We start from the raw sequence: 57,671 nt of genomic DNA on the forward strand, positions 1-57,671 counted from the left end.
AGTGATAGCTTTCTTGGTGGTCATCGTATTTTCCTTTCGTTCCGCAGCGCCTTTGCCGCGGTGATTGGCGATGTCTCTATCTCACCAGTATTCATAAAGAAAGTCAACTTAATAAATGGTGGTTTAGTTAACAATAAGTAATATCTTATGCATACTTACTAGTCAGGTGCCTGTTGTTTTTCTCTTGTACTGGGTTTAGGTCATACCTTCCGCCCAACCCCAACCGAAGGAATAATAAAAACCACACCCACCCAATACCCCCCACCGACTTCAAAGAACGAGCCATCAGACTCATCAACACCAAACTCCAAGACAACGACGCACCCTCAATGACATGAGCCGTCAAGACACAACCACCAAACTAGGCGCCCCCCCTCAGCACTCTCACCCGCTGGTGCAACCACGCTGCCCTAGACACCGGCAAAGAAATCACCGCCGGCACCGAAGCCAACGCTGAAATGCGACGACTCAAAGGAGAAAACGCCGAACTGCGCCGTGCCAATACAGGGCAAAGAAACGTGTGCCTTTAGCTCGGGTGCTGAAAGACCAGCTGTTGATTCCCGATCTTCAGCAGATTCATGCTGAGAATTACGGGGTCTATGGTGTGCGTAAAATGTGGCAGGCTATGCGGCGGTCTGGCTGGGGTATCGGACGGGGTTAGATCTACCGGCTGATGAAAGCTGCTGAGAGTTTTGCGGCAGGCTTTGTTTGAGGCAAAGAAATCGGGGTCTGATTTGACTCGGGTTGTGCATCATTCTGATTGTGGGTCGCAGTATGTTTCTGCTGATTACACGCGTGAGTTGAAAGCGCTCGGTGTGCAGTTGTTGGTTGGGTCTTGTGGAGGTTCGTATGATAATGCGCTGGCTGAGCCGGTCAATGGGGTGTATAAGGCTGAAATGGTGGAAAGCCTGGTTTTTTGGTTCTGTGGTTTGGTTGGAGGCTGAGACGGCTTCTTGGGTGTGGTGGTTGTATGAGGGGTTTGGTGATTGGATGCTGTGGGAGGTGGAGGAAAGTGCTTTGATGTTTGTTTGGTTTGTATGATTTTGTGTGGGTGGTTGGTGTGGCCTAAACCCAGTACATATCACCCCTTAAAAACTTTGAGGCTTATTCATAAGGGGTAAATCCACCAGCTAGGAGCGTGTCAGATTGTTTGTGTACATGGCTAATCTGATGTGAAAAGATTGACCGCGTCTATGAACAATATGAACAAGTAAACCCCTGAGTCTGAGCCGATGGCTCGCGAGTTGCGTCGCGAGTTGTTCAGTGACCGTCTCGGCTACGGGAAACATGATCCGGCGGGCCGGGGATTGAGGAATTCTAGAGCTATTTGCGCAGTAGCCTGAGTGGCCATGTGGTTAGGGTAGCCTGCTAAAAAGACCTACAATGACCCCCAGCTGAAATAATCAGGCTCCCAAGCTCCACCTACCTTGACGGAGGCGTTAAAATCAAAGAGTGAGCACAATAGAAAACACCCAGAACCCCGCTGCCCCCGCTGACTTCACCCTGCGCACCATTGACCTGCGCGGTAGTCACCATTCCTATGCTGAGCTGCGCCGCATCGTCCCGCGTCAGACCACCGAATTTGTGGGGAAGGCGCTCACCACTGTGCAAGACATCCTTGAAAAGGTGCAAACCCGCGGGGCTGATTACCTGCGTGAGCTCTCCGCCCAGTTTGATGGCGTTGAGCAAGGCGCCCTGCGCGTGCCCCAAAGCGCTATTGACCAGGCTGTGGCCAACCTTGACCCTGGTGTGCGTAAGGGCCTAGAAATCGCTATTGAACGTACCCGTGCTTTTGCTGCCGTCCAGCGTCCGGCTGACCAGACCCTTGAGGTAGCACCTGGGGCCGTCCTCACTAACCGTTGGACCCCCGTCCGCCGCGCCGGTGTTTATGTGCCCGGTGGCCTGGCCGTCTACCCCTCATCGGTCATTATGAACACTGTGCCTGCCCAAGCAGCAGGGGTCGGCTCCATTGTGCTGTGCACCCCGCCCCAAAAAGAATTTGGTGGCCTGCCCCACCCCACTATTCTGGGTGCCGCGGGCCTGCTCGGTATCACCGAAATCTGGGCAATCGGCGGCGCCGGTGCCCTAGGGGCTATGGCCTACGGGCTTGAAGATGCCGATGAAACACTGGAACCAGTAGATACCATCACCGGCCCCGGTAACATCTTCGTAGCCATGGCCAAGCGCGCCCTGCAAGGCGTGGTAGGTGTGGACGGTGAAGCCGGAACCACCGAAATCGCCATCATCGCAGATGACACCGCCAACCCTGAGTATGTAGCAACCGACCTGATTTCTCAGGCAGAGCACGACCCTAACGCAGGGTCCGTACTCATCACCCACAGCCCCGCCCTAGCTGCCGCCGTCCAAGAAGCCGTTAGCCGCCGGGGAGCTGCAACCAAGCACCGCGAGCGCGTTGCCACAGCCCTAACAGGCCCCCAGTCCGGTGTGGTGCTGACCGATAACCTGGAAGCCTCTATCGCTGTGGCAGATGCTTATGCCGCCGAGCACCTGGAAATTCACACGGAGAAGGCCGAAGAGGTCGCCGGGAAGGTGCGTAATGCTGGGGCTATTTTCATCGGTTCCTATTCGCCGGTGCCCTTGGGGGACTATGCGGCAGGTTCTAACCACGTTCTGCCGACCGGCGGTTCAGCAGCCTATGCTTCTGGGCTGAACACCACTGTTTTCATGAAAGCTGTCCAGCTCATTAACTACAGCCAGGAGGCACTGGCTGACATTGGCGATGCTATTGTTGCGGTTGCCCACGACGAGGACCTACCCGCTCATGGTGAAGCTATCACCGTGCGTACTGGTCAGGCTCAGTAAAGGTACCTACCGGAGGAACCACATGAATTGCCCCTTCTGCCGTAATGCCACCTCAAAGGTGGTTGATTCGCGTACCACTGATGATAATTCAGCGATTCGCCGCCGTCGTCAGTGCAGTAACTGCGGTAAGCGGTTCACCACCGTTGAGACTACCGCCGTGTCGGTTATTAAGCGAAGTGGTGTGACGGAGCCTTTTGATCGGTCCAAGATTGTCTCTGGTGTGCGCAAGGCCTGCCAGGGGCGGCCTGTAGGTGAGGACGACCTGGCCAAGCTGGCCCAGGAAGTGGAAGAATCGATCCGGGCTAAGGGTATCGCTGAGATTGATGCCCACGAGGTGGGGCTCTCAATCTTAGAGCCGCTCTCTAAGCTGGATACGGTAGCTTACCTGCGTTTTGCTAGTGTCTACCAGGCTTTTGAGTCATTGGATGATTTTGAGCGGGCTATTGCGGCCTTGCGCGCAGAGGGCGCGGACGAGGGGGAGCAGCCCACCTTGCTCTAGCAGCTAGATATGCCAGGACGCCGCCTGCTCACTTTGCTACCTGCTGGTAGGAGAGGGGGCAGCGGCGTCCTTTATTTGTTGGGGCTGGGGGTATCTAGTTCTGGGCGGTGGCGCGGCGTTCGTGTTCGCTGGGGTGGCCTGCTGCCCATAGGGCTGCGCCTACGATGCCGGCGTTGTTTCGTAGCTGGGCTATGGCCAGGGGGGTGTTAATCTCAGTTTCAAGGTAGGGTAGGAATTTTTCTGGGTGTTTCGAGATGCCGCCGCCAATGATGAACAGGTCGGGGGAGAAGAGGGATTCTACGTGGGAGAAGTATCGGCGCAGTCGCTTGCCGTATTTTTTCCAGGAGAGTTCTTGGTGTTCACGTACTCGGGCTGAGGCGCGGGTTTCTGCGTCGTGGCCATCAAGTTCAAGGTGGCCCAGTTCGGTGTTGGGAATGAGCTGGCCGTTCATGATGAGGGCAGAGCCGATACCGGTACCGAGGGTGACCATGATGATGAGCCCTTCCTTGCCTTGGCCTTGCCCGTAGGTGGCTTCGGCTAGGCCGGCGGCGTCGGCGTCGTTGAGGGCGTAAACGGTGCGGCCGCCCAGGGCCTGGCTCATGGTGCCCTCAAGGTCAGCACCAATCCAGGATTCGTGCACGTTGGCGGCAGAGAGTGTTACCCCGTTTTTTACGATGGCTGGAAAATCAATGCCTACCGCCGCATCGGGGAGGGGTGCCAGTTCTCGGCCTTGTAGCTCAGCGACGATTTCTTGTGCCACGGTGGCGCAGGCTTGGGGGGTGGCTGGCTGGGGGGTGGGGATGCGGAAGCGGTCGCCTACTAGCTGGCCGGTGCGGATATCGACGATACCGCCTTTCATTCCGGTGCCTCCGATGTCGATGCCGATGACCAGGTCCGCTGGGGTGGGTGCTGGGATGCCGGGGGTGGTTGTGTCCGTCATGGGCTTTCCTTGAGGGTCGTGGCGGTTAGGGCAGAGTGAGAATATCAACGCCGTCGGCGGTGACAACCATGGTGTGTTCAAATTGGGCGCTGCGTTTGCGGTCGCGGGTGACGACCGTCCAGTCGTCGTCCCACATGTCCCATTCGATGGTGCCGAGGGTGAGCATGGGTTCGATGGTGAAGATCATGCCTTCTTCGATGACGGTGTTGTAGGCTGGGGCGGCGTCGTAGTGGGGGATGATGAGGCCGGAGTGGAATTCGCGTCCTACCCCGTGGCCGGTGAAGTCTCGTACTACCCCGTAGCCGAAGCGGGCTGCGTATTTTTCGATGACGCGGCCGATGATGTTGATTTCACGGCCGGGGCGTACTGCTTTCATGGCGCGGTTGAGGGCTTCTTCGGTGCGCTCAACTAGTAGGCGGGATTCTTCGTCTACATTGCCGATGAGGAGGGTGCGGTTGGTGTCACCGTGCATGTTGTTTAGGTAGGCGGTTACATCTAGGTTGAGGATGTCGCCGTCTTCTAGCACGGTGGAGTCGGGGATGCCGTGGCAGATGACTTCGTTGAGTGAGGTGCATACGCTTTTGGAGTAGCCGCGGTAGTCGACGGTGGAGGGGTAGGCTCCGTGGTCGCAGATGTATTCGTGGACGAGTACGTCGATGTCGTTGGTGGTGGTGCCGGGGGTCGCAATTTTTTCGGCTTCGACGATGGCTCCGGCTGCGATTTTTCCGGCGGCTCGTACTTTTTCTATTTCTTCGGGGGTGTAGAAGTCTGAGCCTTGCCCTTCGTTGGCTTCGGGTTTACCGACGTATTCGGGGCGGACGATGTGGGCTGGTACCGGGCGCATGGGGGCAACGGTGCCGGGGGTGAGGTTTCCGATGGGGGCTTTGCCTGGTTCGGTGGGGAGGTTGTGGCTTACTGATGATGTCGACATGTCTTCTAGCTTAACCGCTGAGTGCTCATCGGTTGGGCTTAGGGCGGTGTCAAAAGCTGTATCTTTCACCTAAGAAGGCGTAAAGTGGTGCATGTAACATCCCTGATGGTGCGAAGGAAGATGCCATGTCACTCAATGATTACACCCCTGGCCCCCATGACCGCCAGTACTGGTACAACTTGAGCACCGGTCAGGTGGAGGAGGGGCAGCAGTCTAAAATTACTGAGCTGTGGGGCCCCTTTGCTACCCGCCAAGAGGCCGAGCGGGCTATGGAGAAAGCTAAAGAGCGCAACGAGCAGTGGGACCAAGAAAACCAGAAGTGGTAGGTGAGCTTCTCGTCTTATCTGCTGGTGCGCTCTCTTAACTTTTATCTTTTGAGGTCTTATCGAAGTTTCTGTTGGGTCAGCCAGTGGAAGAGCCCTACGCACAGGCCACCGCCCACGATGTTCCCCAGGGTAACTGGGATGAGGTTGGAGAGAATGACTGCGCCCCAGGTGAGGGTGGGTTCTGTTCCGATAATCACCCCGTAGGGCAGCAGGAACATGTTGGCGATGGAGTGTTCGAACCCTAGGGCTACGAAGGCTGTGATAGGGCCTATGACAGCGATGATTTTATCTACGGTGCTACGGCCCGCGAAGGTCATGAAGACTGCTGTGCAGACCAGGAAGTTAGCACCAATGCCGAGGGCAAAGGCCTGGCCCCAGGGGTAGCTTACTTTGGTTGTGGCTGCTGTGGTTACGAGCTGCCCCCAGGCCCCGCTACTTCTCTCCTGTAAGCCTCCCCAGTAGCATAGGGCAACCACGAGTGCTGCCCCCACCAGGTTCCCCGTATAAGACAGAGCCCAATGTTTGAGAAGCTGCACCCATGAGATTACCCCGGAGGCGCGGGCTGCAAGCGTCATGGTGGTTGAGGTGAAGAGTTCAGCCCCGGTCATGACCACCATCATCAGACCCACAGAGAAGGTCATTGCGCACAAGAGTTTCAAAACACCGCTGGGCATGTTTTCTCCCCCGAGCTGGGTGTTGATATAAAGGGCGAAGCCAAAGGCGATGAGCCCACCTCCTGGTAAGGCCAGTAGGAAGGTCTTGAGGGGAGAGGCATCTGCTGTTTTAGCTTTGATCTCTAAGGCGGTGATGGTTTTTTCAATCATCTCTGCCGGGGTAGGGGTAGCTGATGACGCGTGTGGTGCTGTTTCTGCCGTAGACATGCTTTAACTCTAGTGGCCTCAGGGCACACCGCCAACTGAGTGCACTCTTGGGGGTTATCTCAGCCGGTGAAAGAAATCTTTAAAAATCGTTACTCTTATATGCTCTGAGAGCGTGCCAACTGGGCACTTGTGGGGGTTACGTTCTAGAGTTGATGCTAAGGATTCGTTTGCTCGCCCACCGGGGCGCGGGCACCACCTTTAGACATGAACGGATAGGTTACATGGATCGTCAGCAAGAATTCGTTTTGCGCACCATTGAAGAGCGCAACGTGCGTTTCGTCCGCCTCTGGTTTACCGACGTGGTGGGGCAACTTAAATCAGTTGCTATCGCACCGGCTGAGGTAGAAAGCGCCTTTGACGAAGGTATTGGTTTTGACGGTTCTTCTATTGAAGGCCTTTCCCGTGTCTATGAGTCAGACATGCTGCTGCAACCTGACCCCTCCACCTTCCAGGTTCTGCCCTGGCGTGGGGAGGACGAATCTACTTCCCGCATGTTCTGCGATATCTTGACCCCCGACGGGGAACCTAGCACCTCTGATACTCGTGGTGTGCTCAAAAAAGTGCTGTCTAAAGCAGCGGGCATGGGGTTCACCTGCTACACCTCACCAGAAATTGAGTTCTACCTGCTCAAATCGAAGGAACTTGGGCCCAATGGTTTCCCCGAACCGGTCGACTTCGAAAGCTACTTTGACCATACCCCCGGCGGGGCAGTCCAAGACTTCCGCCGCAAAGCAGTAACCAACCTAGAAGAAATCGGCATCTCTGTAGAGTTCTCCCACCACGAAACTGGTCCCGGCCAAAACGAAATCGACCTTCGTCACGCAGACGCCCTCCAGACTGCCGACAACATCATGAGCTTCCGCACCGTCATTAAGGAAGTCGCTCTTTCCCAGGGCATCTACGCAACCTTCATGCCTAAGCCCTTCACTGAACACGCAGGCTCTGGCATGCACACCCACTTCTCCCTCTTTGAAGGTGACACTAACGCCTTCTTCGAAGCAGGAGCAGAATACCAGCTCTCACGCACCGCCAAACACTTTATCGCCGGTGTGCTACGCCATGCCCCTGAGTTCACCTCTGTCACCAGCCAGTTCGTCAACTCCTACAAGCGCCTCTGGGGCGGCGGCGAAGCACCCTCCTTCGTCTCCTGGGGCCACAATAACCGCTCAGCCCTGGTCCGCGTTCCTCTCTATAAGCCCAATAAGATGCAGTCAGCCCGCATGGAATACCGCGGTATCGACTCAGCCTCCAACCCCTACCTGGCTTATGCCGTGATTCTGGCTGCTGGCCTCAAGGGCGTGGAGAACGAATACGAGCTACCTAGCGCCGCAGTCACCGAGGATATCGCTGCAATGACCAGCGCCGAACGCCGGGCCATGGGCTACCACGCCCTGCCCTCATCTCTCTACGATGCAATCCACCGCACCGAAGAATCAGAGTTCATGGCTGAAACCCTTGGCGAACAGGTCTTTGAACAGTTCCTGCGCAACAAGCGCCAGGACTGGGAGGCCTTCCGCGCAGAAGTAACCCCCTATGAACTGAAAAATAGCCTCGGAATTCTCTAGCACCCGCAAGCAGGCGCAACACCCCAACAGGTGTTGCGCCTGCTGCGATATTACCCCAAGGAGTCAGCGGTGACCCACACCCAGCAGAACGAAACCCCCCAAGAGGCAGCCTACCGGGCTGAAGAAGAACGCAAGGCCCACCTCCGCCTGGTCAGCGAAATGGTGTCCCTAGGTTTCTATGACGCTGCCAAAAGCGTCCGCTGGCTCAGATCCCCAGAACTCCAGGGCCTAGACCGGGCCAAACTCTTTGAGGGCCTACGCCTTGCCCCTTCACCTGATATCGCCCTTCCTGCCCTGGTACGGCTCATTGAGCGCGCCCCCCAGGTGGCAGAGCTAGCGCAAAAAGGCGCTCAAGCTGAAGCCCTCTACCGTCTCTTAGGGGGATCTGAGGCGCTAGGGGAGTTCCTAATCCGCCACCCCGAACACGCCTCCTTACTGGCCCTAGACCCCACCTCCTTTTCTGGGCAGGACCACCCGGCCTCCTTAATGCCAGAGACAGATGAAGAATATCTATCCCCAATCGCGCCGCTAGATACTCTCTACCGCCGTGAACTACTCACAGCCGTCGGCGCAGACCCCAATGCGACTGACCCGCAAGCCCAGCTCACCGGTAAAGAAGCCTACACTGCCCTGCGCGTAGCCTACCGCCGTCACCTCACAGAACTAGCCATCTACGACCTCACCAGCTTCGCCCCGGCCCAGTTCATGCCAACGGTCGGGCGGCTCCTAGCTGATCTGGCTGCTGCCGCCATTGAAGGTGCCCTCGCTATCGCCCGAGCCGACGTCAGCAAAAACTACGACCCCCAGACAGTAGCTGCTGTGCAACTGGCAGTCATCGGCATGGGCAAATGCGGGGCACGCGAACTCAACTACATCTCTGATGTCGACGTCGTCTACGCGGTAGCCCACACACCTCTCACCGACCTACCGGAGGGCTTTACCCCCCTAGATGAGAACACCCTGACCCAGATTGGTACCGAACTGGTCATGGCCCTCTCCAAGGCCATTATGGCCCCAGCCCCAGAACCTGCCCTCTGGGAAGTAGACGCTAACCTCCGCCCAGAAGGTAAGGACGGGGCCCTGGTTCGCACCGTGGAATCCTACACCACCTACTACAAACGCTGGGCCGAAAACTGGGAATTTCAGGCCCTGCTCAAAGCCCGCCCTATCGCTGGCACCCCCGAGCTAGGCGTCCGCTGGGCCAGGGCCATGCGCCCCTTCATCTGGGAATCTGCAACCCGCGACTCCTTTGTAGAATCAGTCCAAGCCATGCGCCGGCGCGTTACCGATAACATCCCCGCAGCAGAAGTAGACCGCCAAATTAAGCTAGGCCCAGGCGGGCTACGAGACGTCGAATTTACCGTGCAGCTACTGCAGCTCGTGCACGGACGCACCGACGAGAGCATCCGCACCCAAACCACCACCGACTCCATCGCCGCCCTCGCTAAAGCCAGCTATATCGGCCGTAAAGACGCCCACGATTTTGCCGAGAACTATGCCACCTTACGGGTCATGGAGCACCGTATTCAACTCCTGTATATGCGCCGCACCCACCTGATGCCCGCTAAAGAAAAAGACCGCCGCGCTCTTGCCCGGGCCATGAATTCGCCCCTAGCCCCCACCCACCTGACCGAAGCTGAGATGCTCAAACAGTGGGCTGGTATCAAACGGGTAGTCAAGTCTCTGCACGAGCGGCTTTTCTTCCGTCCTCTTCTGGCCGCTGTCGCCCACCTTTCTAAGGCCGAAGTTGCCCTCTCGCCCCAGGCGGCTCAAGATCGTCTGGCTGCCCTGGGCTATAAGGACCCCAAACGCGCTATGGGCCACATTGAAGCCCTCACTAAGGGGCTGCGCCGCTCAGCAGAGATCCAACGCACCCTTATGCCTGTGCTTCTGGGTTGGTTCGCCAAAGGTGTTAATCCGGACGCCGGCCTCCTCGGTTTCCGCCGTATCAGCGAGTCCCTCGGCGGCACCCCCTGGTACCTGCGCATGCTCCGCGACTCACCGGCAGCAGCAGAACGACTCTGCTCCCTGCTGTCCTCCTCCCGCTTCATCACAGACCTATTGGAGGACACCCCAGAACCTATCGCCTGGCTAGACCGGGCTGAAGATCTCAAACCGCGCAGCACCGACGTCATCATAGGAGAGTTACGTTCCCAGCTCACCCGCCATACCGATTCTGCCGAAGCCATTCGGGCAGTACGCATGGTGCGCCGCCGCGAAATACTGCGCCTGGCCATGGGGGAGGCCCTCGGCCTGAACACCAACGCAGAAGTTGCCCACGGCCTATCAGATATCGACCGGGGAGCCATCCAATCAGCCCTGGCTATTGCCGAGCGAGAAACCTACACAGATGGCCGCACCCCGCTCACTGACCTTGCGGTAATCGCTATGGGCCGTCAGGGCGGGGCCGAAATCGGCTACGGCTCAGACTCCGACCTCATCTACGTGCACATACCGCGCGAGGGGGCCGATGGTAAAGCAGCCCAAGCAGAAGCAACGGACCTCATCAACCGCATGGTCAGCCTACTCAAACAACCCACCACACCACCGATTCGGGCTGAGAAGGTTCTCGAGATTGATGCTGACTTGCGCCCTGAAGGTAAGTCTGGGGCTATGGTGCGCTCGCTGGAGTCTTTCCGCGAATACTATGAGCGTTGGGCAGATACCTGGGAGTTTCAGGCTCTACTGCGTGCTCGCCCTTTTGCTGGTTCTGAATATGTGGGCGCGGCTTTTATTGAGCTCATCGACCCCTACCGGTACCCGGTTTCTTTCTCTGCTGAGAAGGTCACCGAGATCCGCCGTATGAAGGCCCGTGTGGAGACCGAACGTATGCCCCGCGGGTCTGATAAGACCCGCCAGCTCAAGCTGGGCCGGGGCGGGTTGACGGACGTCGAATGGCTGGTTCAGCTCTTGCAGCTACAACATGCACACCGAGTACCAGGGATGCAGACAACCTCTACTCTCAAGGCTTTAGAGGCAGCTGTAGAGGCCGGACTTATTGATGAGCAAGATGCCAGCTTGCTTTCAAGGGCTTGGAAACTTGCCTCAAAGATACGCGGGCTGAACGTGTTGCGTACCGGTAGAGCATCAGATACATTGACGACCACCCGCTCAGATCTTGAAGCGATTGCCCGCTGGTGTGGTTACGCGCCCGGTTCTGCCTGGAAACTAGAGGACGATTACCTGCGTATTACACGTCAGGCCCGCGCAGTCTATGAAAAGCTCTTCTACCCGCAGGCCTCGTAGAAGGCTCAGATAAGACGACTTGTGCTGGGCGTGTTCTGGCGTGCAGACCCCTACTTAGGGGGGGCGGGCATCAACCTTCCAGCGCATGCAAAAGGCGGGGGCCGGTTACCTTGAAAAGGTGACCGGCCCCCGCCAGAGGAATATCTAGGAGCTACAGGTCTTAGACGCCGTAGTACATCTCGTATTCGAGGGGGTGGGGTACAAGCAGCAGGGGAGCGAGCTCATTGGTGCGCTTGTAGTCAATCCATGCTGAGATGAGGTCTTCAGTGAAGACGTCGCCTGCTAGCAGGAAGTCGTGGTCCTTCTCCAGAGCGTCCAGGGCTTCTTCAAGGTTGATGGGGGCCTTCTTGATGTCTGCTGCTTCTTCAGCAGGCAGTTCGTAGAGGTCCTTGTCGATGGGTGCAGGCGGTTCGATGCGGTTGCGGATACCGTCCAGACCTGCCATGAGCTGGGCTGCGAAGGACAGGTAGGGGTTAGAGGAGGGGTCCGGTGCACGGAACTCGAGGCGCTTGGCCTTGGGGTTGGTGCCGGTGATGGGGATACGGATACCTGCCGAACGGTTACCCTGTGAGTAGACCATGTTGATAGGTGCTTCGTAGCCGGGAACCAGGCGCTTGTAGGAGTTGACGGTGGGGTTGGTGAAAGCTAGAACTGATGAGGAGTGCTCAATCAGACCACCAATGTACCAGCGGGCAATATCTGAGAGGCCTGCGTAGCCGCGCTCATCGTAGAAGAGGGGCTCGCCGTCCTGCCATAGTGACTGGTGGCAGTGCATGCCTGAACCGTTGTCGCCAAAGACAGGCTTGGGCATGAAGGTGACGGTCTTGCCCCACTGGTCGGCGGTGTTCTTGATGACGTACTTGAACTTGAGCAGGTCATCTGCTGCCTGGGTGAGGGTAGAGAACTTGTAGTTAATCTCAGCCTGGCCGGGTGCACCAACTTCGTGGTGGGAACGCTCAACTTCGAGGCCTACTTCGTCAAGGCTTACGCACATGGCGTCGCGCAAATCTGCCTGCTTATCGACGGGGGAGACGGGGAAGTAGCCGCCCTTGGTCTGGGTCTTGTTGCCCAGGTTGCCGCCTTCTTCCTTGCGGCCAGAGTTCCAGGGAGCTTCATCTGAATCAATCTTGAAGGAGACTGACTGGGGAGTGACTTCGTGCTGGACGTTTTCGAAGACGAAGAATTCTGCTTCTGATGCGAAGAAAGCGGTGTCTGCGATACCGGTTGACTTCAGGTACTCTTCGGCGCGTTCTGCAACACCACGGGGGTCACGGTGGTATGACTCACCGGTGCGGGGGTTAACAATGGAGCCGGTAACGACCAGGGTCTTTTCAAGACGGAAGGGGTCAACGTAGCAGCTAGTGACATCGGGGATCAGCTGCATGTCAGACTCTGCGATGCCCTGGAAACCACGGATTGAGGAGCCATCGAACATCTGGCCTACGGTGAAGAAATCTTCGTCGATAGCCTTAGCGGGCAGGTTGAAGTGCTGCTGAACGCCGGGCAGGTCGCAGAAGCGGATGTCAACGAACTTGATGTCTTCGTTCTTGATGAAGTCGAGGACTTCCTGTGCAGTAGTGAACATGGTCGTTTGTTCTCCTTGAGTTGTTATCGACCCATGGGTGCCCGTTTGCAGGGGCTCCCTCGCTGTTGTTTCTAGCCTAAGGCGTATTTTTTGCCCTAAAGTGTCGCTTTTGTTTCGCGCATGTAACTTGCCTTGTGCCTGGGTTGCGTGGGCGTTACCTGGTTTAAGGGGGCTACGGTCCCTTATATCTAGTGTAGGGGTTCTAAGCTCAAGTTTCTCAGAGTACGGGATGCTTGCCCCAGCTTTTCCCCAGTGAAAGGAGCTAAGAGCCGGTAAGGTTAGTGGGGTGCTGACAAGAAAAGAATTAGGCTCATGGATTGAAGGTGCCCCCACTGATCAGGAGTACCCCGGCCAGAATATGGGCAGACCGCGGTCAGGACGGGGAGCCGTGGCTCGCCCGGGGCGCCGTCTGCTAGCTTTCTGGGTGGATTGGTTACTGGTTGAAGGCATCTTTTTTGTGCTGGGGCAGACTATCTTCCCCACCGTCAATACGGCCATCCCCGATATCGTACAGCTAGTCTTTTTCTGGCTCTATATGGTGGCAGCTGTAGGTTTCATGGGGCATACCATGGGGCATTTTGCCCTGGGCATGCAGGTGCAAAGACTCGATGGTAAACCCGCTGGTTGGCTGACCGCCCTTATCCGCCAGTCCCTCATCATGCTGGTATTACCCGTTGTCATTATGGACGCAGACCAGCGAGGCTTACATGACCGGGCCCGTCACACTATTTTGGTGATGATTCGATAAAAGAAAGATAATATGACGAACCCTAACCCCGAAGAACCGCCCCACACAAAGGACCCGGCGCTACCGTCCTTTCTCACCCAGCCACGAAAAATCGACAAGATTCTTTTGAGTCTTTTGGGTTTGATGACTATTTATTCAATGGTCATGATTCCTCTGCGCCCTAACCTCATGGTTGATGCCCCCTGGCTTCTCTCACTGCTCACAGGATCAGGGCTGGGGCTACTGATTACAGCCGCCCAGAACCAGGGTGCTGTCCTCATGCTAGCTGCCCTCAGCCTAGCTGCAGCTGCCAGTGCCATCAAATTCTTGCTTGTCTACTTCTTCATGGGCAAACACTGGGGGCAGGATTTCATCACCTGGATATTCGCCAACCACACCCCCCTGTGGTGGCGCAAACTTGAAGGGTTTGTCGAGAAGCACCTTTTCCTGAGCCTGGCATTAGGGTTTATCCCCTTCTCACCTATCCCTGCCACAATCCTGGTTGCAATCGCCGGGATTCGCAAAATCAAGGGGTGGATGATTGGCCTCTATATCTTCCTGCTGGCCCTGTGCAATAAGCTCTTCTACCTCTACCTGGGATTGCGTTTTGGTGAAGGCATACAGCCAACTCTCGAAACTATCGACCGCTACATGATGCAAATAACCCTGGCCTTGATTGCCTACGTTTTCATCATGAACTGGTGGCGTAGCTCTAAGAAAAAAACTGGGCAGTAGACTTGCCCACGGTACAAAGGGGGGGGGCGCTCAACAGGTGTTGAGCGGGCCCCCCTTATGTGAGTAAACCCTTAGGCTTAGCGCATGCCCTTACGGTTAGGGCGCATACGCATAGGGTCAATACCCTTAGGAATAGCATTGAGCATGTTGTTCTGCTTTGACAGCGAATCAATGCGGTTTGCTACCTGGTGCATCTCCTGCTGGGTGAGCTTCTTAGAAAGCTTATTCATGGTCTTGGTGAGCTGCTTAAGCTCAACCTGGCCCTCAGCAGAACCGGTGTTAATGACGGTAACAGGAACAGTTGGCACAATCTTGGTGTACTTGAGCTTTTCCTTCTGAACCAGGCCATTGACGCGGCTGGTGGGCCCCTCAGTGACGAGGACGATGCCAGGGCGTCCAATGGCGCGGAAGACGACGTCCTGGGATTTGTTGGCTGCTACGGGGCGCTGCTCGAAAATCCAGCCGCGACGCAGGGTAGAGAGAGCTGCACCGGAGCGTCCGGGCTGGCCTTCTAACTGCGCGAAGGCAGCCTTTTCTGCACGGCGAGAGAGCACCATGACAGCGAACAAGATACCCAGGGGGATACCAATCAGCAGGAAGGTAATCCAGTTATTCAGTAGCAGACCGATGAGTAGGAAAACCAGAAGGGTGCCACAGAAGATGAGGGCAAGAATCCAGGGGATGGTGGGGTCCTGCTCGCGGGTCATAGCATAGACCTGCTTCATCTGAGCAAACATGCCGGGGCCACGCTTGGCGCGGCGCTCCTGACGAGCTTTCTTCTTTTCTTCGCGGGTCTGTGCGCGGGTGCTGCCACGGGATTCAGCCACTGTGTTTCCTTCGTGAGTCGATTCTGGGCGGGCGGGTGCCATACGCGCCCTAACTTACCTATTCTATACGGCAAGCGCCCACCGGTGAAACCGCTGGGCGCTTGAAACTCTAGAGGCTGAGCTAGCTTTTATGCTCCGGCCGCTACCAAAGAGCTGGCCTCCTGCATAGCAAAACCTGAATCTTCGATGTGAGACAGGTGCTCAGGAATCTTACGCCCCTGCTTCTTCATTGCACGAGCCCAGAGCTTACCGGCACGGTAGGACGAGCGTACCATGGGGCCTGCCATGACGCCGGCAAAGCCGATTTCTTCAGCCATCTTCGACAATTCAACGAACTCAGCGGGCTTAACCCAGCGGTCGATGGGGTGGAAGAGAGGGCCAGGGCGCAGGTATTGGGTAAGAGTAATCAAATCAGTGCCAGCATCGTGCAGGTCGCACAGGGCCTCGTAGACTTCGTCATTGGTTTCGCCCATACCCAGAATCAGGTTGGACTTGGTAATCAAGCCTGCCTCTTTACCCTGGGTGATGACGTCCAAAGAACGCTCGTAGCGGAAGGCAGGGCGAATCTGACGGAAGATACGAGGAACAGTCTCAAGATTGTGGGCAAAGACCTCAGGCTGGGCATCAATAACCTGCTGGACGTCCTCTTCCTTACCCTTAAAATCGGGAATCAGGATTTCGACCCCAGTATTAGGGGAAACCCGGTGAATCTGACGGATAGTTTCGGCATAAAGCCAGGCCCCGCCGTCTTCAAGATCATCACGTGCTACACCGGTGACCGTGGCGTAGCGCAGACCCATCTTCTTAACGTTCAGTGCTACCTTCAGAGGCTCGGTGCGGTCGATGGCAACAGGCTTGCCGGTGTCAATCATGCAGAAGTCACAACGGCGGGTACATTCTGAACCGCCGATGAGGTAGGTGGCCTCGCGGTCTTCCCAACATTCGAAGATGTTGGGGCAGCCTGCCTCTTCACACACAGTGTGCAGGCCAGAGCCTCGGGCCAAGTCAATCATTTCCTTGTATTCAGGGCCGACCTTGGCCTTGGTCTTAATCCATGAGGGCTTCTTCTCGATGGGGACCTCGGCATTGCGGGCTTCAACGCGAAGCAGCTTGCGGCCTTCTGGCTGGGCGCTCATGAGGTGGGGTTCTCCTTGGTATATAGCTTGGTTCTCGCCGGTGATAGGGTATGGCAGCTAATCAGACTAGTCTTGGACAGTGAAGTTGGCAGCTAGTTGATCGGCGTAGCGCGCTAGTTCTTTTTCTACTGCATCAACAACATCAGAGGGGCTAATATTCCGCCCCAGCTGTTCTGAGATGGTGGTAACACCGGCATCGGTGATACCGCAGGGGATAAAAGCGCCAAAGGGATCAGTGGAGTTGTTGCAGTTCAGAGAAAAGCCGTGCATGGTTGTCTTCTTAGAGACGCGAATACCGATAGCAGCAATCTTCTTATCGGGCACTAAGGCGCCATCGCCCATGACCCATACCCCCGAGCGTCCTTCTACCCGCTGGCAGGTGATGCCCATATCTGTGAGGACGTTAATCAGTACCTCCTCTAAGAGGCGCACATATTTGACAACATCAAAGGGCTGGGGCAACTGTACGATGGGGTAGCCAACGAGCTGGCCAGGGCCGTGCCAGGTGAGCTTTCCTCCGCGGTCAATTTTTATTACCGGTACCTGGTTATCGGCGGGATATTCATGATCTTCGGTGCGCTTACCAGCGGTGATAACTTCTTGATGTTCTAGAAGTAAAACGGTGTTTTGACGGACGCTGGTGGCGACTTCTTCGTGGATAGTGCGCTGGTAGTCAAGCGCGGAGGTATATTCCACATAGTCGGGGGCAAGCCCAACACGTTCAAACAAAAGTGCCATACCTTCTAGAGTAGTCCTTTTAGCGGTGCGACAAAAATATTTGAGAAGGCTCAAGAGCACCGTGCCTCTTCTCTTACCTTATGACACTCTATGACGCTTTTATCCACAAGGGTTCTGTATGTATTTGACTAGGTGAAACATTCTGCCTGTGGAGAGCGGTGAGAAGGCAAGAACACACTGGTATATAGCTTAAGCATGAGCACCCCCACACAAGCACCCCAGACACCTCAACAGCCTGCCCCGACGGAACAAGAAATAGCGCACTCTTCTCTTCTCCCAGCAAACCTAGCCGATGTTACCCCGCGCTACCGCATCGAAAGCGGAGCCCACCACAGCACCTGGATCGTAGACTGCGGCTACCAAGGCGCTGCCCAACTCGAGGTGCAAGCTGGCCCCTACACTCTCACCCACATCACCGAACCTGCTGAGGAACACATCAAAGCAGCCGAACGGCTCTGCTCCATCAACCCCCACCCCGCAGTGCTACGCGTTGATGCGGTAACCTCATCAGCCAACTCCCACCACATCTGGTATGAACCCGCTGAAGCCGGTACTCTTGCAGACTACTGCCAGGCCAAAGGCAAACTGCCACTAGGGCAAGTAACAGCCATCGCACAAGGTCTCACGCAGGCCCTGAGCTACCTCCACGAGCAAGGCTTTGCCTACTCCACCCTCACAGCCAACCATTGCCTACTCACCGTGCGAGGCGAACTCAAACTTCTTGCCCCTGATCTTGATACCCGCACCCTGACACCAGCAGTACAAAAAAGCCGGCAGGCAGAGAATATTGCTGCTTGCGCTGTCCTGCTATGGTTTTGCCTGACCGGCCAAGAACCTAAGACTATGCGACTGAGAGCTCCACTGAACCTAGCCGTCCCCCAAGCAAGTGAAGCGCTAGCCCAGACTCTCGAAGATGCCATCGACTCTAGAGCCCAACAACCTCAGCTTGCAGACCTACTAGCTCCCATCGAACTAGTAGCAGACCCCGAGCCTCTAGAACTTCACCTCAGCGCCCACCCAAGCGTGCATTCCAGGCTCCCTGCCTACAGGCAACCTGAAACAAGAGAACCTCACCGGGCTATCAAACAGCGGTGGAAAACCTACGGGCAACTTCCAGATCTATCCCAAGGGAACACAAGACACACCCGCAAACAGATTCTCAAGAAAACAGAAAGCAAAAGCAGCTGGCAACTACCCCTAGGGAAGAATCTCCAAGGCAGGGGAGCCCTTGCCGGGGTAGCCGTCGTTGCTGCCCTAGCCCTGGGTGGGGCTGGGTATCATCTCTTCTCCCCAACATCTTCCTCTGAAGAAATGAAGTCAGAAGCCGAGACTACTTCATCACCTTCACCTCCTAGTGAACTAGCTGTGGAGCCTCAACTGGCCGGCCAGCCACAAGAAACCGAGGAACAACAGGTAAAGACCGCAGGACTAAGTGATGATGAAATAGCTCTAATCACTACAGGACTAGTGGCTACCCGCAGCACAGTCCTGGCTTCAGGGGAACACAGTCGCATTGGCGAATACGCACCTCCAACCTCACCACTGGCTAAATCCGATCAACAACTGCTAAGCCATGAAGGTGCAGCTAGATTAGCTGGCACAAGCACAGAACTGATTGCGGTGAATGAGGTTGTAACAACTGAAAACGGTTATACACTCCGGGCCATCGTGCAAGCTAACGGGTATAGCCCCACTGGTAGCGACCAAGAACTTGCTGCACAAGGGATTAGCTGGCAAGACGGTAAAGTGCTCCAACACGTTGAGCTGAGCATCCAAGACCAAGACGGAAGCTATCTACTAACTCAGGCCCGCCCACTGCCACTGACACCGTCCACCCTCTAGAGAACCTATCTACCTGTCTATATGCCAGGGGCGGTGCACCAAACCGGTGCACCGCCCCTGAGTATAAGAATCTACAGATTCTCGAAAATGAGCTTAAATCTGGGGGTACTGCATGAACACCGCGATAGCAATATTAATTAGTGCCAAACCGCCAACAGTATGGGCCAAAGCCACATTTCTGCCATTTTCAGGGGTGCCCAGTGCACAGGCGGCCTTGTACTTCTTCTGTCCCATAAAAGCAGCTACAGCAATGATGAGAGCAAGCACCATCTTGATACCAATCATCATGTGATTCAAGGTCATGTTCTGTGACATCTGAAGGAAATAGAGAGCAAAGCCTGTAATCACCTGTAAGAGGGCTGCATGGAACTGGCCGGGTAAGACGATGCCCTGCTTGAAGGTGCCCAGCCATAGGCCAAGAACCATTGCGGCACCCACGATATGCAGGAAAAGAAGAATTGAAAATGCGATAGACATGACCACAAGTCTACGTAATACTTAGTTGTTTAGCGACAGTTTGCCACTAAAAGATGTGTGGGCGTGACCACGCAAGAAACCATAGAAAAAGAATACTATCCCGCAAAGAACAGAAAGGTGCCCCGCTGGCAAAATTACCAGCGGGGCACCCAAGCACCTAGCTATCAGAGCTAAGAACTATGGCTTAGAGACCAACCTCAGCTTCGAAGGCTGCTTCTTCAAGACGCTGCTTGAGGAAGGCCAGGAAGCGGCCGGCGTCCGCACCGTCTACAACGCGGTGGTCGTAGGTCAGTGAGAAGTAAGCCATGGAACGAACAGCAATGACGTCGTTACCCTCGGCATCCTGAACGATAGCAGGACGCTTGTTGGTTGAACCGATACCCAGGATTGCAACGTTGGGCTGGTTGATGATCGGGGTAAAGAAGATACCGCCGTTCTGACCGGTGGAGGAGATGGTGAAGGTTGAACCTGACAGCTCCTCGGGGCCAACCTGGCCATCGCGGGCGCGCTTTGCAACATCGTTGATGTTCTTAGCCAGACCTGCGATGTCGAGGTCGCCAGCATTCTGAACAACAGGAACGAGCAGACCCTTGGGGGTGTCAACAGCCAGGCCGATGTTCTCGGTGCCGTGGTAGGTGATTTCCTTCAGGTCATCGCTCATGGATGAGTTGAACTGGGGGAACTCCTGCAGAGCTTCGGTAACTGCCTTGGTGAAGAAGGGTAGGAAGGTCAGCTTAGAGCCCTCACGGGACTCGAAACCAGCCTTAGCCTTGTTGCGCAGAGCAACCAGACGGGTCAGGTCAATTTCCTGAACGGTGGTCAGCTGGGCTGAAACAGCCAGTGACTCAACCATGCGCTTAGCAACGGTCTGGCGGATGCGAGGAGCCTTCTCTGTGGTGCCGCGCTTTGAGGACGCTGCAGACTTGGGGGCTGCCTTCTTGGCAGGAGCGGTGGTTGCGGGAGCTTCAGCAGCGGATTCTGACTTGACGTCGCCACCCTTCTTTGCCTCAGCAGCAGCCATGACATCCTGCTTGCGGATGCGGCCACCAACACCGGTGCCCTTAACAGTGGAGAGGTCAACGCCTTCCTGCTTGGCCAGCTTGCGGACCAGGGGAGTGACGTATGCTTCGCCGTTATCGCCAGAAGGCTGTTCAACAGCGGGTGCCTCGGAAGCTTCGTTGGTTGAAGAGACAGCAGGTGCTTCCTCCTTCTTCTCTTCAGTCTTAGGTGCTTCTTCCTTTGAAGAAGCTGCTGAAGCGTCACCAATGATAGCCAGAACCTGGCCAACCTCAGCGTCCTCATCTTCCTGGATGCGGATCTCGAGCAGGGTACCTGCTACGGGTGAGGGAACCTCGGTGTCAACCTTGTCGGTGGAAACCTCAACGAGGGGCTCGTCAACGGCGACCTCTTCGCCAACTTCCTTGAGCCAGCGGGTAATGGTACCTTCGGTGACAGACTCGCCCAGAGCGGGCAGGGTAACCTCGGTGCCAGAAGCTGAACCGGAGGATGCAGCAGGTGCTTCTTCCTTCTTCTCTTCAGCCTTGGGTGCTTCTTCAGCAGGTGCATCGTCAGATGAGCCTGCGCCGGAGCCATCACCAATGACCAGAAGGGGAGCGCCAACCTCGACGTCCTCGTCTTCTTCAACGAAAATCTTCTCAACAACACCGGCTACGGGTGAGGGAACCTCGGTGTCAACCTTGTCGGTGGAAACTTCAACGATGGGCTGGTCAACCTCAACGGTTTCGCCAACCTCAACGAGCCAGCGGGTAACGGTACCCTCGGTTACGGATTCGCCCAGTGCGGGCAGTTCTACGGTGGTGGACATGGTCCTTCGTGCTCTCCTTGTGAGTGGTTTAAAAATTATGAAAGGTAGGTGGGTGGGCTGCCGGTGGGCGAACCCACCACCTACCTGAGTCTCATTTAGCCGTGCAGCGGGGTGCCAGCCAGAGCCATTGCTGCTTCACCCAGTGATTCGTTCTGAGTGGGGTGAGCGTGGATGAACTGTGCAACGTCCTCGGGGAATGCTTCCCAGACAACCCACATCTGAGCCTCACCAATCTGCTCGCCCATGCGCTTACCAACGGCGTGAACACCGATGATGGGGCCGTTCTTCTCGCGAACAACCTTGACCAGACCGCCGGTGCCCAAGATGGAGGACTTACCGTTACCAGCCAGGTTGTATTCAGCAACCTGAACGTTTTCCTTACCGAACTTCTCTTCGGCCTTGGGCTGTGAGTAGCCGATAGAAGCAATCTCAGGCTCGCAGAAGGTAACCTTGGGGATGTTGATGTCTTCGACAATCTGGGGGTTCAGGCCAGCGATTTCTTCAGCAACGAAGCGACCCTGCTGGTAGCCACGGTGAGCAAGCTGAACGCCAGGGACGATATCGCCGATTGCGTAGATGTTGCCTACGCCGGTGTGCAGACGCTCGTTGGGGATAACGAAACCGCGGTCCATGGTGATGCCCTGCTCTTCGTAACCAAAGCCCTCAGTGTTGGGGCCACGGCCTACAGCGACAAGAACAATCTCGGCCTCGAACTCGGTGCCATCTTCAAGGGTGACCTTGGCGCCGTTAGCATCCTGCTCAACGGTCTTGAAGAACTTGCCCAGTGAAGACTTAATGCCGCGCTTCTTGAACTCGCGCTCAACAACCTTGATGATTGAGGGGTCTTCGTTGGGGACCAGGTGGGGCAGGCCTTCAATGATGGTGACCTCAACGCCCATGGAGTTCCACATGGAAGCGAACTCAGAACCGATTACGCCACCGCCAAGGACGATTGCGCTCTTGGGCAGGTAGTCCATCTGAAGTGCTTCGGTGGAGGTAAGAACGCGGTCGCGAATCTCGATACCGAAGGTCTTAGAGATTGAACCTGAAGCCAGGATAATGTGCTTACCCTTATACTCGGTGCCGTTGACGGTGATGGTGTCCTTGCCGGTGAGCTTACCTTCACCTTCAATGACGGTGACCTTCTTCATCTTGAGAAGACCGGACAGACCCTTGAACTTGCCGGCAACGATGCCGTCCTTGTAGTCACGGACCTTAGCCATGTCAATGGACTCAAGGGTGGTGTTGACACCGTACTGAGCTGAGTGCTGTGCTTCTGAGGCTAGCTCTGCTGCGTGCAGGTAAGCCTTGGTGGGGATACAACCGGTGTGAAGGCAAGTACCACCCAGTTTGCTCTTTTCGATGAGGCCTACGGTGAAGCCCAGCTGAATAGCTCGCAGAGCTGCTGAGTAGCCTGCGCTACCGCCACCGAGGATGAGGATATCGAATTCTGTTGTTGCCGAATCGGCCACGTTGACGCTCCCTTACATGGGTTGCGGAGGCCGAAGCCCCCATGTGTACTGTCACGTTCTAGCTTATCCCTTGAACACCTCCACCTGCCACTATTGACAGGTGTTTTATTGTTCTGGTGGGAATGATTACACCCTCTACCCCGCTAGAACCTAACTAAAAAGGGTGTAAACGTAAAAAGTTGCCTACGAAAGAGGAGAATTAGGCGTACGCTTCAATGAACTTAATCAAAGTAGCGATGGAGTGGCCGGTACCTTCCTTAGGGGTATAACCGTAAGGACTCTCCTCGTTGAAGGAAGGACCCGCAAAATCTAAGTGTGCCCAGGGAATCTTGGCGCCGTCCTTCTCGCCCACAAATTCTTCAAGAAACATGCCAGCTACCAGCATGCCTCCATACCGAGCACCAATATTTTGCATATCGGCAACGGAAGACTTGAGGCTCTTGCGCAGATGCTGGGGCATAGGCATAGGCCAGTAGTCCTCACCGGCCTCGGCTGCTGCATCAACAACCTGCTTGCGAACATCATCACGGCCCATCACCGCTGCGGTGCGGACGCCTAAAGCAACGAGCTGGGCACCGGTGAGGGTCGCGATATCCAGCAGAACATCGGGCTCAGCTTCAGAGGCCAGGGCTAGACCGTCGGCCATGACCAAACGGCCTTCAGCATCGGTATTCATGACCTCTACGGTGTGGCCGCTGCGCATAGTAAGCACATCTTCGGGGCGGATAGAATTGCCGCCGGGCATATTTTCAGCCAGGCAAAGATAGCCGTGGACGGCAACCGGCAGGTTAAGCTCAGACGCTGCAGCAACAACGTTGAGCACGGTTGCAGCCCCTGCCATATCAGATTTCATGGTGGTCATAGAGCCCGCAGGCTTCAAGGAGATACCACCAGTATCAAAAGTAATACCCTTGCCCACAATGGCAACGGTCTTCTCAGCATGATCGGGAGTGTATTTGACTTCAACAAGACGGGGCTTACGCTCTGAGCCCTGGCCAACGCCAGCGATACCGCCAAAGCCTTCTGCAACTAGCTCATCGTAGTCCCAGACCTTAGTCTCAACATGCTTCAGGCCATCGACCCGAGAAAGGGCGCGCTCAGCAAAAGTCTCAGGGTAGAGGTGGGAGGGGGGAGTATTGACCAGACGGCGGGTATGATCAACTGCTTCACCCAGAATCAAGGCCCGGGTGAGTACATTTTCAGCCTCTTCAACTGTCACATCAGTAACAATGAGAACCTCAGCAACCGGAGCTTTGACCGAATCAGAGGTCTTTGCTCGTAACTGAGCATCGGTGAAGGCGCCGTAGGTGGCACCTTCTGCTACGGCAGCTACCTCTTCAGCGGTCTCAGTGCCCAAGGCGAGGGCTACGATATCTACACCGGCAAGCTGACGGATAGCTGAACCTGCTGCATAGCGCAGGGCGGTGCGGTGAGCGGTGGCATCATCATTCTGTGTGCCCAGCCCGATAAGAGCAACCACATCCACACCAGCTTCATCAAAACCGGGAAGTCGAAGAAGTTCGTCCTGCTTGCCGCTAACCCCCAAATCTTCCAAAATAGCCTCTAGCCCCTCAGCCGTTTCGCTATCGAGGGGGTTAGGGGCAAGTGAGGGGCCTTCCTTACCGGAATACACGCCCAGCACCAGTACATCAGCCTCAAGAGCGTCAAGGTCGGGGGCGGTTACAGAGAATGATAGGTCGTGAGAATCGCTCACAGAAATCTCCCTTCACATCAGGAATAAATAGGGGCAGCTACGCTATAAGGCGACTGCAGTACCGTCTATAAGATTAGGCCTAAATACTGTGAGAATGTAACCTGCGCAACGCCCCTTACTGGTAAATCACCGTAGAGCGAACAGATAAGGCGAGAACTCTGCGTGGCTGTCAGCAATAATTCTGCATGTTCCCAGCCTTATACCTCAGTCATCAGACTACACACCGGCCATACCCTGGAGTACTATAGAGACTCACAGAAGACGGGAACTCAAAAAGGGGGCTAGAAAGATGATACACGAAGACCGGCTGTATATAGCCCAGGCCGGAGCGTTCGAAAATGACCGGTTACGAGGTCTACCCCTTGTCATTGCTCTCTCTCACCCCCAGGATGCAGGTGGTACCGCCGGGCACCTAGGTGAAGTACTTCTGCACGAACTTGATAACGTGCCCGTCATTGAATTTGATGCTGACCGCCTACACGACTACCGCTCACGAAAGCCCCGCATCACTTTCAAGAAAGACCACTACACCAACCCGGTGCTCCCCGAACTCAAACTCTATGCGGTAGAAGACCGCCTGGGTAAGCCTTTCTTGCTCCTTACTGGAGCAGAACCTGATTTGCTGTGGCAACGATTTACAGCTGATGTGGTTGATATCGCCCAGAAACTTGAAGTTTCTGTAGCCCTAACGGTTACAGGCTTCCCTATGCCTGTTCCGCATACCCGCCCTATCCCCGTAACCGCACACGGCTCACGAAAAGACCTAACCGTTGGCATCTCCCCTTTTCAACCTGAGGTCATGGTGCCAGGGTCCGTTTCAAGCCTGCTCGAAGTTCGCCTCACCGAGGCTGGGATTGGCACAGCTGGCTTCGCGGTGAATGTTCCACAATACCTTTCAGAGTCAGAACTTCCCCAGACTGCTCTCATCGCCATGGAGCACCTATCGCTAGCTGCTAAGTTGAGCCTTCCCTCAGATCGCTTGCGGGAACTATCTGAAAACGTCCAGCTACAAATTGATGAGCAAGCTAACGCCAACCCTGATATTCAAAGGATGATTCGGCGCCTAGAAGAATCATATGACGCAAACGCCGCCCAAGGATTTAGCAGCCTGCCCCTCTCACAACGAGCAGCAGGGCAGGTTCCTAGCCGGGACGAAATCGGTGATGAAGTCGAGGCTTTTTTGGCCCAGTTAGACTACCACGACCCAGATGCGGGTGAAGGCACCCCGGGCTAGGCCCCTCATCCTCCTAGGCCCCTCATCTTCCTCGGAAGTCTCAGAGCGTTTTCAGTTCAGAGCGTTTTCAGTAGTGCGCCTGGCTGTGGAAATCCTCATATATCTGTCACAGATAAGTCATAGATTCACCGACATATAGGTTCCTAGCCCATGGTCTACCACAAAAAACCTTGTGACTTGGGTAAATTCCCTATTCGCTGACTATGAAGATATCCACAAGGGGTAGCGAAATTCCCCTAAGGCTCTGACTTTCACCAGGCTAATAGGTATGACAGAGAATTACTCCGCCCCAGAAGAACCCACCGTTACCTACATCAGCTCCGAGCGCGACGTCCTTGCCCTAGCACTTCACCTTTTAGGGTATTGGCCTGAACAATCCATCCTGCTTCTAGCTCTCAGCGACGGAGGCGCTGGCCCCCTCATGCGAGTAGATATGCCGGATATTTCTGACGTAGCCCCGGACGACTTCCTTACATACCTCTTTGGCGCCTTCCCCACCCACAGCCCTAGCGGTGACCCTATCAACAGCGTCTTTCTGCTCCTCTTTGCCCCAGGTTCAACTTCGGGTACTGCAAATGCGGCAGTAGAAAGTCCTTTCATAGACACAGCGCAACAGTACGCCACGCTCGCCCCAGCTCATGCTCAACGCCATGGGCTAAACGTACTGGACGTACTTGCAATTGGGCAACAGGCCTACTGGGCAGTAAATCCCGCTGAAGGACAACTTGCTCCCGCAGGCTTTCTCGACGATGTGCTCACAAGCCCGCTCTACGCCGAACTGGTAACTCGCGGATCATGCGTTGCGAACGATTTCTTAGAAGCACAAAAACTCAAAAGATGGGATGCGCTACAAACCCAGAACCCCCAGGCACAAGAGAGCTGGCAGGTCTATGCTGAAGCTGCTAGCACCCTATACCAGCACAATAAAGAAGAAGAGAACCCTGATGAAGCGTTCCAAATTGCTGGCGAACTAGAGCTGTGGGAACAGGCGATAGATACAGTGACTTCCTTGCTAGATAATGCCCCGGGTATAGACCTAGATAACAGGGGAGTGCTAGCTGATTCCATACGCGCCACGGTGCTACCTGACTTAGCCGGTTTTCTCATCACTTCACTCAGTAGCCTCGCCACGCTGCAACTGGTAATTTTTCAGGCCTGCCGCAGTCTCAAAGACTCCGTAGCCGCCCTTGAAACCTTGGCCAAGAGCAGCGAAGAACTTGGAATAAATCATCAGCCGGAATCTAATAGGGTGCTGCCCCTGCCCTCCACGCTTCACCGGTATCAGCTCAATCACCTCAGCCAACCTGAATCTTATACACCGAACCCATCAAAAGACACAGGGGATAATCTCAGCGCACTCGCACAGACCCTTTTTGGGCTAGAAACTCTCCCACCATGCTGGAAACGTCTTGACGCTTTAGCCTGCCTGGCAGCCGTACTTGAAGGCTCTGCCACCGGGAAAGCAGAAGGGGCTCTTGTTGCTGCTCAAGCCTGGATGAGCTGGATGCGGGGAAACTCTACAGAAGCCTCCCATCTGCTCGAAACCATTGATAACACCTATATTGAAAATGATTCTCTACCCCTGCACTACCTCTTAACCATAAGTGCCTTCCCAGCCTGGCTTACCCTCCCTGGAGGGACTCCTGGAGGGAAGATGAGTAAGAATAGCGAATAAGAGGCCGTGCCTTCTTCGCTAGATAACCTAAAACATGTCATACTTGACTATTGACCCCGCTCAAAGTATCTCTCAGAAAATACAGTTCCGTATTCGGGAATAGCAACCCCTTCTAGGGTGTTGAGATAACCGATAGTTACCTAGAAACTGCATTTTGTGACCCAGGCACTTGACAGGGTCTTAGGTGTTTTGACCGCGAACACCGCCTCATACTCGCTACGGTCAACTAGCTCAGAAAGGTTTTCTGTGTCACCAGCCGCACGCAAGAAAGCAGCCAGCGAAACCGCTGCAACCAAAGCCACCGCTAAAAAAACCTCAACTCGCGCCAAAGCAAAAAAGGCTGATGAGGCAGCAGACGCCGTAGAAGCAGACGACGAAGAAAGCGCCGCACCTCAGCGAGCCCCCAAAAAGACCGCAGCTAAGAAAGCTGCCCCTAAAAAGGGCCGTAAAGCCAAGGACGAGGACGACGAATTCGCCGATAGCGACATCGACTTGAGCGGTGATGACCTCGATACCACCGACATCGAAGATGCCGATGAAGACGATGAAGATGACGAGACTAACTCCGTCACCAAAGAAGAAAAGAAAGAAGCTGAAGCTGTAGCAGCTAAGGGCTCAGGCTTTGTTCTCACTACCAACGATGAAGATGACGCCCCTGCCATCCGCGTTGTTACTCCCGGCGCCACAGCGGACCCCGTTAAGGACTACCTCAAGCAGATTGGTAAGGTCGCCCTCCTCAACGCTGAGCAGGAAGTTGATCTTGCTATGCGCATCGAGGCAGGTCTCTACGCCGAACACAAGCTCAAAGAAAACCCTGATATGGACCCGCAGCTCAAGAAAGAGCTACGTTGGGTTATTCACGACGGCCGCCGTGCCAAGAACCACCTGCTGGAGGCCAACCTACGACTGGTCGTCTCTCTTGCTAAGCGTTACACTGGCCGCGGCATGCTCTTCCTCGACCTGATTCAGGAAGGCAATCTGGGCTTGATTCGCGCTGTTGAGAAGTTCGACTACTCAAAGGGCTTTAAGTTCTCAACTTACGCAACCTGGTGGATTCGTCAGGCCATTACCCGCGCTATGGCAGACCAGGCTCGTACTATTCGTATTCCTGTGCACATGGTTGAAGTCATCAACAAGCTGGCACGTGTGCAGCGTCAGATGCTACAGGATCTAGGCCGCGAACCTACCCCTGAGGAGCTTGCTAAAGAACTTGATATGACCCCCGAAAAGGTCATTGAAGTTCAGAAATACGGCCGCGAACCGATTTCACTCCACACCCCTCTGGGTGAGGACGGCGACTCTGAGTTCGGTGACCTGATTGAGGACTCTGAAGCTGTGGTACCAGCAGACGCCGTCTCATTCACCCTACTCCAAGAACAACTCCACTCAGTTCTAGATACTCTCTCTGAACGTGAAGCTGGTGTTGTTGCCATGCGTTTTGGTATGACTGATGGTCAGCCTAAGACTCTCGATGAAATCGGCAAAGTCTACGGGGTTACCCGTGAGCGCATTCGCCAGATTGAATCAAAGACCATGTCTAAGCTCCGTCACCCTAGCCGCTCCCAGGTTCTTCGCGACTACCTAGACTAAACCGGCTTAGTGGAGACACAGTAAAAGGGTGGGGCCCTTGAGCAAGCTAGCTCAAGGGCCCCACCCTTTTCGCGATACATCTGAATCACACCATCATAAGTGCGCAGCGCTTGAGAAACCTGCCTTAAGCAATAGCTAGGGCCACAATTTTCCAGTTGCCTCGTTTGCGCTCTGCCCGAAGAGCTATAGCTCTCGTCCGAATCTCATCGGTCACCAGTAAACTCATCTCATAGGCTGTAGGGGCAGCTTTCTGAACGATGATACGACGCGGGCGAATCTGTGCTGAAGGCTTCTGAGGGTACATGGCTTGAGGGTAATGAAGCTGCCGGTAACGAATGGCAGCTTTAGCTTGTTCAAGCTGCTTCTCCAGAGTGCGGTAGCAGCCAATAGTCATCCACGGCGCCAGATGATGCTGAGGCCTGCGCCCCATAAAAACTTCAATGGCAGCGGTTCCGATGCGAACCCCAAGCTGCTCAACAGCCTGCTCCTCTTGATCGATAAATGAAAGACTTACTTCAGGCTCAGCGGGGTGACCCTTTTCAAAGAAAGGCGCATATTTCTCAGCGTATTCGGTAGCCTCTACGATGATGTATTTACGGTCGTCTCGTTCTGGGAAAGCGGTTTTCATTGGATGCTCCTTTGTAAAACCTAACGGGGTAAATGAATAGTTTGACCTGGAAAAATAAGGGTATCTAGGGTGGGGATAGTATCTTGATTAAGGTGGTAGATGCTCTGCACAAGCGCCAACACCTCAGCTCCAGAAGCATCTGGGGCTAACCTGCTTTCTGCAATGCTCCATAAGGAATCACCAGAGGCTACGGTGTAGGTATCTGTGAGATTTTCAGTTGGGTGTGCATCTTTGCCCTCGGAGGCTCCAGAGAACTGCACTGACTCTGGGGTAGCAAGAAGGGAAAGTTCCTCTTGGTTGCTACCGCCTTCCCCAGAGATTTGCGATAGAGGAGTGCTGCCTCCAAATAGGGGAGAGATGGGGCGGTAGCTTGTACCTTTGACAGGAAGAATAGTTACGGCCGTCTGCGTCTGAGGGCTTTCGAAGAGCGGTGAAAGTGGAGTTGCGGGGCTCCTTAGATCGATGAGGGGACCATCGATAGGAGAAGCGACGTTAGATTCGTGAGGAAACAGAGGGGAAGAAATCTCGTCTCCGTACATCGGTGCTGTAAGTACAGCGGCCTGTTCAGACGGTAAAGCATAAGCCTGTGCTGCGGGGTTTAAAGCTCCAATGCCTATAGAGGCTCCAGCAAGTGTCTTAAGAAGACCAGGGGCCCAGGCAGGAAGCTGTATCTGATGGAAGGTACGCTGCGAACGAAGCAGAGCACTGTAATAAAAACCTAAGCTCATAAGCCACCAGAGGGCAATACAGAAGCAGAACAGGCCAATAAGAGCACAAACTAAAAGACTAACCCACAGGCCTGGGGTACCTGGAGCTATGTCTAGGCCGTGTTCCTTATCTGTGAGAAGTGAGTGAACCATCATGCTAGCTACTCCAGCGCCCGCCAGAGCTAGCAGAGGAACCAAATTGGCAACTATGAAGGCAGAAACCCTTGTTTTCACTTCTTTCACCTCGAATCATGTCATTTGATGCAGTTTGATGATTTAAGTATCATACTACTTCTCTTTGAGGGGGATTCAAAGGACGGCATGCCATTACTCGAGATATTTTCGCTCGTCACGGTATGCTCAGTGCATGACACACCTCGATTTACTCTTCCGTGACTACGAAATTCAGATGGAAGCCCACAAACAGCGAGACTACGAGATGGACGCCCGCGAGCTTCGCCAAGCAGAACTTTCTCGCATCACCGCAGCCGATCGACTGGCCGCTCAGATGCAACAAGAACTAACCATTCACGGGACAACAGGAGACATCTGGCGAGGAAAACTACAAACCCTTGGGCTAGGGTGGCTCCAACTTTCCACCGAGGCAGGGGGCATCATCCTTCCCCTTGCCGAAACTCTCTGCTGGGAAGGAGGAAACCACCACGCAATAGGAGAAGCACACGAAGTCTCCCGAAAGCTCACCCTAGGGTCTGCCCTGCGAGCTCTGAGCAGAGCCCAACAAGAGATACAAATACATCACACCGGAGGAAAAGGACTAACCAGCGCAGGAAAAATCTACTCGGTAGGGGCAGACTACTGCGAAATCCTCGGTATGAGGACACAAAAAGAGGGCGCATATGGAATACCACAAGTTCCACGTTGCGTCCTCTTCACCTCGATTGCCGCTATCAGAGTAGCGAGATAACCAAGCTCATTTAAGAAATATCTGCCCGCTCTGACTGATCAGCCCGGATAGCTTCTTCGGTCATGGCATAGCGCTCGCTGATATAGGCTTCGAGCATACTCTTCTCAACTCTCCACTGGTTTCTGCCACCAATCTGGATAGCTTTTAGCTCCCCAGAACGCACCAATGCACGAGTTTGACTGGGGGAGATATTAAGAATTTCACCGACGTCTGTCAGAGTGAGGAAACGCTGTTCAACCATGTCTAGAGTCCTTTTATGAGGGGGTGAATGGGGGATTCTTTGCTACATTTTAGTGTATTTTGACCTATTTTGATAGAAGAATCAAAGTCTGTGGATAACTTGATTGATTTTGCGTAACCTTCGCCCAAAATATGCAAGAATTTTGAAATCTAGCCTCTGATTAGGGAAACTGCTGTTAAAGAGAAAAATCCCTGACTCAAAGAGGTGCCCACATGGCTCAAGAAAACCTAGCTGCCCGCTTCAGAAAACCGGGCTTTCGCGACCCCAAGCTGCTGGCGGGCGTCCTCATCATTCTTCTCTCAGTTCTAGGGGTGGTCGGTATCGTGCGAGCTACCAACCAAACTCAGCCCTATTACGTAGCTAGCAAAGATATTGGTATAGGTGAGAAAATCACCACCGACAACACTACAACCACCCAGGTCAAACTCGGAGACTCAGCCCAATTCTATCTTTCAGCCGATCAAGTAATCGCTGAGGGCACAGTTGCCACACGCCCCCTAGCCTCAGGCGAACTTCTCTCTGCACGTTCACTATCAAGCGAAGTAAATGATGGGCGCAGACTCGTCACATTACTTCTAGACCAGTACGCGGTAGCTGAATACCTACCCGGTGACCACGTAGATATTTGGGTCGCCTACAAAACAGAGGGCACCAACTCCTATGGTGACCCCGTAGCGATAGCAGAATCAGCACAGGTACATTCTGTAACCGCCCAAGAGTCAGTCATCGGAGGCACAGGACGTTCAGCTGTAGAACTATGGGTCAAGCAGGAAGTCCTACCTGATGTACTGGGTGCAACAAGTAAAGGCGCGGTCATCAACCTGGTTCCATCGGCTTACGAAACAGGAGATAACTAATGCAGGTCCCTCTTGTTGTCGTTGGCGATGAAGGCGGACGCTTCATCGCAGCTATCGAATCCCAGCGCGGCCATGTGAGCGTGGTCAGACATGTTCACGACATCGGCGAGATGCTAGGAATCGCCCAAAGCGGTATCGCCCGCGCTGTACTCATCGTGACCGGGGCAGAACAACTAACTCACTCCATGGTGAAATCCCTGCACCTTCTAGAGGTAGCAGTTTGTCTTGTCCTCGACCAAGGAACCCCACCAGCTATCACAGGGGTTCACCCCATCGACTCCCTAGCCGATACTGCCGAACTCATCGGTGAAATAGAACAAGCAGTCGAAAACCTGCTGGCTTCAGAAGACCCCGAACCTCGCTCCGAACCGCACCTAGATGCACCTGAGCTCTGCGCACCTGCACACACCGGGCAGCTACAGACAGAAGAAAAACAGGACGCACCCCCTTCACCTCACACAAACGGAAAAGTAATGGCAGTATGGGGGCCCTACGGCTCACCAGGGCGCACAACCTTAGCCATCAACCTAACAGCAGCCTACGCAGAAGCAGGTTACACAGTATGCCTGGTGGATGCAGATACCTACGGGGCCTCAATCGGGGCCGCCTTGGGGCTCACCGATGACTACTCGAGCCTGGCCCAGCTCTGCCACTATGCAGACCGCGGGAACCTCACCCAACAGCAGCTCAAAGAACTAACCCATACCATTTCAGACCGTTCCCACTATTTCGACGTCATCACCGGGATAAACAAAGCAGAACGCTGGGTAGAAGTACGCTCCAGCGCACTAGAGCTTGTGCTCAATCAACTGGTCTCAAAATACGACCTAGTAGTAATTGATACATCCTTTTGCTTAGAAGAAGACCCCGCCCTGAGCTTTGACGGCCTAACTCCCCAACGAAATGAAGCAACCCTCACCAGCCTGACACGAGCCGATCACATAGTAGCTGTCGGCCTAGCAGACGTCGTTGGCGTACCCCGGCTCATCAAAGCATACGACAGTCTCACCACAGCTCTTGGAGCGAACCCCGCCGAGAAAATCAGCATTGTCTTTAACCGAATCCGCACCGAAGCCTTAGGCGGCTCCGCACAAGCGGCACTAGAACACTCCTGGGAACGCTTTGGGCCAGCCCTCCCTATCACATCTCAACTACCAGAAGACACCGCAAACGCAGATAAAGCCCGGCTAGAAGGACGAACCATTCTTGACCTAGCCCCACACACAGAACTGGCTCGCCAACTGCACGAACTAGCTCAGACCACTCAACGCGCCCTAGGACTTGGAAAACCTGCCCCATCGCTAGAGCAAGTACAGGGCATAAGCATGATAAAAAAGAAGAAACCCTGGGCGCGCTTTACCCGCCGCCACAGTACCTAAACCGCCCGGTTCACGCTAACAGGAGGCACCTTGTCACTGACCGAACCCCTCATGCCCACAGACGCTTACAGGCCCGGCGACATCGAATGGCTCCACCTACTCACCAACGAATGGCAAATCATTGCAGATACCGGCTACTGCGACCTGATGCTCTGGGCCCCCCACCCCGAGACCATCGAAGGCTATTTCTCCCTCTCCCAATCGCTACCTGCCTCCGCTAGGTTCATCAACCTGGCCCAAATTCGCCCCTCCACCACCCACACAGTCTTCCACACCGACTGGGTAGGAAAAGAACTCAACCCTGCCCTCTGCGAACGCGCTGTAGCGAGTTGGAATAGTCAAACCCCCAAGACATTCAACGATGAACATAACCTCACCGACATCGTCCTTGATACGGAATTTATTCCACTCATACGTAACGACAGGCCTGTAGCCCTACTATCTGTCCACCGTGAAAGCCTAGGTACCCGAAAGCGCCAGAAAGCAGAACGGGTCTACCGCGATGTCTCCCACCACCTTCTACAGATGGTCTCACGCGGGGCCTGGCCCGAATTCGCTGCCCCTGTTGGAACAGCCCACGGCAACCCACGCGTCAGCGACGGTCTTGTCATGCTTGATACCGACGGGCGAGTCACCTACGCCTCTCCTAACGCCCTCTCAATTTACAAACGCCTCAACTACGCAGGCGATATGATCGGGGCAAGCCTGCTCGATATCACCCGGGCCTTACTCCCCACCGGCGAAAAAGCGGACGAAACTCTGCCCCTAGTTCTTACCGGCCGCATGCCCTGGCGTGCAGAAATTAAAGCCAATCTCAAAAACGTCACCTTCCGCGCCATTCCCCTGCGACACGTCTCCAGATTTGGCGAAGAACGCTACGGTGCTCTTCTCTTGTGCCGCGACGTCACAGAGCTACGCCGGCGAGAACAAGAGATGATGTCTAAAGACGCTACCATCCGCGAAATCCACCACAGGGTTAAAAACAACCTCCAAACAGTGTCAGCTTTACTGCGGCTACAATCTAGACGCATGACCACCCCCGAAGCGAAGGAAGGCCTTGAACAGGCCATGCGTCGTGTATCAACTATCGCCCTGGTACATGATGCTCTCTCGCAAGGGCTGACCCAGGACGTAGATTTCGATGACCTCATCAGCCGCCAATTCAGACTTGCTGCTGAGCTAGCGTCCCCCGGCCAGCAGGTTGCAACCCGAATTGAGGGATCATTTGGGAAACTACCTAGCCAGATCGCAACACCTCTAGCCCTTGTTATCAACGAGGTCGTAGCTAACGCGGTAGAACACGGGCTAGCTGGAGAAACCGGTACCGTGACGTTAGGCTGCCAACACCGCTACTCAGAAGGGCAAGAGCACAGCATCATCGTTACAGTGCACGATAGCGGCCAGGGGATCAGTGCAGAGAAAATCAGGGAGCTAGAGGAAGACGGCCCCGGAAACGGTCTCGGCACACAAATCGTGAAAACCCTGGTTGCTAGCGAACTCAACGGTACTATTCATTGGTCTCCAGCCCCTGAAGGTGGGACTCTCGTAACGATTGAAGCAACTATCTTATAGATAGTAAGAACACTATAAAAAGCAGGGGTGAACTGTTTGACCAGTTCACCCCTGCTTAAGAACACTTAAGTGAAGTCTTCTACTATGAGGCCCTACGGGCTCGAGCAGCACGTCGCTTTATAGCACGACGCTCATCCTCACTTGTACCGCCCCACACGCCAGAATCCTGGCCTGTTTCGATAGCCCACTGCAAGCAGATATCCATCACAGTGCAGCCGCGGCAAACATTTTTAGCCTCTTCAATCTGAAGAAGGGCGGGCCCGGTATTTCCTACGGGGAAAAAGAGTTCAGGGTCTTTCTCAAGACAAGCAGCACGGCTACGCCAATCCATTAGCATGCTCTCCTATAGGGTTTACCGGATTAAAGCTGAGGCAAAAGGACTCAGCAACTTACAAAAAAATCTGGCCCCTTTCCTCAAAGGAGCCAAACTTGAACCTCAATAACTTTCCCACGATATGGGGCGTCATACAAGGGGGTTGTGAGCGAAAATCTGCCCGCAAAGCTGAGGTAAATATCACAGGAGAAGACCTGTGGGGGTGCCGGGGTGAGAGGTAACACTCCCAGATGCCTATTCTAGATAGGAGACCCTTTAGGAAGAAAGAGAAATGAGATAGACATGGCTTCTTCTAGTGCCTTAGCCGTCCCCAGGCCAGTGAAAATCTTGGTTGGCTTAAGCTTAAGCCAGGCCCTATACCTTGCCTTCCGCGCACTCATCGGCATTATCACCTCTACTGAAAGTGGGGGAGCTGTAGTGACAGCCTCCTTCTACTTTATTATCTCGCTAGCCCTTGGCGTAGGCGCTCTTGCCATATGGCGGGCCCAGCGCTTTGGGCAGACGCTTGTGCTCGTCTGGCAGCTCTTTGCCGTTATTATTGGCATTCAAACAGCCCTAGGTGGGGACCACCTGGTAGGAATCACAGCAGCCACGATTGGAGGGGCCGTTATTTTGCTACTTTTTACTCGCTCTACTCTCGAGTATCTGACTCCTTCTTCCCGCTAGCCTCTACCTCTGGCAGGGCCGCTTGAAAAGCGCTAACCCTTGCATGGTCAATAATGACTCCACGCCCTGCCGGTAACTGACCATAGGTTCTAAGGTCAAGCGGTAAGGTAAGGCCAGGGTAGAAAGACATATCTGCTGAGGTTCGTGGGCTAAGGACGATACCTGTGGACGTGCCGTTAAGGGCTGCAAGAATCGGGGAGGTATTCCAGCGCGGCCACGGAGTATAGGTAAGAACAACCGATTCAAATTTATCTTTCTGGTTGAGTATCGTATGCTGCACATCATGACTGAGCTGATCAAGATTATCAATGAGCAATATAGGGCGAACCCCTAGACTTTCACCCGCGAGGAGGGCCTGCTCGATATCTGCCATCTGAGTAGTAGCACCTGAGGAGATAAGGATGAAATAATACTCAGGATTAGCTTGGATGAAGGTTTGGAGCAGGCTGGTTTTCCCTGACCCACGAGGGCCGCTAACACTCATGAACCCTGCCCGCAAAGGCGGGGTGAAAGCTGTAGACCCGTCTCTGAGCACTCCACACGCAAGTGCACCTGAATGAGGTTTAGGCGCACGAGAGATAGCATGCACAGGGCAGAACAAGGGTAAGGGGCGCCAGGAATGCTCGCCAGGGTAAGAGCCCTCTAACTGGGTGGTGGGCTGTAAGGAGGCCTTGTCTGAAGAACTCGGTGATGTATCGAGTGCTGCCCAGACAAGCGTACCTGCCTGCACCCGTCCTTGCGAGGAGTCGTAGATAGATTTTCCTTCTACCGCAAACTGCCCACTGCCCGGTATCGTGTAATCCTTGGTGTGGGGGCGGAGAGGGTCACTTTCAAGAGCAGAACGAGTCATGAAGGTGTGCTCAAAAATTTGCTGGTACTTGCCCCGCACTCCTGTAACTGAAGTGCATAAAACCTGGACCTTGGGGTGCTCGCCCATGGTAAGTATCTGCTGCAGGTGGAATTCTGCTACCGGGTGCCGCTGAAGGGAATCAAGCAGCACCTCGAGAGCATCTATCAGTAGGAGCTGACCAGGCTTGGGCTCTTCTGCGCAAGAGGCTAGAAGATGCTGTACATAGTCAAAATCCTGGTAGGTAAAGACCTCAACCTGCTCTGCATACTCCTCACCCCAGCCCCGTATCTCTCGAGCCCGCTGCTCTGAGGGGGTAAGACATAAAACGGCATAGCCTTTCTCCAGCGCTTGAAGAAGGGTTACCTGAAGTGCCGGCAGACAATCATTGCTAGATCCCTGTAGTAGGACCGGGCCATTGCTAGGCGTCCAGATAAAAGGAGCTTGAAGCCCTAACTCTGCTATCTCGTAGCGACCCAGCAGCAAAGAAAACGGGTGAGCTGAATCTGGCATATCGGTATGCTTGGGAGGCTGAAGGGCAGCGGCGATAGGCCGATAAGCAGGTAACTGGTGAAGTGCCTGATAAGCCTGATGAACGGACGTATTGGTAGCCTCAAGGTCGGTATCGCTCAGCGGCGGGAGCATCTTGGCCATGTGAGAATCATCGATATCGAGAATAAAACGTGCACGGCAGAGGTCTTCTGGTTCTTGCTCATAGAGCCCTGTAATTAAAGGTGCTTGAAACTCAACCACCTCATTTTCAGTGCTTTTGAGGAGCCCCCGGCCGGGGGACTGCGCAGAAAGATGAGCAGCATCATCAGAGCCTAGGACGCTAAAAGATTCCTGCGCAGAACTTACTCTCAGACACATCAGCGTTGAAATGTTGGCCCGAATATCGGGAGAAATTGCTCCCTGAGGGCGCTGGGTAGCAAGGATAAGGTGATAGCCCAGTGATCTACCGATAGTAGCGATTTTCATTATTTCGTTCATTATCTCTGGGTAATCATCGACGAGCATACGAAACTCATCGATACAGATAACAAGCTCTGAAAACTCCGGGGCTGTACGGGTAGCTTTGCAGCAGGCGATGTAATCATCGTAGGAGCTAATTCCCATGCGTTTCCACATCTGTTTGCGCCGCGTGAGATCTGCTCGTAAAAATTTCATCGTGCGCATCAGCTGAGAAGTTTCAAGGTCAGATATTAGTGAAGCGCAGTGGGGCAAGGACGCTAAGGGGCCTAAACCAGCGCCACCTTTGAAATCAATGAGGATCAATGAAAGACGTTGGGGCGGGTAGCGTAGTGCTGCTGACCACAAGAGCGAACGAAGAAGCTGAGATTTACCTGAACCTGTTGTTCCCGCGCAGAGGAAATGAGGGCCGTGAAGGGTCAGCCCCAGTTGTAGATTGGCATTACTCCCGCAGGCCTGGCCTGCGAAGAGAAAAATCTCTGCCGCCCACAGGTTCTTATGTGCACCCTCCTGCGGTAACTCAGTCAGACCATAGGCTGGTATGTGAGATGTCAGTACTTTAGCGCCAGCTAAACCTTGGGAAATAGGGGATAGCTGACCGGGCGTGAGGTCAGCTAGTAGCGCACAGTAACGCTCTTCGCTGATTCCATCTACAACGAAGCTATGCCAAGGGTGGGGTGGAGAAAAGAGGTCTGTGGGCGACTGGGGGGAGGAATAAGAACTGACAGGAAAGGCCCTTAGCTGCGCTGGTAAGGACGCCGGTATAGAACAGCACACCACCACACCAGCATCGACGCTATCAAGTTCTGCTGTGGATACTGCAAGTACGTTTGCTGTAGCAAGCAGCGGATCAATAAGACGTAGAAACCAGGCGGGATCTTTCTTCCCTACCAGAACATAGACAGGCTCTTCCTTGGCTACAAGCTGATAAAGAGCTAACCTCTGGGCTGATAAAGGCAGGGTAGGGAGTATCTGTGCAAGTTCTTCTGCGTTGACCGTATAAGGTGCTGCCTGGACTTCAGGTAATTGCTCTAACTCACGTTGCCGTCCCATGACTCGTAATGGTCGGGTGCCGCGTCCTACGATAAAACCTGTAGTAGCGTGTACCGCATCAGCTCCCCGGTAGCTGACTACTGCTTCTTCTTCCGCATGGGCAAGGTGCGCTATTTCCCGGCGTACCGAAGACCGTTCATGGCCTTGTGTAAAGGCATGAAGACCCATCAAAAGTGAGGACCCACAAGCCATCAGAAGAATAAACCACAGTTTTGTAAACCAGGCAATGACGAGCCCGATGATGAGAGGGAAAATCATCATAGCCACGGTAAGTAGCTTAGATTTAGGCGCAGGAACATCAATCTCTTGAATCTCAGGGTCACAGAAAAGGGGAGGGCTCTTCTCATGCTGGTCAAGAACGAGGACGCTACTACCTAAGACAAATTTTTCCCCAATGGTGATTCTGTGGTGCGCATCTTTCCCTGAGAAATACACTCCGCTGCCAGTTACTTCGAGGCAGCCCTCAATAGGTGCGAGAGAGGGGTCCTCAACTCTGAGCAGAGAAGCTTGTCTGCCGATTTCCCAGCTACCTCGTGCCAAGGGAAAGTAAGAATGTGAGTCTGGCCCGTGAATCACGCGCAAGATAAAGAGAGGTTGGCTCTCTGAAGGGGAAGACCAAATCGGATGAGATAAAGAACCTGATACTTTGAGCTGGGCGCCATCAACCCAGGGAGAAAGACCAGGGGTGAGCCCCCTGATATCGTTCCCCTGAATGCTCCAGCTGAAATGATCGCTACCCCACAAGGAGCACAGTTCTTGATGGCAGATAGCCCCTGTTGTTCCTCGTGAATACTCAAGTTCTACCGACCTGTAAGGCCCAGCGGGAGGTTGCTGGATGCGGAGTAAAAGCTTCATAGGGCTACCTAAGACCTGGAAACCTGCCATCGCAAGGGCGCAAAACAGAAAAACAAACTATATGCGTTGTTTTTAGGTGGTGGCGGGGAAAAATTTAAGATTTTCACCTCCCTGTCACCTCCGATAGTGAGACTGGGGAATAATCACACGAATTTTCCAGCCTGTTAGCGGGTAGTGGCCGCCCATATCCGGTACTTTTGTTATTAACTGTGTTTACCGTACATAGAAGGAACACACTGAAGTTTAAGCTTCTACGCTGTAGTAGCAGAGCGCGGTTGCCTCAATCCCCACGCTAGGTGCGCAACCCCTAATAAGGAGTAAGTTAAGTGAACGCTGATCTTGTAGTTGTAGGCTCTGGCCTCTTTGGCCTCACCATCGCAGAGCAAGCTGCTACCCAGCTTGGCCTCAAGGTAGCCCTTCTCGACCGCCGCCACCACATCGGCGGTAACGCATACAGCGAAAACGAAGAAAAGACCGGGATCGAAGTTCACCGCTACGGCGCTCACCTCTTCCACACCTCTAACGAACGCGTCTGGGAATACGTCAACCGTTTCACCGGATTCACCAACTACACCCACCGCGTCTACACCAACCACAACGGTATCGTGTACCCCATGCCCATCAACCTGGGCACCATCAACCAGTTCTTCAACGCCGCCTACTCACCGGCAGAGGCTAAGGCCCTGATTCAGGAACAAGCCGGTGAACTAGCTGGAACTGACCCCAAGAACCTCAACGATAAGGGCATTTCCCTCATCGGGCGTCCGCTCTACGAAGCCTTCATTAAGCACTACACTGCCAAGCAGTGGCAGACCGACCCCGCCGACCTGCCCGCGTCCATCATCTCCCGCCTGCCCGTACGCTACAACTACGACAACCGCTACTTCAACGACAAGTACGAAGGCCTGCCCGTTGACGGCTACACCGCCTGGCTTGAGCGCATGGCCGCCCACCCCAACATCGAAGTTCACCTCAATACCGACTTTTTTGAAGAAGGCCACGAATACTCCCGTTCCAAGGTGCTGAGCCAAGTCCCCGTTGTCTACACCGGCCCGGTCGACCGCTACTTTGACTACGCAGAAGGCGACCTCTCCTGGCGAACCATCGACCTTGAAGAAGAAGTCCTCGATATTGAAGACTTCCAGGGCTGCCCCGTCATGAACTACCCCGATGCAATCCACCCCTTCACCCGCATCCACGAGTTCCGTCACTTCCACCCCGAGCGTGACTACACCAAGGATGCCACCGTCATCCACCGCGAATACTCCCGCTTTGCTGAAAAGGGCGATGAGCCTTACTACCCGATTAACACCGGTGCCGACCGCGAGATGCTCCTGAAGTACCGTGAGCTAGCTGGGGGAGAGCAGAACGTCCTTTTCGGCGGACGCCTGGGCACCTACAAGTACCTCGATATGCACATGGCAATCGGTGCAGCACTCTCAATGTTCGACAATAAGCTCCGCCCCCACTTCGAAAAGGGCGAAAAGCTGATATCTGGCGGAATCGAGGCCTAACAATGAGCGAAAAAAGCGTAACTGCAATGAAAACTCTACAGCGGGTTATTCTGCCTGAAGCTGTACAAACTGACGTCATACCCTTGTATATTGACAGTGGTAGCGCCACCGGCGTGCAACTACCTACCCGCTTAGACGGAGACGCAGCTCAAACCATTGAGAAGGCAACTGCTCAACAGGAGTTGAAGAACGAAAGTTCAACGGGCCCTGCAACCATGAGCTCTGACCTACTAGGTCGCCATTCAACTCACCTAGATGCAGGTAAAACTGTTTCCTTTGGCACCTATTTCAATGCCTTCCCCGCATCGTACTGGAGACGATGGACCGACCTTAGATCAGTAACCCTCAGTATCACCACTGAAGGTTCAGGTATGGTCGTGGTCTACAAGTCAAATGCTCGCGGTGTTATCCAACGCGTGGACGCTAAAGTGCTTGAAGGGCCAGAAACTTCCACCTTTGACCTGACACTAGCTCCCTTCGGTGATGGTGGCTGGTATTGGTTTGATCTTACTGCCACCCACAGCGACCTTACCCTAATCAAGGCAGAGTGGCTTGGTAATATTAAGCCTCGCCTGGGAGAAGCTGGCGGTAAAGCTACCGTGCAGATTACCACCATGAACAAGGTGCAGTATTGCATCGACAATATCCGTTCCCTTGGTAATAACCTTGATGCTCTGGAAACCGTTAAAGAGATTCTGATTGTTGATCAGGGTACCGATAAAGTTCAAGACCACCCTGACTTTGAAGAGGTAGTTGCTCCTCTTGCGGGCAAATTCCGTATTATCAACCAGGCAAACCTGGGTGGTTCGGGCGGCTTTGCCCGCGGCATGTTCGAGTCTGTTAATAACGGGTCAGACTACGTTATGTTGCTCGATGATGACGTCGTTGTTGAACCTGAATCTATTTTGCGTCTGATTACCTTTGCTGATTACTGCAAGAACCCCACTATTGTGGGCGGTCACATGTTCGATATGTATGACCGGTCAGTTCTGCACGCCTTCGGTGAAGTAGTGAACCCCTGGCGCACTTTTTACGATAAGCCCCATGCTGATATGTCTCTTGGGCACGATTTAGGTAGAAACAACCTCCGTAACACGCACTGGATGCACCGCCGTGTAGACGTTGACTATAACGGTTGGTGGATGTGCCTGATTCCTACAGAGGTCATTCAGAAGATTGGCCTGTCACTTCCCCTTTTCTTGAAATGGGACGATGCAGAGTACGGTCTTCGCGCTAAAGAAGCTGGAATCGCCACCGTCTCATTCCCCGGTGCGGCCTTGTGGCACGTATCGTGGCAAGATAAGGACGACTCCGTCGGCTGGCAGGCTTACTTCCACGAGCGTAACCGCCTTATTACTGCCCTTATCCATTCCCCCTTTGAAAAGGGTGGAGCGGTCCTACGCGAATCTCTCTTCTTGGATGTAAAGCATGCTCTATCGATGCAGTACTATACAGAAGAAGGCCGCCTGATGGCTATCGAAGATTTGCTCTCTGGCCCAGAACATCTGCACCCTTCTCTCAGCGAGCGCCTGCCTGTTATTCGCGGTAAGGTGAAGGAGTTCCAGGACGCTCAGCTCAAGTCAGATGTCGATGAGTACCCTCAGCCCAAGACGACTAAACCTCCTTTCAAGGGACGTCGTAACTTTAGTTCCCCTGGCTACCGGAAGCTTATTCCCTGGGCTGTTTCGACTGTGGGGCGTCAGCTCTTTAAGCCGGTTGATGATTTGGCGAAGACAAACCCCCAGATTCAGCTGAATTACTCTGAGAATCGTTGGTGGACTGTTTCTAAGTTTGATTCGCTCTTGGTGACTAACGCTGAGGGGACCGGTGTCTTCTGGTATCAGCGTGACCCCAAGAAGCTTCGGGAGAATTTGGCTCGTGCTTCGAAGCTACATGCCAAGCTCTATAAGAATTGGGCTGAATTGCGTCAACAGTATCGTTCAGCAGCAGCTGAAGTAGCGTCGTACGATGCGTGGGCTGATACTTTCAAGAAGCATACGGAGTCTGAGCTGACCCGATGAGTAAGCAAATAGTTCACCCTCTTTTGCCCCCAGGGCGTGGTAGAGGTCTACGAGATGTCCTTCAAAATCGTTATCTTTTGAAGCTGCTGGTCGACAAGGAAATCCAGGTTCGCTACCGTGGGTCTGTCTTGGGTATTCTTTGGTCGTATATTAAACCGGGTGTGCAGTTCGGTGTCTTCTACATTGCCATGGGCCTTTTTCTGGGCCTGGAACGGGGCATGCAGAATTATGCTATTTACCTGTTCTCTGGCATGGTTGTCATTAACTTCTTCTCTGAAGGCTTCAGTAATGGGGCTAAGGCCATGGTTGTTAATGGTGCCTTGATTAAGAAGATTTACCTTCCTCGTGAGCTGTTCTCGGTCTCAACGATTTGGGTGGCTTTGATCCACTTTGTGCCTCAGATTGTGGTGCTTTTGCTGGCTTGTATTTTTGCCGGGTGGAGCCCAGATGTGAAGCAGGTTGCTGCGGCTCTTGTTGCCATGGTGATTATTATGGTGTTCTCTGCGGGGCTTGGCCTGATTTTTGGTGTGGCTAATGTCTTTTTCCGTGATTCAGAGAATATTGTGGATATGCTCCTGATGGTTGCTACCTGGTTTTCTCCGGTGCTGTATTCATGGACTATGGTGCGAGATACTCTCTATTCGTGGGTTATTAATGTTTATCTTCTGAACCCTCTGACCGTTGCTGTTGAACTGTTTCACTATGCTTTCTGGATCCCCACTTTGTCTGAGGAGGCTTTGGCTCTACCAACCTCGCAGATCCCTCCGCATCTACTTACTCTGTGGGTGCCGGTTGCCTTGGGCGTTTCGCTAGTAACCTTGTTCCTTGGTGACTTACTTTTCCGTAAGCTCGAGGGCAACTTCGCCCAGGAGCTCTGATCGTATGGATATCAAGAAGTTCGATTTACCGCCTGTGACTGATAGCGCCCCGGTGGTTATTAGGGTTGAGTCGCTGGTCAAACGCTTTGTGCTGCGCCATACCCGTTCGATGAAGGAAGCTTTCGTCTGGTTGATGAAGGGCCGCAAGGGAGATTTGAATGAGAAATTCAATGCGCTCAACGGGGTCTCTTTAGATATTCGTGAAGGTGAGCGCGTTGCCTTGCTGGGTTATAACGGTTCTGGCAAGTCAACCTTGCTCAAGCTGATTTCGGGTGTGATGCACCCTGATGAAGGTATGGTGCTGACGGGCGGACGCATTGCCGGGCTTATTGAGGTCGGTGCAGGCTTTCACCCCGACCTTACCGGGCGGGATAACGTGTACCTCAACGCCGCAATCCTTGGTATGAGCAAGGAACAGATCGAAGCAAAGTTCGATGAAATTGTTGAGTTCTCTGAAATCGGCAACTTTATTGATACCGAGGTGAAGTTCTACTCATCGGGCATGTATTTGCGTCTGGCGTTTGCTGTGGCTGTTCATACTGACCCGGAGATTTTCTTGGTGGATGAGATCCTGGCGGTGGGCGATGAGCCTTTCCAGAAGAAGTGTATCGCTAAGATTCGTGACTTGAGTGCTGAGGGGAAAACCCTGGTTGTAGTCAGTCATGACCTTGATTTGGTGGCTAGGATTTGTGAGCGTGGTGTCGTTTTGGATCACGGTTCTAAACAGTTTGATGGTCCTATTGACCAGGCGATTGAGTTCATGAGGGCTAAATCTCGGTAAGAGAAGTCTTCCCCTAAAGTACCCACAAGCTCCCTAGCTTGTGGGTATTTTTGTGCGTTGTTACTAGTCAGTAACTAGTTGCGTGTCTAAACGTTACGAATTTCTGCAATGAAAATGAGGGGCTGTGGAAAAGTTCTGCCCTTGAGTTGTCGTGCCTTATCAAGCAAAACTTGTATGGGATCTAACCTGTGGGGCAGAGGCGCACCCGGCTGATTTATCCACAGAATTTTCTTCTGCCGTTTGATTGTTTGACCTAATCAACTGTATCTTGTTGGAGAATTCACCGATGGGTAAGAACAGGACGTAAGGGGGACAAATGCCTATAGCGCACGCAGAAGAGCTTATCGAAGCAGATGTACGCGATTTAATTCGCCGTAGTAGCCTTGATCCGCTTGTACAGCAGAGTGAAGCTAAAGAGCTCATTCAGCAGGCAATCGCAGAGTATGAGCACCAGATGCTGCGCGGGGCAGTGCCGCGGCTTGAGAACGCTGATACCCTCATGAGCACCTTGTTTGACAAGGTGTGCGGCTTTGGCGAGATTCAACAGTTTCTTGATGATAGCTCTGTCGAAGAGGTATGGATTAACGCCCCGGATGAGATTTTTGTGGCTAGGGCCGGGGAATCGGAGCTAACTGGCTTGAGCCTGAGCGAAGAACAGATTCGTGCACTGGTAGAGCGTATGCTCAAAACCTCGGGCCGTCGCCTGGATCTGAGCACGCCTTTTGTTGACAGCTCACTGCCGGACGGCTCTAGGCTCCATGTAGCTATACCCGATGTTACCCGCCAACATTGGGCCATTAACATTCGTAAGTTCATTGCTCGGGCAACCCGTTTAAATGATTTAGTGAAACTGGACTCTCTGAGCCTAGAGGCTGCAAAGTTTTTGGATGCAGCTGTTGCTAGCGGTCTCAATTGCCTGGTGTCAGGGGCAACTCAAGCTGGTAAAACAACTATGTTGAACTGTTTATCGGCCTCAATTGGTATGCGAGAACGTGTTATCACCTGTGAAGAGATTTTTGAGCTTAAGATTCCGTTGCGCGATGTTGTGAATATGCAGTGCCGTCAGCCCAACCTTGAAGGGCATGGGGAGATTCCTCTACGGCGTCTGGTGAAAGAAGCCTTGCGTATGAGACCTGACCGTTTAATAATTGGTGAGGTACGTGAAGCTGAGTCCCTTGATATGTTGATAGCTTTGAATTCTGGGCTGCCGGGCTTATGCACTATCCACGCTAACTCTGCCCGTGACGCTATCACCAAGATGTGCACACTCCCGCTTTTAGCCGGTGATAATATCTCAAGTTCTTTTGTTGTGCCGACGGTAGCTTCTTGTTTTGACCTGGTAGTGCATTGCGACCGCGATTTGAGAGGGAGGCGCTACGTTCGAGAGATTCTTGCGGTGGGTAATCGTGTTGAACATGGTGTGATTGAGACCAGCACACTTTTTAGGCGTGAAGGTGAGCAGCTGGTGTGTGTTGCCTCAGAGGTGCCCTCACCGGAGAAGTTTCTGAGGGCTGGTTATGCTCCTGAATCTCTGCTTAACTGTGAGGCAGGGCTGGTATGAGTGCTTTCTTTGGTCTTACGTTCGGTATTGGTGCGCTTTTTATCTATATGTCCTTCTGGGAGCTTCCCAGCCGCGGAAAGAAAAAACGCAAAGCTCCCGTCATGCAGCAGCTCCTTCGTCAGGCAGATCTTGAGAAGTTCACTGTGGGTATGTTTTATTCAGTGTCGGCTGCAGCTGCTCTAGTGGCCATGGTCCTAACTTTTGCCCTGACGTCCTTAGTCCCTCTTGCTCTACTTGCTGCAGGCGTTGGCTTCTTTGGCCCCTATTTTCTGGTCAAACACCGGGCAACTCAACGGCAGGCTCAGCTGCGAGATCTATGGCCTGACACGGTAGATCACTTGCGGTCAGCTATCCGTGCTGGCTTATCGCTTCCAGATGCCCTCATGCAACTTCAATACCGGGGCCCAGAACCTCTACGCCCAGCTTTTGCCAGTTTTGCTGCAGACTACCTGGCTAGCGGCGAGTTCTTGCCTGCTCTGAACCGTCTTAAAGACCGTTTGAGCGACCCTACAGCCGATAACATCATTGAGGCCCTTAAAGTGACCCGCGAAGTTGGTGGCACCGACTTAGGTCGACTTCTAGGAACCTTAAGCTCCTTTTTACGTGAGAACAGTAGAACCCGTTCTGAGCTTGAAGCTAGACAATCATGGACGGTTAATGCTGCGCGTCTGGCCTGTGTGGCCCCCTGGGTTGTCTTGGGTTTAATGGCAACCCAGCCTAGTACCATCAGAATCTATAACAGCTTTGCTGGCTTTGTGGTCTTAGCAAGTGGGCTCGTACTAACTATTATTGCCTACCGGCTCATGATGCGTATCGGTGCTTTACCTGAAGAGAAGAGGGTCCTTGCATGAATCTTTCTCTTCTCCTTGGCCTGAGTCTTGCCGCAGGGCTCTGGTTGGTTCTTTCAGGTATGTGGCACCAGCGGCGGGAAAGCTTCGCAGACCGTATAGCACCCCAATTGCGCGCAGCAGAACTTAAAAAGAGCCGCCCAGATGCCCCGTATAGTACCTTGCCAGAAGGTATCTACGGTGCAAGTGCTGCCCTTCTGGCCCCCTGGGTCGAAAAGATTTACCGGAGTTTGGGTAAATCTAGCTTCGATACAGTGGCTCTTGAAAAACGTCTTGCCCAGTTAGGTAGGGGTTTGACGGTTGCTGAATACCGGGTGCAACAGGTGCTGTGGAGTTTGCTGGCTGCTGGGCTCTGTATTTGTCTGGTAGCTGTGGGACTTGCCCACGGCACACTAAATCTTGTGCCGGGCTTTCTTCTCATCGTGTTAGGTGCTGCGGCCGGTTTTCTTGCTCGTGATTACTGGCTATCTCAGCAGATTGCTAAACGGGAAAAAACGATGCTAGCTGAGTTTCCCGCCTTAGCTGAGTTGATGGCCTTATCTGTTACCGCAGGGGAGTCAGCTATCGGTTCGCTTGAGCGGGTTGTGCGCAGTTCGCAGGGAGAGCTCTCTGGTGAGTTTCGAACTATTCTCGCTATGACTCGCTCTGGTGAATCACTGGTTGTTGCTTTGCAAAGTTTTTCTCAGCGAACTTCGGTGGCGGCCCTCTCCCGTTTTGTGGACGGCCTGGTGGTGGCTATTGAACGTGGCACACCTCTGGCTGATGTCTTGCGAGCCCAGGCACAAGATGTGCGGGATAACGCCAAGCGTGAGCTGATGGAAACAGCAGGGAAGAAAGAAATCGGTATGATGGCGCCCGTTGTCTTTCTGATTCTTCCGCTCACTGTGCTTTTTGCGATGTTTCCAGGCCTTTCCCTTCTTAATCTTAATTTCTAATCTTGCCTTCCTCTAGGCGCTTTCTATTCACCCTCTTATGTATAAGGAGAACCCATGAAAAAGTTTATGACCGACACCTACGTTAAGGCCCTTATCAGCATTTTTGCCCCTCTGCCTAGCGCAGATGATGCTGAGCGTGGTGACGTACCCGGCTGGGTGATGATCACGATGATGTCCGCTATCCTCGTGGCCGCTATTTTGGTGATTGCTCAGGATGCTCTGGTGAATATGTTCAATAATGCGATGTCGATGATTAGCCGCTAGGGGAGTCCTGTGAGAGCTGTGGTCCTTGAGAAGGAAAGAGGAAACGCAACGGCAGAGTTCGTGATGGTTTCTGCCCTGGTTGTTTTACTTTTCCTGAGTGTTGTGCAAATCGCTTTTGCCATGTTTACCCGAAACGTACTGCAAGATGCTGCCTCTCAAGGTGCCCGCTATGGGGCCATGCTCGATAGGACGCCCGCTGATGGTGAAGAGCGCACACACGACTTGCTCTACTCTGTGCTCCCTGACCAGTATTCGGCGAAGATTAGTAGCTCTGTCACCCAGTGGCAGGGAGTAGATGCTGTGCAAGTGACCGTTGTTGCCCCGGTCCCACTGCTTGGCCCCTTTGGTATGGACGCCCAGTGGGAGGTGAGCGGGCATGCTGTGGTTCAGCGATAAACCCGGTGAAGAACCTAAAGTAGCAGAAAGGTCAGATCATTCTGACAGGGGCAGTGCCCTGGTCGAATTTATTGGCTTAGGTGCCCTGCTGATGGTGCCCACAGTTTATTTTCTGCTCTCGGTTTTTGCCATGCAGTCAGCGGCCTTCGCGGCCTCTAACGCTAGTGCCCACGCTCTACAGGTCATTCAGTTTCTACCCCCGGAGCAGCGTAGCCAATCTGCTGTCCAAGCTGTTGCGGTGCTGACAGCAAGCGACTTTGGTATAGATGCTGGGGCTGTTACAGCCACCTTAGGCTGTGAGGATACCTGCGCACCGGGGGAGCGGGTAACTGTAGAGGTAAGAGTTGAGGTGGAGTTGCCCCTGGTGCCCTGGCCAGGAGCACCTACCCTGGCTACAATGACCTCCCAGGCTGTGAGCTGGGGAGGTGATTACTCCTGATGCTCAAGAAACACGCCCACTATTCTGAATCGTCTCAAGGAGAGACAGAAAAAGAGCATGAAGCTGAGCAGGGGAGTGTGCTTCCTCTGATCGTGGGGCTCTGTCTGGTGCTGCTACTGATTGCCTCTACCGTTACTGGAGTGAGCTCAGTCTACCTAGAAAGAGCACGTCTGCAAGCTTTAGCTGATCAGGCTGCAACCTCAGCTGCGCAACGCATCGAAGGTATCACCGCAGTAGGGGCGTCCCAGGCACAGGTGAGACTCACCAATGCCGGGGTGCAGGCGTCCGCTCAGACTTTCCTGCATGAAAGTGGCGCTGGGGCTGATTTCTCCCAGCTGGCCTTGAACCCCGCAACTGGAGCGCCCGAACACCATACGGCAACCGTCGTCCTCTCAGCAAGAGCCCACCCGCCCTTACTCTCCATCGTGCTACCTGATGGTATCGATATCACCGTTACCGGCAAGGCACGCGTCATCACCACCCAACAGTAGAACACCCACAGCTCTGCCCCATCAGCGCAAAAGCGGGGCAAAACCGGGCGCTTACCCTCCTTTTCAGTTAGGGTTAATAGTCATGGCTACTTTAGATTTTTCTGCCCACATCAAAACCTTACGCTCAACCTACGCCTCCATCGAAGAGGTCAGCGACGTTGAGCAGCTTCGCGCTACCATCGCAGAACTCTCTGAAGCAGCCGGCGCCCCGGACCTCTGGGACAACCCCGACGCCGCCCAAAAAGTAACCTCCCAGCTCTCCCACAAACAAGCTGAACTCGATAAGCTCCTCAAACTAAACCAGGCCATTGACGACCTTGACATCATGGTCGAACTAGCCGAAGAAGAAGGCGACACCCAAACCCTGGCCGAAGCGGAAACCGAACTGCGCGCTATCGAAAAACGCCTAGCAGAGCTTGAAGTCATCACCCTCCTCTCCGGCGAGTACGACCAGCGCGATGCCGTCGTCACCATCCGAGCAGGAGCCGGTGGCGTAGATGCCGCCGACTTCGCCGAAATGCTCCTGCGCATGTACCTGCGCTGGGCAGAAAAAAACGGCTTTGACACCACTGTCATGGACACCTCCTACGCCGAAGAAGCCGGCCTCAAATCAGCAACCTTTGAGGTCAAAGCCCCCTACGCCTTTGGGCGCCTATCCATCGAAGCAGGAACCCACCGCCTGGTGCGCATCTCACCCTTCAATAGCCAGGGCAAACGCATGACCTCCTTCGCCGCAGTAGAAGTCATCCCCCTCATTGAGCAAACCGACCACATCGAGATCCCCGAAGCCGAACTCAAAGTTGATGTCTTCCGCTCATCTGGCCCCGGCGGTCAATCCGTCAACACCACAGACTCAGCTGTGCGCATGACCCACATACCCACCGGCATCGTAGTCTCGATGCAAAACGAAAAATCCCAGCTACAAAACCGAGCCGCCGCGCTACGCGTCCTACAATCTCGCCTGCTCCTACTGCGTAAAGAACAAGAGGACGCCAAAAAGAAGGAACTCGCCGGTGACGTCAAGGCCTCCTGGGGCGACCAGATGCGCTCCTACGTGCTCAACCCCTACCAGATGGTCAAAGACCTACGCACCAACTATGAAGAGGGAAACCCCAGCGCCGTATTCGACGGGGCACTGGACGGCTTCATCGACGCCGGTGTGCGATGGCGCGCCGCCGAACGACAGAAAAGAAAGAACGAAGAATAATCGTGGCTAAGAAAAAAGTAACGAAAGAAGACCCCAACAACCACACCATCGCCTCCAACCGCCGCGCTCGCCATAACTACAACATCCTAGAAACCTGGGAGGCTGGCCTAGTGCTCATGGGCACCGAGGTGAAATCTTTGCGTGATGGTGGTGCTTCTATCACCGATGGTTTTTGCCAGATGTATGGCAATGAGCTGTGGTTAGAGGGTATTCATATCGCTGAATACGGGCGAGGGTCTTGGACTAATCACGCTGCCCGCCGCCGCCGCAAACTGCTCATGCACCGCAGCGAAATCAATAAGATCGCCCAGAAGCTCAACGAAAGCGGCTACACGGTGGTGCCTTTGAAACTTTATTTCAGTAAGGGCCGCGCCAAGGTTGAAATTGCCCTGGCTACCGGTAAACGCGACTACGATAAGCGTCAGGCCCTACGCGAGCGCCAGGACAATCTAGAAGCTCAGCGTGCTATGCGCTATAAGAACCTGGGCTAATAACCTACTCGAAGGAGAGAGATGACAACCGGAAATAACAAGGAAAACCCCTACGGTAACTACGTTCCTGGGCAGTACAGCTCAGATAGCGCCTCTGGGCAGGAACAGCAGGACGCTGCCCCTAGCTCTTTTTCTCACGAGCAGGCAGCTACATCTCAGCAGGACTATGGTCAGTCTCAGTACTCCCAGCAAGGCTACGGCCAACAGGAGTATGGCCAGCCTCAATACTCTCAGCCGGGATATGGCCAGCAGGGCTATGGGCAGTCTTATGGCGGTCAGCAGCCTGCCAGCTACTCTACCTACGGGTATGACCCCTATAACCAGCAGCTTGCCCAGGGCCCTAGAGGCCTAGCCATTGCTTCTCTGGTGCTGGGTGTCCTGGCCTTTCTCAGTGGTTGGGCGGTTATTGGCGGTGTTGTGGGCATCGTCGGTCTGGTACTGGGTATTATTGCCCTGCGTCAGACGAAAACCGGGGGAGGGGGCAAGGGCCTATCTATCACCGGTATTGTTTTGAGCGGCCTGGGCATCCTGGGCTCTTTGATAGCCCTCATTTTCTTTGGCTGGTTTTTCACAGCTTTTGGAGATTGCATGGTTTATGCGGAGGACGAGGTTCGAATGGAGCAATGCATCAATGAGAAGATGGGGGTTGAAACCACAGCGCCGACCAGTGAAACTACAGAGTGGCCCAGCGAAACTATAGCGCCGACTCCTGACATCACAGTACCGATGAGTACCGCAGAGCCGACTCGCAAGGCCTAGTTGTACCTGTCCGTTGGCTCTTTACAGTGGTGAGGCCTAACTGGTAGACTGGTGCATCCGAGCTAATTGGGCCGGTGCCTTTCATGGATGAGTTGCGACTCGAAGGAGCACAGGAAAACGCTTAGCTTGGCGTTCTTTGATAAAAGAATATGGGGATGATCGGTTTCGACGATGTGAGTTGAAATGGATGAAGCGTGCCGAGGACGCAGGGTTATCTCGTAAACGCCCTCTGCAAAAAAATAAGTGCAGAATCTAAGCGCACTGACTTCGCACTCGCTGCCTAATAATCCCAGCGATGCAGTCTGGTAGCCTGAGCTTGCCTTTGGCTCAGCCACTACCATCAGTTTAAAAGGCCACTGCTGCCCGTCCTTGTCGTAGGGCCGGGTGGGACTTTAATACGACTAGGTTAGGCCTTGTAAGTGTTTGTGCAAGCAAGGTAGCCGAAAACACCGTTTTCACAAACTGCGCACGGAGAAGACCCGTTGACGCCACATCGGACCGGGGTTCGATTCCCCGCATCTCCACAGTAGTAAGGCCCTCCGCCCGGGTAACCCAGGCGGAGGGCCTTTTCTGTGTAGTCACACAGAGGGCCTTTTCTGTGCGGTCATACAGGGGTAAGGTGCTCCCCTTTTAGACTTACTATTCGCTGACTAGTAGAGGGGTAGGGGTCGGCCTTGTCTAGGTTGCTGGGGAAGTGCTGATAAGCTGGCCATACATCAATAAAGGCCCACCCCGGGCTAGTAGTTTCATGAAGAAATGAGGACGCCGTGAGCACCCAGCCCTCTGCTTACCCCCAACCATACCCTCCAGCACAGGCGGGCGTCCTGCTGCCCCCAGCGCTTGATCTTACTACCCCTGGTGAGCCTGCCCAGTACCGGGTGCCAGATGCCTACCGTCGCCCCTATGGGGAGCTGGTGCGTGATAAGCGGGGCCGCGGCTACTACCCTGCGGTGATGGCCCTGACCGCTGGTGTGGTCAGCTGGATTGTGGTGCTTATGGCGGGCGTCTTTGCCCTCTTAGCTCTCATCCCGGCTCTAGCTGCTATTGTGCTAGGCATTAGAGCCTTGTACATGCGTGGGCGTAATCTGCGCACCCACTTGCACGGAAAGACAGCTGGCCTGGCCTGGGGCGGCATTGTGTTAGGTGCAATCTGCATACCTGTAGCGGTACTCTTCTACTTCATGGCTAGCTGGTTATTGAATGGTGCAGAGGTAGCTAACTGCGAGATGACCTACGCGGGGGATGAAGAAGCTATCGCTCGTTGCATTGAAAAGAACACTCGCTACTAGGCCACACCCCTACTGTGAGGTGCGCCTCAATAGGGTTATGATGGGAGATAGCCCACCCAGCACCGCCCAGGAGCACACCCGTGACCGAGTCAGACGCACCCACAGACCCCTACAAGCAGGGCAGCCCCACCCCCCGCTTCACCCCGGCTGACCCAGCCCACCCCACCACCGACGAAATTCCCTTCATCTACCCGGCCCATTGGGAGGCCGACGTCGTATTACGGGACGGAGCCACAGCAAACCTACGCCCAGTAATCCCCACCGACCGGGCAGCCCTGGAAAAAATGTACGCAGGCCAATCCGAACGCACCATCTACCTGCGCTTTTTCACCCACAAACCCACCCTCAGCGATAAAGAACTGACCCGATTCACCACAGTAGATCACAATCATCGAGTCGCCTTCGTACTGCTACTAGGCGAAGAAATCATCGGCATCGGCCGATACGACCGCACACATAACCCCAAAGAAGCTGAAGTTGCCTTCATGATCTCCGATGCCCACCAGGGCCGAGGAATCGGCTCAATTCTGCTCGAACACCTTGCAGCAGCAGCAAACGAGCGCGGCATCGACAGGTTCAGCGCCGAAGTGCTACCGCAGAACCGAAAAATGCTCAACGTCTTTACCGACGCAGGCTACGAGATTTCCCGCGAATTTGAAGACGGCATGGTGATGGTCTACTTCAACATCGACCCCACCGACCGCTCCCGCGGAGTGATGGAAGCACGCGAACACCGCGCGGAATCCACATCAATTGCCGAGCTACTAGCCCCCCGAACCGTATCAGTCATCGGCACCACAAACCGCTGGGACAACGACGGGCATAAGGTCCTCAAAACCCTGGTAGACGGCGGATTCACAGGCACCCTCTACGGAATCAACGAAGGCCAACTACCTGCCGGCAAGATCCCTATCTACTCCACCATCAAGGACCTACCAACCCGCGTAGACTTAGCAATCATCGCCCTCCCGCTAGCAGAGGTAGCCCCAGCCGTTGCCGCCTGCGGTGAGGCCGGCGTCCGCGGGGTACTGATCTACACCACCGGCTACGCAGACGACGGGGCCCGGGGCCATGCCCGCCAAAAAGCCCTGGTGAGATTAGCGCGTAGCCACGGAATGCGCGTCATCGGGCCAGCCTCCTTCGGGCTGCTCAACAATAACCCGGGAATCCGCCTCGATGCCACTATGAGCGCCCAAGACCCCAAGCCCGGTGCGCTAGGTCTCTTTAGCCAGTCCTCAGCTATCGGAGTCATGTTCTCTAACACCGCGGTGAAACGCAACATCGGTGTCTCGTCCCTGGTCTCAGCAGGCAACCGCGCGGACGTCTCAGGCAACGACATCATGCAGTACTGGGAAGACGACGAGGCTACCGGCGTCTGTGCCCTCTACCTAGAATCAATCGGTAACCCCCGCAAATTCTCCCGCATCACCCGCAGGCTCTCCCGCGTCAAACCGGTACTGGTCGCTAAGAACGCGGTCACCGGCCAAAAACTCCCCCCGGGCCATTCCGGGCGGACCTCTATCGCACCCCCCGAAGCACTCGATGCCATGTTCAAGCAATCCGGTGTAATCAGCACCGAAACCTTTGAGAAAGTGCTCGATGTGGCCCAGGTACTGGTCTCCCAGCCCCTACCAGCTGGCCGACGTATCGCTATCCTCTCCAACGCCTCAGCCCTGGGGCAAATTGTTGCCGATAAAGCCCAAACCCTCAAAATCGATGTGCGAGTCACCGAATCGACGCTCCGACTCACCGACGACGGCATTGACAGCTTAAAAGTTCTTGAAGACGTCGCAACTAGCACCCTAGAAGCATCAGATATTGACGCCGCTATCGGCATCTTCCTCACCGGCGACTCCATCGAACCCAAAGACATTGCAGGAGTGCTACAACAGGCTGGCAAACGCACTGGCAAGCCAGTAGTTGCTGCCTTCCCCGGAACACTCAACACCGCCCAAACCCTCCACGGAATCTGGGAAAACTCACAGCAGCAGCTACCTACCCCAGAGAATCCTGACGCAGCGGGGCAGGGCGCACCCACCCTACAAGAAGGACTGCCCTGCTTTGAATCCCCAGGTGCTTCCATACTGGCCCTAGCCAAAGTCATGGACTACGTCGAATGGCGAGAAAAGGAAACCGGGGCGCTCGCTACCCCCGAGAACGTGAGCCCAAAAGCTGCAGCCGCAGGCATCGCCCACCACCTAACCCAGGTGAGCGGAGAAAACCTGCTAGATCTTCCTGCCCCCGCCACCGCAGAACTCCTCGCCAAGTACGGCATTAGCCTACTTCCCGAATACGGTTTTGAAACAGCCCAAGAAGCAGCTGCGGCCGCAGCTACAGCAGGCGGTTACCCCGTCGTCCTTAAAACCACCGACCAGACACTACGCCACCGCCTTGAGGTGGGCGGCGTCCGTCTAGGCATCGAAAGTGACGCCGAACTGCTCAGGGAAATAGCCCACATGCACCGGGTGCTTGAACCCTACGGCAAGTTTGACCTCACCGTACAGAAACAAGCCCCAGCCGGGCACACCGCGGTACTCATCGGCATCGAAGACCCCCTCATCGGCCCCGTTATTTCCTTCGGCATGGCCGGTGACGCAACCAAGCTCCTTGGCGACTGGGCCCACCGCATCCCACCCCTGACTGAGCGTGATGTGTACAAGATGGTGCGCTCACCCAAAGCAGCAGCTAAACTCTTTGCCGACAAGGGCATACCCCAGGTGCGAATCGACCTACTAGAAGATTTATGCGCCTGGGTAGCCCTCATGAAAGATAACCACCCTGAGATTGCCTACCTAGAACTGAACCCGATCCTACTGGCCCACGAAACACTCACCGTGATAGGCGCCAAGATACGCCTAGGCAACCCCCAACAGCGCACTGACTCCGCCCGGCGAACCATGAGTAGCTAGGGGCAAGCTGGTATGACCTAAAATGGAAGGTAAACCTACCAGCTAGAAGAAACCTCAGAAAGAGACGAGACGATGACCCCCAGCGCAGCCGAAGCTCTCACCAGAGATATCCAGCAAGCGGGGTTTTACCCCGAACTCGTCCTCGATACGGTAGCCGAAGCCTTATCCGGGCTAGCACCAACCAGCCACCTGGTCCAAGTAGAAACCCACTTCGACCAGAACGAACTGCACCGCCATATCACGGTGTTAGTCTTAGCCGGTCACATCCTTCTTGTAGCCCACCTCGATGACCAAAACCTCGACGAAAACGGCCAGCAGGTTCTCGCTCACGTATCGGTAGAAACCCTGCACGTAAGTCGGCTCCGCACCCTAACTGTCAGCTACACCTACCCCCAGCCCCAACACTATCGAACAGGTAGCCCTGTCTCAGAGGTCTCTTTACTCATCGCCTGGACCGGCTCCCAACGGCTAGATGTACAACCGGCAGAATGCCCCGACCCCGTGTGCGAAGCCGACCACGGCTACACCGGTATGAGCCCCCGCGAAGATATGCTCCTACGAGTGAGCACCCCCGCAGATGGTGCGGACGCCACCGCCCAGGCCCGCAGCTTTGCTAGGGCCCTACGCTCTGCCCACATGGCAGCCATGAACCACCAGACCCTGCCCACCACCGCAACCGTACAGGCAGGAGCCTAAAATGAGCGTCCTCACCGACTACTGCGGCAACCCCCTACCCACCGAACCTGGCTACGGCGGCAACAATCTGGCCGACCTCTTTGAATCGTGCGGCACCTTGGTAGCCCAAGGCTCCATCACCCCTGACCCCCACCCCCTGCACGGGGCCGGACGCCACGACCTCATCGGCTTAGCTGAGCGGCTGCGCTCTGCCGGGGTCGACCCCACCCGTTATCGCAGCGTCTGCCTGGTCATGGTTGACGGTTTGGGCCAGAGCCTACTATCAACCTACGGCTCCTACGCCCCCCTCTTGAAGAAGGCCACCCAGCTTGGGCCTATCCACTCAGCGGTGCCGTCAACCACGGTCGCTTCACTCAGTAGCTTCGGCACCG

50 protein-coding genes and 1 other RNA gene (1 of these 51 running past the window's edge) are annotated in these 57,671 nt (G+C 54.5%); 36 read left to right on the forward strand and 15 right to left on the reverse strand.

Annotated features, from left to right (window positions below; genetic code table 11):
• Window positions 1-535: 535 nt before the first annotated feature.
• From ACEE09_RS05075 to nrdR, 3 genes are all read left to right on the forward strand, one after another.
• Window positions 536-661, forward strand: coding sequence for an IS3 family transposase (locus tag ACEE09_RS05075; RefSeq protein ID WP_449082844.1), 126 nt, complete (start codon window positions 536-538; stop codon window positions 659-661).
• A gap of 791 nt (window positions 662-1,452) precedes the next feature.
• The gene (gene hisD, locus ACEE09_RS05080; RefSeq protein WP_449082664.1) at window positions 1,453-2,823 is read left to right on the forward strand and encodes a histidinol dehydrogenase; all 1,371 of its coding nucleotides are present in this window, start codon (window positions 1,453-1,455) and stop codon (window positions 2,821-2,823) included.
• A gap of 22 nt (window positions 2,824-2,845) precedes the next feature.
• Window positions 2,846-3,322, forward strand: coding sequence for a transcriptional regulator NrdR (gene nrdR / locus ACEE09_RS05085; protein WP_449082665.1), 477 nt, complete (start codon window positions 2,846-2,848; stop codon window positions 3,320-3,322).
• Window positions 3,323-3,416: 94 nt separating this feature from the next.
• Here nrdR and ppgK read toward each other — a convergent pair whose 3' ends face one another.
• Both ppgK and map read right to left on the reverse strand, forming a co-directional pair.
• Window positions 3,417-4,262: a polyphosphate--glucose phosphotransferase gene (ppgK, locus tag ACEE09_RS05090; RefSeq protein WP_449082667.1), complete on the reverse strand. Its 846-nt coding sequence runs from the start codon at window positions 4,260-4,262 to the stop codon at window positions 3,417-3,419.
• A gap of 25 nt (window positions 4,263-4,287) precedes the next feature.
• Window positions 4,288-5,193, reverse strand: a complete 906-nt coding sequence (gene map, locus ACEE09_RS05095; RefSeq protein WP_449082669.1) for a type I methionyl aminopeptidase — start codon at window positions 5,191-5,193, stop codon at window positions 4,288-4,290.
• A 125-nt stretch (window positions 5,194-5,318) separates the two neighbouring features.
• Between map and ACEE09_RS05100 the strand changes: the two genes are divergently transcribed.
• The gene (locus ACEE09_RS05100) at window positions 5,319-5,519 is read left to right on the forward strand and encodes an SPOR domain-containing protein (protein ID WP_449082670.1); all 201 of its coding nucleotides are present in this window, start codon (window positions 5,319-5,321) and stop codon (window positions 5,517-5,519) included.
• A gap of 56 nt (window positions 5,520-5,575) precedes the next feature.
• Here the strand turns inward: ACEE09_RS05100 and ACEE09_RS05105 are convergent, their stop codons facing one another.
• Window positions 5,576-6,400, reverse strand: coding sequence for a formate/nitrite transporter family protein (locus ACEE09_RS05105; protein WP_449082672.1), 825 nt, complete (start codon window positions 6,398-6,400; stop codon window positions 5,576-5,578).
• A 221-nt stretch (window positions 6,401-6,621) separates the two neighbouring features.
• Here ACEE09_RS05105 and glnA (ACEE09_RS05110) point away from each other — a divergent pair, with 221 nt between their 5' ends.
• Window positions 6,622-7,965, forward strand: coding sequence for a type I glutamate--ammonia ligase (gene glnA / locus ACEE09_RS05110; RefSeq protein ID WP_449082674.1), 1,344 nt, complete (start codon window positions 6,622-6,624; stop codon window positions 7,963-7,965).
• Window positions 7,966-8,034: 69 nt separating this feature from the next.
• Window positions 8,035-11,211 carry a bifunctional [glutamine synthetase] adenylyltransferase/[glutamine synthetase]-adenylyl-L-tyrosine phosphorylase gene (locus ACEE09_RS05115; protein ID WP_449082676.1) on the forward strand — a complete coding sequence of 1,059 codons (3,177 nt, stop codon included), beginning with the start codon at window positions 8,035-8,037 and terminating at the stop codon, window positions 11,209-11,211.
• A gap of 160 nt (window positions 11,212-11,371) precedes the next feature.
• Here ACEE09_RS05115 and glnA (ACEE09_RS05120) read toward each other — a convergent pair whose 3' ends face one another.
• Complete coding sequence (gene glnA / locus ACEE09_RS05120) at window positions 11,372-12,796, reverse strand: type I glutamate--ammonia ligase (protein WP_449082678.1); 1,425 nt, start codon at window positions 12,794-12,796, stop codon at window positions 11,372-11,374.
• 388 nt (window positions 12,797-13,184) lie between these two features.
• On the opposite strand from glnA (ACEE09_RS05120), the gene ACEE09_RS05125 reads away from it, so the two are divergent.
• Together ACEE09_RS05125 and ACEE09_RS05130 are read left to right on the forward strand one after the other, a co-directional pair.
• Window positions 13,185-13,544: an RDD family protein gene (locus tag ACEE09_RS05125; RefSeq protein WP_449082680.1), complete on the forward strand. Its 360-nt coding sequence runs from the start codon at window positions 13,185-13,187 to the stop codon at window positions 13,542-13,544.
• 12 nt (window positions 13,545-13,556) lie between these two features.
• A complete protein-coding gene (locus ACEE09_RS05130) occupies window positions 13,557-14,258 on the forward strand; it encodes a hypothetical protein (protein WP_449082681.1) in 702 nt (233 codons plus the stop codon).
• Window positions 14,259-14,335: 77 nt separating this feature from the next.
• On the opposite strand, the gene ACEE09_RS05135 is transcribed toward ACEE09_RS05130, so the two are convergent.
• From ACEE09_RS05135 to lipB, 3 genes are all read right to left on the reverse strand, one after another.
• Window positions 14,336-15,085, reverse strand: a complete 750-nt coding sequence (locus ACEE09_RS05135; RefSeq protein ID WP_449082683.1) for a DUF4191 domain-containing protein — start codon at window positions 15,083-15,085, stop codon at window positions 14,336-14,338.
• A 128-nt stretch (window positions 15,086-15,213) separates the two neighbouring features.
• Entirely contained in the window at window positions 15,214-16,221 is a 1,008-nt protein-coding gene (lipA, locus tag ACEE09_RS05140) for a lipoyl synthase (protein ID WP_449082685.1), read from the reverse strand.
• A gap of 66 nt (window positions 16,222-16,287) precedes the next feature.
• Window positions 16,288-17,013, reverse strand: a complete 726-nt coding sequence (lipB, locus tag ACEE09_RS05145; RefSeq protein WP_449082687.1) for a lipoyl(octanoyl) transferase LipB — start codon at window positions 17,011-17,013, stop codon at window positions 16,288-16,290.
• A 141-nt stretch (window positions 17,014-17,154) separates the two neighbouring features.
• Between lipB and ACEE09_RS05150 the strand changes: the two genes are divergently transcribed.
• On the forward strand, window positions 17,155-18,801 hold the full coding sequence (locus ACEE09_RS05150; RefSeq protein WP_449082689.1) for a protein kinase: 1,647 nt from the start codon (window positions 17,155-17,157) through the stop codon (window positions 18,799-18,801).
• A 93-nt stretch (window positions 18,802-18,894) separates the two neighbouring features.
• On the opposite strand, the gene ACEE09_RS05155 is transcribed toward ACEE09_RS05150, so the two are convergent.
• From ACEE09_RS05155 to ACEE09_RS05170, 4 genes are all read right to left on the reverse strand, one after another.
• On the reverse strand, window positions 18,895-19,278 hold the full coding sequence (locus ACEE09_RS05155; RefSeq protein WP_449082691.1) for a hypothetical protein: 384 nt from the start codon (window positions 19,276-19,278) through the stop codon (window positions 18,895-18,897).
• A 184-nt stretch (window positions 19,279-19,462) separates the two neighbouring features.
• Window positions 19,463-21,103 (reverse strand): 2-oxoglutarate dehydrogenase, E2 component, dihydrolipoamide succinyltransferase, encoded by a 1,641-nt coding sequence (gene sucB, locus ACEE09_RS05160; protein ID WP_449082693.1) that lies wholly within the window; start codon window positions 21,101-21,103, stop codon window positions 19,463-19,465.
• Window positions 21,104-21,198: 95 nt separating this feature from the next.
• A complete protein-coding gene (gene lpdA / locus ACEE09_RS05165) occupies window positions 21,199-22,575 on the reverse strand; it encodes a dihydrolipoyl dehydrogenase (RefSeq protein WP_449082695.1) in 1,377 nt (458 codons plus the stop codon).
• Between the two features lie 199 nt (window positions 22,576-22,774).
• A complete protein-coding gene (locus ACEE09_RS05170; RefSeq protein WP_449082696.1) occupies window positions 22,775-24,289 on the reverse strand; it encodes a leucyl aminopeptidase in 1,515 nt (504 codons plus the stop codon).
• 289 nt (window positions 24,290-24,578) lie between these two features.
• Here ACEE09_RS05170 and ACEE09_RS05175 point away from each other — a divergent pair, with 289 nt between their 5' ends.
• The 3 genes from ACEE09_RS05175 to ACEE09_RS05185 all read left to right on the forward strand — a co-directional run bounded on the left by ACEE09_RS05175 (window position 24,579) and on the right by ACEE09_RS05185 (window position 28,788).
• On the forward strand, window positions 24,579-25,523 hold the full coding sequence (locus ACEE09_RS05175) for a proteasome assembly chaperone family protein (protein ID WP_449082698.1): 945 nt from the start codon (window positions 24,579-24,581) through the stop codon (window positions 25,521-25,523).
• Window positions 25,524-25,791: 268 nt separating this feature from the next.
• Window positions 25,792-27,198: a DUF4192 family protein gene (locus ACEE09_RS05180; protein WP_449082700.1), complete on the forward strand. Its 1,407-nt coding sequence runs from the start codon at window positions 25,792-25,794 to the stop codon at window positions 27,196-27,198.
• A 246-nt stretch (window positions 27,199-27,444) separates the two neighbouring features.
• Window positions 27,445-28,788, forward strand: coding sequence for an RNA polymerase sigma factor (locus ACEE09_RS05185; RefSeq protein ID WP_449082702.1), 1,344 nt, complete (start codon window positions 27,445-27,447; stop codon window positions 28,786-28,788).
• Between the two features lie 124 nt (window positions 28,789-28,912).
• On the opposite strand, the gene ACEE09_RS05190 is transcribed toward ACEE09_RS05185, so the two are convergent.
• Window positions 28,913-29,416: an Rv3235 family protein gene (locus tag ACEE09_RS05190; RefSeq protein ID WP_449082704.1), complete on the reverse strand. Its 504-nt coding sequence runs from the start codon at window positions 29,414-29,416 to the stop codon at window positions 28,913-28,915.
• Window positions 29,417-30,490: 1,074 nt separating this feature from the next.
• Between ACEE09_RS05190 and ACEE09_RS05195 the strand changes: the two genes are divergently transcribed.
• Window positions 30,491-31,048, forward strand: coding sequence for a hypothetical protein (locus ACEE09_RS05195; protein ID WP_449082706.1), 558 nt, complete (start codon window positions 30,491-30,493; stop codon window positions 31,046-31,048).
• Between the two features lie 10 nt (window positions 31,049-31,058).
• Here the strand turns inward: ACEE09_RS05195 and ACEE09_RS05200 are convergent, their stop codons facing one another.
• Window positions 31,059-31,289, reverse strand: a complete 231-nt coding sequence (locus ACEE09_RS05200) for a helix-turn-helix domain-containing protein (protein WP_449082708.1) — start codon at window positions 31,287-31,289, stop codon at window positions 31,059-31,061.
• Between the two features lie 212 nt (window positions 31,290-31,501).
• Here ACEE09_RS05200 and ACEE09_RS05205 point away from each other — a divergent pair, with 212 nt between their 5' ends.
• The 3 genes from ACEE09_RS05205 to ACEE09_RS05215 are packed head-to-tail and all read left to right on the forward strand — an operon-like array spanning window position 31,502 to window position 35,097.
• Window positions 31,502-32,146 (forward strand): SAF domain-containing protein, encoded by a 645-nt coding sequence (locus tag ACEE09_RS05205; protein ID WP_449082710.1) that lies wholly within the window; start codon window positions 31,502-31,504, stop codon window positions 32,144-32,146.
• Window positions 32,146-33,525, forward strand: coding sequence for an AAA family ATPase (locus ACEE09_RS05210; protein ID WP_449082711.1), 1,380 nt, complete (start codon window positions 32,146-32,148; stop codon window positions 33,523-33,525). The genes ACEE09_RS05205 and ACEE09_RS05210 overlap by 1 nt, the downstream gene beginning before the upstream one ends.
• 51 nt (window positions 33,526-33,576) lie before the next feature.
• Window positions 33,577-35,097, forward strand: coding sequence for a sensor histidine kinase (locus ACEE09_RS05215; RefSeq protein ID WP_449082846.1), 1,521 nt, complete (start codon window positions 33,577-33,579; stop codon window positions 35,095-35,097).
• A gap of 82 nt (window positions 35,098-35,179) precedes the next feature.
• Here ACEE09_RS05215 and ACEE09_RS05220 read toward each other — a convergent pair whose 3' ends face one another.
• A complete protein-coding gene (locus ACEE09_RS05220) occupies window positions 35,180-35,428 on the reverse strand; it encodes a WhiB family transcriptional regulator (protein ID WP_449082713.1) in 249 nt (82 codons plus the stop codon).
• Between the two features lie 285 nt (window positions 35,429-35,713).
• Here ACEE09_RS05220 and ACEE09_RS05225 point away from each other — a divergent pair, with 285 nt between their 5' ends.
• Window positions 35,714-36,097 carry a hypothetical protein gene (locus ACEE09_RS05225; RefSeq protein ID WP_449082715.1) on the forward strand — a complete coding sequence of 128 codons (384 nt, stop codon included), beginning with the start codon at window positions 35,714-35,716 and terminating at the stop codon, window positions 36,095-36,097.
• Here the strand turns inward: ACEE09_RS05225 and ACEE09_RS05230 are convergent.
• Window positions 36,063-39,821 carry an FtsK/SpoIIIE domain-containing protein gene (locus ACEE09_RS05230; RefSeq protein ID WP_449082717.1) on the reverse strand — a complete coding sequence of 1,253 codons (3,759 nt, stop codon included), beginning with the start codon at window positions 39,819-39,821 and terminating at the stop codon, window positions 36,063-36,065. The two genes, ACEE09_RS05225 and ACEE09_RS05230, sit on opposite strands and share 35 nt — an antisense overlap.
• Window positions 39,822-40,147: 326 nt before the next feature.
• On the opposite strand from ACEE09_RS05230, the gene glf reads away from it, so the two are divergent.
• The 19 genes from glf to ACEE09_RS05325 form a co-directional block, all read left to right on the forward strand.
• On the forward strand, window positions 40,148-41,335 hold the full coding sequence (gene glf, locus ACEE09_RS05235; RefSeq protein ID WP_449082719.1) for a UDP-galactopyranose mutase: 1,188 nt from the start codon (window positions 40,148-40,150) through the stop codon (window positions 41,333-41,335).
• 26 nt (window positions 41,336-41,361) lie between these two features.
• Complete coding sequence (locus ACEE09_RS05240; RefSeq protein ID WP_449082721.1) at window positions 41,362-43,356, forward strand: glycosyltransferase; 1,995 nt, start codon at window positions 41,362-41,364, stop codon at window positions 43,354-43,356.
• Entirely contained in the window at window positions 43,353-44,234 is an 882-nt protein-coding gene (locus ACEE09_RS05245; RefSeq protein ID WP_449082723.1) for an ABC transporter permease, read from the forward strand. Before ACEE09_RS05240 ends, ACEE09_RS05245 begins: the two co-directional genes overlap by 4 nt.
• A 4-nt stretch (window positions 44,235-44,238) precedes the next feature.
• Window positions 44,239-45,015, forward strand: a complete 777-nt coding sequence (locus ACEE09_RS05250) for an ABC transporter ATP-binding protein (RefSeq protein ID WP_449082725.1) — start codon at window positions 44,239-44,241, stop codon at window positions 45,013-45,015.
• A gap of 316 nt (window positions 45,016-45,331) precedes the next feature.
• Entirely contained in the window at window positions 45,332-46,576 is a 1,245-nt protein-coding gene (locus tag ACEE09_RS05255; RefSeq protein ID WP_449082727.1) for a CpaF family protein, read from the forward strand.
• Window positions 46,573-47,427: a type II secretion system F family protein gene (locus tag ACEE09_RS05260; protein ID WP_449082729.1), complete on the forward strand. Its 855-nt coding sequence runs from the start codon at window positions 46,573-46,575 to the stop codon at window positions 47,425-47,427. Before ACEE09_RS05255 ends, ACEE09_RS05260 begins: the two co-directional genes overlap by 4 nt.
• 290 nt (window positions 47,428-47,717) lie before the next feature.
• On the forward strand, window positions 47,718-48,359 hold the full coding sequence (locus ACEE09_RS05265) for a type II secretion system F family protein (RefSeq protein ID WP_449082731.1): 642 nt from the start codon (window positions 47,718-47,720) through the stop codon (window positions 48,357-48,359).
• Window positions 48,360-48,425: 66 nt separating this feature from the next.
• A complete protein-coding gene (locus ACEE09_RS05270; protein WP_449082848.1) occupies window positions 48,426-48,623 on the forward strand; it encodes a hypothetical protein in 198 nt (65 codons plus the stop codon).
• Window positions 48,624-48,632: 9 nt separating this feature from the next.
• On the forward strand, window positions 48,633-49,019 hold the full coding sequence (locus tag ACEE09_RS05275; RefSeq protein ID WP_449082733.1) for a TadE/TadG family type IV pilus assembly protein: 387 nt from the start codon (window positions 48,633-48,635) through the stop codon (window positions 49,017-49,019).
• The gene (locus ACEE09_RS05280; protein ID WP_449082735.1) at window positions 49,000-49,458 is read left to right on the forward strand and encodes a hypothetical protein; all 459 of its coding nucleotides are present in this window, start codon (window positions 49,000-49,002) and stop codon (window positions 49,456-49,458) included. The genes ACEE09_RS05275 and ACEE09_RS05280 overlap by 20 nt, the downstream gene beginning before the upstream one ends.
• Window positions 49,458-49,949, forward strand: coding sequence for a Tad domain-containing protein (locus ACEE09_RS05285; RefSeq protein ID WP_449082736.1), 492 nt, complete (start codon window positions 49,458-49,460; stop codon window positions 49,947-49,949). The genes ACEE09_RS05280 and ACEE09_RS05285 overlap by 1 nt, the downstream gene beginning before the upstream one ends.
• Before the next feature lie 82 nt (window positions 49,950-50,031).
• Window positions 50,032-51,156: a peptide chain release factor 2 gene (gene prfB, locus ACEE09_RS05290; RefSeq protein ID WP_449082738.1), complete on the forward strand. Its 1,125-nt coding sequence runs from the start codon at window positions 50,032-50,034 to the stop codon at window positions 51,154-51,156.
• Window positions 51,153-51,647 carry an SsrA-binding protein SmpB gene (gene smpB, locus ACEE09_RS05295; protein ID WP_449082850.1) on the forward strand — a complete coding sequence of 165 codons (495 nt, stop codon included), beginning with the start codon at window positions 51,153-51,155 and terminating at the stop codon, window positions 51,645-51,647. Before prfB ends, smpB begins: the two co-directional genes overlap by 4 nt.
• A 21-nt stretch (window positions 51,648-51,668) precedes the next feature.
• Complete coding sequence (locus ACEE09_RS05300) at window positions 51,669-52,406, forward strand: DUF4190 domain-containing protein (RefSeq protein WP_449082740.1); 738 nt, start codon at window positions 51,669-51,671, stop codon at window positions 52,404-52,406.
• A gap of 151 nt (window positions 52,407-52,557) precedes the next feature.
• Window positions 52,558-52,933: a transfer-messenger RNA gene (gene ssrA, locus ACEE09_RS05305) on the forward strand.
• 240 nt (window positions 52,934-53,173) lie between these two features.
• On the forward strand, window positions 53,174-53,695 hold the full coding sequence (locus tag ACEE09_RS05310) for a hypothetical protein (protein WP_449082742.1): 522 nt from the start codon (window positions 53,174-53,176) through the stop codon (window positions 53,693-53,695).
• A gap of 80 nt (window positions 53,696-53,775) precedes the next feature.
• On the forward strand, window positions 53,776-56,604 hold the full coding sequence (locus tag ACEE09_RS05315) for a bifunctional acetate--CoA ligase family protein/GNAT family N-acetyltransferase (protein ID WP_449082744.1): 2,829 nt from the start codon (window positions 53,776-53,778) through the stop codon (window positions 56,602-56,604).
• 72 nt (window positions 56,605-56,676) lie between these two features.
• Window positions 56,677-57,300 (forward strand): DUF5998 family protein, encoded by a 624-nt coding sequence (locus ACEE09_RS05320; RefSeq protein WP_449082745.1) that lies wholly within the window; start codon window positions 56,677-56,679, stop codon window positions 57,298-57,300.
• A 1-nt stretch (window position 57,301) separates the two neighbouring features.
• Window positions 57,302-57,671, forward strand: the 5' end (the start) of a protein-coding gene (locus ACEE09_RS05325; protein ID WP_449082747.1) for an alkaline phosphatase family protein. Its footprint extends 863 nt past the window's final position; the window shows 370 of its 1,233 coding nt (coding positions 1-370); the start codon lies at window positions 57,302-57,304; its stop codon lies off the right edge, out of view.

It is taken from the genome of Rothia sp. 88186D007BW, assembly GCF_053544215.1.

What these genes read in the sequence shown, in the direction of transcription:
- ACEE09_RS05220 (WP_449082713.1), bottom strand. Translation starts at nt 35,428, where the DNA reads ATGGATTGGCGTAGCCGTGCTGCTTGTCTTGAGAAAGACCCTGAACTC.
- prfB (WP_449082738.1), top strand. Translation starts at nt 50,032, where the DNA reads ATGGCTACTTTAGATTTTTCTGCCCACATCAAAACCTTACGCTCAACC.
- ACEE09_RS05270 (WP_449082848.1), top strand. Translation starts at nt 48,426, where the DNA reads ATGACCGACACCTACGTTAAGGCCCTTATCAGCATTTTTGCCCCTCTG.
- ACEE09_RS05250 (WP_449082725.1), top strand. Translation starts at nt 44,239, where the DNA reads ATGGATATCAAGAAGTTCGATTTACCGCCTGTGACTGATAGCGCCCCG.
- ACEE09_RS05285 (WP_449082736.1), top strand. Translation starts at nt 49,458, where the DNA reads ATGCTCAAGAAACACGCCCACTATTCTGAATCGTCTCAAGGAGAGACA.
- glnA (WP_449082678.1), bottom strand. Translation starts at nt 12,796, where the DNA reads ATGTTCACTACTGCACAGGAAGTCCTCGACTTCATCAAGAACGAAGAC.
- lipA (WP_449082685.1), bottom strand. Translation starts at nt 16,221, where the DNA reads ATGAGCGCCCAGCCAGAAGGCCGCAAGCTGCTTCGCGTTGAAGCCCGC.
- ACEE09_RS05260 (WP_449082729.1), top strand. Translation starts at nt 46,573, where the DNA reads ATGAGTGCTTTCTTTGGTCTTACGTTCGGTATTGGTGCGCTTTTTATC.
- map (WP_449082669.1), bottom strand. Translation starts at nt 5,193, where the DNA reads ATGTCGACATCATCAGTAAGCCACAACCTCCCCACCGAACCAGGCAAA.
- ACEE09_RS05240 (WP_449082721.1), top strand. Translation starts at nt 41,362, where the DNA reads ATGAAAACTCTACAGCGGGTTATTCTGCCTGAAGCTGTACAAACTGAC.
- ACEE09_RS05190 (WP_449082704.1), bottom strand. Translation starts at nt 29,416, where the DNA reads ATGAAAACCGCTTTCCCAGAACGAGACGACCGTAAATACATCATCGTA.
- ACEE09_RS05175 (WP_449082698.1), top strand. Translation starts at nt 24,579, where the DNA reads ATGATACACGAAGACCGGCTGTATATAGCCCAGGCCGGAGCGTTCGAA.
- ACEE09_RS05100 (WP_449082670.1), top strand. Translation starts at nt 5,319, where the DNA reads ATGTCACTCAATGATTACACCCCTGGCCCCCATGACCGCCAGTACTGG.
- ACEE09_RS05195 (WP_449082706.1), top strand. Translation starts at nt 30,491, where the DNA reads ATGACACACCTCGATTTACTCTTCCGTGACTACGAAATTCAGATGGAA.
- ACEE09_RS05230 (WP_449082717.1), bottom strand. Translation starts at nt 39,821, where the DNA reads ATGAAGCTTTTACTCCGCATCCAGCAACCTCCCGCTGGGCCTTACAGG.
- ACEE09_RS05300 (WP_449082740.1), top strand. Translation starts at nt 51,669, where the DNA reads ATGACAACCGGAAATAACAAGGAAAACCCCTACGGTAACTACGTTCCT.
- nrdR (WP_449082665.1), top strand. Translation starts at nt 2,846, where the DNA reads ATGAATTGCCCCTTCTGCCGTAATGCCACCTCAAAGGTGGTTGATTCG.
- ACEE09_RS05225 (WP_449082715.1), top strand. Translation starts at nt 35,714, where the DNA reads ATGGCTTCTTCTAGTGCCTTAGCCGTCCCCAGGCCAGTGAAAATCTTG.
- ACEE09_RS05320 (WP_449082745.1), top strand. Translation starts at nt 56,677, where the DNA reads ATGACCCCCAGCGCAGCCGAAGCTCTCACCAGAGATATCCAGCAAGCG.
- ACEE09_RS05200 (WP_449082708.1), bottom strand. Translation starts at nt 31,289, where the DNA reads ATGGTTGAACAGCGTTTCCTCACTCTGACAGACGTCGGTGAAATTCTT.
- ACEE09_RS05150 (WP_449082689.1), top strand. Translation starts at nt 17,155, where the DNA reads ATGAGCACCCCCACACAAGCACCCCAGACACCTCAACAGCCTGCCCCG.
- ACEE09_RS05245 (WP_449082723.1), top strand. Translation starts at nt 43,353, where the DNA reads ATGAGTAAGCAAATAGTTCACCCTCTTTTGCCCCCAGGGCGTGGTAGA.
- sucB (WP_449082693.1), bottom strand. Translation starts at nt 21,103, where the DNA reads ATGTCCACCACCGTAGAACTGCCCGCACTGGGCGAATCCGTAACCGAG.
- ACEE09_RS05255 (WP_449082727.1), top strand. Translation starts at nt 45,332, where the DNA reads ATGCCTATAGCGCACGCAGAAGAGCTTATCGAAGCAGATGTACGCGAT.
- ppgK (WP_449082667.1), bottom strand. Translation starts at nt 4,262, where the DNA reads ATGACGGACACAACCACCCCCGGCATCCCAGCACCCACCCCAGCGGAC.
- ACEE09_RS05215 (WP_449082846.1), top strand. Translation starts at nt 33,577, where the DNA reads ATGCCCACAGACGCTTACAGGCCCGGCGACATCGAATGGCTCCACCTA.
- ACEE09_RS05210 (WP_449082711.1), top strand. Translation starts at nt 32,146, where the DNA reads ATGCAGGTCCCTCTTGTTGTCGTTGGCGATGAAGGCGGACGCTTCATC.
- ACEE09_RS05180 (WP_449082700.1), top strand. Translation starts at nt 25,792, where the DNA reads ATGACAGAGAATTACTCCGCCCCAGAAGAACCCACCGTTACCTACATC.
- ACEE09_RS05155 (WP_449082691.1), bottom strand. Translation starts at nt 19,278, where the DNA reads ATGTCTATCGCATTTTCAATTCTTCTTTTCCTGCATATCGTGGGTGCC.
- ACEE09_RS05205 (WP_449082710.1), top strand. Translation starts at nt 31,502, where the DNA reads ATGGCTCAAGAAAACCTAGCTGCCCGCTTCAGAAAACCGGGCTTTCGC.
- ACEE09_RS05105 (WP_449082672.1), bottom strand. Translation starts at nt 6,400, where the DNA reads ATGTCTACGGCAGAAACAGCACCACACGCGTCATCAGCTACCCCTACC.
- ACEE09_RS05130 (WP_449082681.1), top strand. Translation starts at nt 13,557, where the DNA reads ATGACGAACCCTAACCCCGAAGAACCGCCCCACACAAAGGACCCGGCG.
- glnA (WP_449082674.1), top strand. Translation starts at nt 6,622, where the DNA reads ATGGATCGTCAGCAAGAATTCGTTTTGCGCACCATTGAAGAGCGCAAC.
- ACEE09_RS05280 (WP_449082735.1), top strand. Translation starts at nt 49,000, where the DNA reads ATGCTGTGGTTCAGCGATAAACCCGGTGAAGAACCTAAAGTAGCAGAA.